Source organism: Actinocatenispora rupis, from assembly GCF_016861975.1.
Lineage (GTDB): Bacteria > Actinomycetota > Actinomycetes > Mycobacteriales > Micromonosporaceae > Actinocatenispora > Actinocatenispora rupis.
Genome location: NZ_BOMB01000003.1, coordinates 1 through 57331, shown reverse-complemented (window position 1 = coordinate 57331; position 57331 = coordinate 1). Strand labels below are relative to the sequence as shown.

49 protein-coding genes (1 of these 49 cut by a window edge) are annotated in these 57331 nt (G+C 72.4%); 28 read left to right on the top strand and 21 right to left on the bottom strand.

Going from position 1 to position 57331, the window contains the following annotated elements:
- Positions 1-1115, top strand: the 3' portion of a protein-coding gene (locus Aru02nite_RS03005; protein ID WP_203654696.1) for an acyltransferase family protein. The gene continues 769 nt to the left of window position 1, outside the view; 1115 of the gene's 1884 nt are visible here — the last part of the coding sequence; the start codon falls outside the window, past its left edge; its stop codon occupies positions 1113-1115.
- A gap of 114 nt (positions 1116-1229) precedes the next feature.
- Complete coding sequence (locus tag Aru02nite_RS03000; protein WP_203654695.1) at positions 1230-1829, top strand: Rv1733c family protein; 600 nt, start codon at positions 1230-1232, stop codon at positions 1827-1829.
- 164 nt (positions 1830-1993) lie between these two features.
- Here the strand turns inward: Aru02nite_RS03000 and Aru02nite_RS37105 are convergent, their stop codons facing one another.
- On the bottom strand, positions 1994-2125 hold the full coding sequence (locus tag Aru02nite_RS37105; protein WP_275408569.1) for a hypothetical protein: 132 nt from the start codon (positions 2123-2125) through the stop codon (positions 1994-1996).
- A gap of 141 nt (positions 2126-2266) precedes the next feature.
- On the opposite strand from Aru02nite_RS37105, the gene Aru02nite_RS02995 reads away from it, so the two are divergent.
- From Aru02nite_RS02995 to Aru02nite_RS02985, 3 genes are all read left to right on the top strand, one after another.
- Positions 2267-3307: a Dyp-type peroxidase gene (locus tag Aru02nite_RS02995; RefSeq protein WP_203654694.1), complete on the top strand. Its 1041-nt coding sequence runs from the start codon at positions 2267-2269 to the stop codon at positions 3305-3307.
- Positions 3288-4085, top strand: a complete 798-nt coding sequence (locus Aru02nite_RS02990; RefSeq protein ID WP_203654693.1) for a family 1 encapsulin nanocompartment shell protein — start codon at positions 3288-3290, stop codon at positions 4083-4085. Before Aru02nite_RS02995 ends, Aru02nite_RS02990 begins: the two co-directional genes overlap by 20 nt.
- Positions 4086-5369: 1284 nt before the next feature.
- Positions 5370-5651, top strand: coding sequence for a hypothetical protein (locus Aru02nite_RS02985; RefSeq protein WP_203654692.1), 282 nt, complete (start codon positions 5370-5372; stop codon positions 5649-5651).
- Between the two features lie 4 nt (positions 5652-5655).
- Here Aru02nite_RS02985 and Aru02nite_RS02980 read toward each other — a convergent pair whose 3' ends face one another.
- Positions 5656-6114, bottom strand: coding sequence for a MarR family winged helix-turn-helix transcriptional regulator (locus Aru02nite_RS02980; RefSeq protein WP_203654691.1), 459 nt, complete (start codon positions 6112-6114; stop codon positions 5656-5658).
- A 277-nt stretch (positions 6115-6391) separates the two neighbouring features.
- Between Aru02nite_RS02980 and Aru02nite_RS02975 the strand changes: the two genes are divergently transcribed.
- Positions 6392-7060: an O-methyltransferase gene (locus tag Aru02nite_RS02975; RefSeq protein WP_203654690.1), complete on the top strand. Its 669-nt coding sequence runs from the start codon at positions 6392-6394 to the stop codon at positions 7058-7060.
- Between the two features lie 297 nt (positions 7061-7357).
- Here the strand turns inward: Aru02nite_RS02975 and glnA are convergent, their stop codons facing one another.
- A complete protein-coding gene (gene glnA / locus Aru02nite_RS02970) occupies positions 7358-8782 on the bottom strand; it encodes a type I glutamate--ammonia ligase (RefSeq protein ID WP_203654689.1) in 1425 nt (474 codons plus the stop codon).
- Positions 8783-8990: 208 nt separating this feature from the next.
- Between glnA and Aru02nite_RS02965 the strand changes: the two genes are divergently transcribed.
- Positions 8991-9431, top strand: coding sequence for an RDD family protein (locus Aru02nite_RS02965; protein WP_203654688.1), 441 nt, complete (start codon positions 8991-8993; stop codon positions 9429-9431).
- A 318-nt stretch (positions 9432-9749) separates the two neighbouring features.
- Here Aru02nite_RS02965 and Aru02nite_RS02960 read toward each other — a convergent pair whose 3' ends face one another.
- Entirely contained in the window at positions 9750-10445 is a 696-nt protein-coding gene (locus tag Aru02nite_RS02960; RefSeq protein ID WP_203654687.1) for a DUF4191 domain-containing protein, read from the bottom strand.
- 106 nt (positions 10446-10551) lie between these two features.
- Here Aru02nite_RS02960 and Aru02nite_RS02955 point away from each other — a divergent pair, with 106 nt between their 5' ends.
- Positions 10552-11169: a hypothetical protein gene (locus tag Aru02nite_RS02955; RefSeq protein WP_203654686.1), complete on the top strand. Its 618-nt coding sequence runs from the start codon at positions 10552-10554 to the stop codon at positions 11167-11169.
- A 51-nt stretch (positions 11170-11220) separates the two neighbouring features.
- Here Aru02nite_RS02955 and lipA read toward each other — a convergent pair whose 3' ends face one another.
- Positions 11221-12183 carry a lipoyl synthase gene (gene lipA, locus Aru02nite_RS02950; protein WP_239076346.1) on the bottom strand — a complete coding sequence of 321 codons (963 nt, stop codon included), beginning with the start codon at positions 12181-12183 and terminating at the stop codon, positions 11221-11223.
- 114 nt (positions 12184-12297) lie between these two features.
- Positions 12298-13182, bottom strand: coding sequence for a hypothetical protein (locus Aru02nite_RS02945; protein ID WP_203654684.1), 885 nt, complete (start codon positions 13180-13182; stop codon positions 12298-12300).
- Positions 13183-13671: 489 nt separating this feature from the next.
- Between Aru02nite_RS02945 and aspS the strand changes: the two genes are divergently transcribed.
- A complete protein-coding gene (aspS, locus tag Aru02nite_RS02940; protein WP_203654682.1) occupies positions 13672-14970 on the top strand; it encodes an aspartate--tRNA(Asn) ligase in 1299 nt (432 codons plus the stop codon).
- Between the two features lie 191 nt (positions 14971-15161).
- On the opposite strand, the gene lipB is transcribed toward aspS, so the two are convergent.
- Complete coding sequence (gene lipB / locus Aru02nite_RS02935; protein ID WP_203654883.1) at positions 15162-15812, bottom strand: lipoyl(octanoyl) transferase LipB; 651 nt, start codon at positions 15810-15812, stop codon at positions 15162-15164.
- A gap of 591 nt (positions 15813-16403) precedes the next feature.
- Here lipB and Aru02nite_RS02930 point away from each other — a divergent pair.
- Together Aru02nite_RS02930 and Aru02nite_RS02925 are read left to right on the top strand one after the other, a co-directional pair.
- On the top strand, positions 16404-17207 hold the full coding sequence (locus Aru02nite_RS02930; RefSeq protein ID WP_203654681.1) for an ABC transporter permease: 804 nt from the start codon (positions 16404-16406) through the stop codon (positions 17205-17207).
- A gap of 6 nt (positions 17208-17213) precedes the next feature.
- The gene (locus tag Aru02nite_RS02925) at positions 17214-17963 is read left to right on the top strand and encodes an ABC transporter ATP-binding protein (RefSeq protein WP_203654680.1); all 750 of its coding nucleotides are present in this window, start codon (positions 17214-17216) and stop codon (positions 17961-17963) included.
- 5 nt (positions 17964-17968) lie between these two features.
- Here Aru02nite_RS02925 and Aru02nite_RS02920 read toward each other — a convergent pair whose 3' ends face one another.
- On the bottom strand, positions 17969-19549 hold the full coding sequence (locus Aru02nite_RS02920) for a hypothetical protein (protein WP_203654679.1): 1581 nt from the start codon (positions 19547-19549) through the stop codon (positions 17969-17971).
- 441 nt (positions 19550-19990) lie between these two features.
- On the opposite strand from Aru02nite_RS02920, the gene Aru02nite_RS02915 reads away from it, so the two are divergent.
- Together Aru02nite_RS02915 and Aru02nite_RS02910 are read left to right on the top strand one after the other, a co-directional pair.
- On the top strand, positions 19991-22651 hold the full coding sequence (locus Aru02nite_RS02915) for a glycosyltransferase (RefSeq protein WP_203654678.1): 2661 nt from the start codon (positions 19991-19993) through the stop codon (positions 22649-22651).
- A 103-nt stretch (positions 22652-22754) separates the two neighbouring features.
- Entirely contained in the window at positions 22755-23654 is a 900-nt protein-coding gene (locus Aru02nite_RS02910) for a TylF/MycF/NovP-related O-methyltransferase (protein ID WP_203654677.1), read from the top strand.
- A gap of 43 nt (positions 23655-23697) precedes the next feature.
- Here Aru02nite_RS02910 and Aru02nite_RS02905 read toward each other — a convergent pair whose 3' ends face one another.
- The gene (locus Aru02nite_RS02905; protein ID WP_203654676.1) at positions 23698-25926 is read right to left on the bottom strand and encodes a bifunctional glycosyltransferase/CDP-glycerol:glycerophosphate glycerophosphotransferase; all 2229 of its coding nucleotides are present in this window, start codon (positions 25924-25926) and stop codon (positions 23698-23700) included.
- A 291-nt stretch (positions 25927-26217) separates the two neighbouring features.
- Complete coding sequence (locus tag Aru02nite_RS02900; RefSeq protein ID WP_203654675.1) at positions 26218-26952, bottom strand: Type 1 glutamine amidotransferase-like domain-containing protein; 735 nt, start codon at positions 26950-26952, stop codon at positions 26218-26220.
- A gap of 190 nt (positions 26953-27142) precedes the next feature.
- Between Aru02nite_RS02900 and Aru02nite_RS02895 the strand changes: the two genes are divergently transcribed.
- The 5 genes from Aru02nite_RS02895 to Aru02nite_RS02875 all read left to right on the top strand — a co-directional run bounded on the left by Aru02nite_RS02895 (position 27143) and on the right by Aru02nite_RS02875 (position 31128).
- A complete protein-coding gene (locus Aru02nite_RS02895) occupies positions 27143-28105 on the top strand; it encodes an ATP-binding protein (RefSeq protein ID WP_203654673.1) in 963 nt (320 codons plus the stop codon).
- A gap of 93 nt (positions 28106-28198) precedes the next feature.
- Positions 28199-28585, top strand: coding sequence for an SCO5389 family protein (locus Aru02nite_RS02890; RefSeq protein WP_203654671.1), 387 nt, complete (start codon positions 28199-28201; stop codon positions 28583-28585).
- Positions 28575-29621 (top strand): LLM class flavin-dependent oxidoreductase, encoded by a 1047-nt coding sequence (locus Aru02nite_RS02885; RefSeq protein ID WP_203654669.1) that lies wholly within the window; start codon positions 28575-28577, stop codon positions 29619-29621. The genes Aru02nite_RS02890 and Aru02nite_RS02885 overlap by 11 nt, the downstream gene beginning before the upstream one ends.
- Positions 29622-30075: 454 nt before the next feature.
- Complete coding sequence (locus tag Aru02nite_RS02880) at positions 30076-30930, top strand: helix-turn-helix domain-containing protein (RefSeq protein ID WP_203654668.1); 855 nt, start codon at positions 30076-30078, stop codon at positions 30928-30930.
- A gap of 3 nt (positions 30931-30933) precedes the next feature.
- Entirely contained in the window at positions 30934-31128 is a 195-nt protein-coding gene (locus Aru02nite_RS02875) for a DUF397 domain-containing protein (protein ID WP_203654666.1), read from the top strand.
- 60 nt (positions 31129-31188) lie between these two features.
- Here the strand turns inward: Aru02nite_RS02875 and Aru02nite_RS02870 are convergent, their stop codons facing one another.
- Positions 31189-32562, bottom strand: a complete 1374-nt coding sequence (locus Aru02nite_RS02870) for a hypothetical protein (RefSeq protein ID WP_203654665.1) — start codon at positions 32560-32562, stop codon at positions 31189-31191.
- 126 nt (positions 32563-32688) lie between these two features.
- Here Aru02nite_RS02870 and Aru02nite_RS02865 point away from each other — a divergent pair, with 126 nt between their 5' ends.
- Positions 32689-33339, top strand: coding sequence for a trimeric intracellular cation channel family protein (locus Aru02nite_RS02865; RefSeq protein ID WP_203654664.1), 651 nt, complete (start codon positions 32689-32691; stop codon positions 33337-33339).
- A 429-nt stretch (positions 33340-33768) separates the two neighbouring features.
- Here the strand turns inward: Aru02nite_RS02865 and sucB are convergent, their stop codons facing one another.
- The 3 genes from sucB to Aru02nite_RS02850 form a co-directional block, all read right to left on the bottom strand.
- Entirely contained in the window at positions 33769-35532 is a 1764-nt protein-coding gene (gene sucB, locus Aru02nite_RS02860) for a 2-oxoglutarate dehydrogenase, E2 component, dihydrolipoamide succinyltransferase (RefSeq protein ID WP_203654663.1), read from the bottom strand.
- Positions 35533-35581: 49 nt separating this feature from the next.
- Positions 35582-36961, bottom strand: a complete 1380-nt coding sequence (gene lpdA / locus Aru02nite_RS02855; RefSeq protein ID WP_203654662.1) for a dihydrolipoyl dehydrogenase — start codon at positions 36959-36961, stop codon at positions 35582-35584.
- Positions 36962-37710: 749 nt separating this feature from the next.
- A complete protein-coding gene (locus Aru02nite_RS02850; protein ID WP_203654661.1) occupies positions 37711-39210 on the bottom strand; it encodes a leucyl aminopeptidase in 1500 nt (499 codons plus the stop codon).
- Between the two features lie 212 nt (positions 39211-39422).
- Between Aru02nite_RS02850 and gcvT the strand changes: the two genes are divergently transcribed.
- The gene (gene gcvT / locus Aru02nite_RS02845) at positions 39423-40529 is read left to right on the top strand and encodes a glycine cleavage system aminomethyltransferase GcvT (protein ID WP_203654660.1); all 1107 of its coding nucleotides are present in this window, start codon (positions 39423-39425) and stop codon (positions 40527-40529) included.
- Complete coding sequence (locus Aru02nite_RS02840) at positions 40529-40879, top strand: MmcQ/YjbR family DNA-binding protein (RefSeq protein ID WP_203654659.1); 351 nt, start codon at positions 40529-40531, stop codon at positions 40877-40879. Before gcvT ends, Aru02nite_RS02840 begins: the two co-directional genes overlap by 1 nt.
- Before the next feature lie 107 nt (positions 40880-40986).
- Here Aru02nite_RS02840 and Aru02nite_RS02835 read toward each other — a convergent pair whose 3' ends face one another.
- Together Aru02nite_RS02835 and Aru02nite_RS02830 are read right to left on the bottom strand one after the other, a co-directional pair.
- On the bottom strand, positions 40987-41739 hold the full coding sequence (locus Aru02nite_RS02835) for an adenosylcobinamide-GDP ribazoletransferase (protein WP_203654657.1): 753 nt from the start codon (positions 41737-41739) through the stop codon (positions 40987-40989).
- Positions 41732-43396 (bottom strand): bifunctional adenosylcobinamide kinase/adenosylcobinamide-phosphate guanylyltransferase, encoded by a 1665-nt coding sequence (locus tag Aru02nite_RS02830; protein WP_203654655.1) that lies wholly within the window; start codon positions 43394-43396, stop codon positions 41732-41734. Before Aru02nite_RS02830 ends, Aru02nite_RS02835 begins: the two co-directional genes overlap by 8 nt.
- A gap of 154 nt (positions 43397-43550) precedes the next feature.
- On the opposite strand from Aru02nite_RS02830, the gene Aru02nite_RS02825 reads away from it, so the two are divergent.
- On the top strand, positions 43551-43754 hold the full coding sequence (locus Aru02nite_RS02825; RefSeq protein WP_203654653.1) for a hypothetical protein: 204 nt from the start codon (positions 43551-43553) through the stop codon (positions 43752-43754).
- A 103-nt stretch (positions 43755-43857) separates the two neighbouring features.
- On the opposite strand, the gene Aru02nite_RS02820 is transcribed toward Aru02nite_RS02825, so the two are convergent.
- Complete coding sequence (locus Aru02nite_RS02820) at positions 43858-44856, bottom strand: aldo/keto reductase family protein (protein WP_203654651.1); 999 nt, start codon at positions 44854-44856, stop codon at positions 43858-43860.
- Positions 44857-44970: 114 nt separating this feature from the next.
- The gene (locus Aru02nite_RS02815; protein WP_203654649.1) at positions 44971-46404 is read right to left on the bottom strand and encodes an arylsulfatase; all 1434 of its coding nucleotides are present in this window, start codon (positions 46402-46404) and stop codon (positions 44971-44973) included.
- Positions 46405-47014: 610 nt separating this feature from the next.
- Between Aru02nite_RS02815 and Aru02nite_RS02810 the strand changes: the two genes are divergently transcribed.
- The 6 genes from Aru02nite_RS02810 to Aru02nite_RS02785 are packed head-to-tail and all read left to right on the top strand — an operon-like array spanning position 47015 to position 53906.
- Positions 47015-48052 carry a LacI family DNA-binding transcriptional regulator gene (locus Aru02nite_RS02810; protein ID WP_203654647.1) on the top strand — a complete coding sequence of 346 codons (1038 nt, stop codon included), beginning with the start codon at positions 47015-47017 and terminating at the stop codon, positions 48050-48052.
- 29 nt (positions 48053-48081) lie between these two features.
- Positions 48082-49362: an extracellular solute-binding protein gene (locus Aru02nite_RS02805; RefSeq protein WP_203654645.1), complete on the top strand. Its 1281-nt coding sequence runs from the start codon at positions 48082-48084 to the stop codon at positions 49360-49362.
- Positions 49363-49365: 3 nt separating this feature from the next.
- Positions 49366-50277: a carbohydrate ABC transporter permease gene (locus Aru02nite_RS02800; protein ID WP_203654643.1), complete on the top strand. Its 912-nt coding sequence runs from the start codon at positions 49366-49368 to the stop codon at positions 50275-50277.
- Positions 50267-51097, top strand: a complete 831-nt coding sequence (locus Aru02nite_RS02795) for a carbohydrate ABC transporter permease (protein WP_203654640.1) — start codon at positions 50267-50269, stop codon at positions 51095-51097. The genes Aru02nite_RS02800 and Aru02nite_RS02795 overlap by 11 nt, the downstream gene beginning before the upstream one ends.
- Entirely contained in the window at positions 51094-52422 is a 1329-nt protein-coding gene (locus Aru02nite_RS02790; RefSeq protein WP_203654638.1) for a sulfatase-like hydrolase/transferase, read from the top strand. The genes Aru02nite_RS02795 and Aru02nite_RS02790 overlap by 4 nt, the downstream gene beginning before the upstream one ends.
- Positions 52423-52472: 50 nt before the next feature.
- The gene (locus Aru02nite_RS02785; protein ID WP_203654636.1) at positions 52473-53906 is read left to right on the top strand and encodes a tetratricopeptide repeat protein; all 1434 of its coding nucleotides are present in this window, start codon (positions 52473-52475) and stop codon (positions 53904-53906) included.
- Positions 53907-53948: 42 nt separating this feature from the next.
- Here Aru02nite_RS02785 and Aru02nite_RS02780 read toward each other — a convergent pair whose 3' ends face one another.
- The 3 genes from Aru02nite_RS02780 to Aru02nite_RS02770 form a co-directional block, all read right to left on the bottom strand.
- Positions 53949-55313, bottom strand: coding sequence for a WG repeat-containing protein (locus Aru02nite_RS02780; protein ID WP_203654634.1), 1365 nt, complete (start codon positions 55311-55313; stop codon positions 53949-53951).
- A gap of 139 nt (positions 55314-55452) precedes the next feature.
- Entirely contained in the window at positions 55453-56484 is a 1032-nt protein-coding gene (locus Aru02nite_RS02775) for an alpha/beta hydrolase (protein WP_203654632.1), read from the bottom strand.
- A gap of 118 nt (positions 56485-56602) precedes the next feature.
- Positions 56603-57331 (bottom strand): peptidoglycan recognition protein family protein (locus Aru02nite_RS02770; protein WP_203654630.1); only part of this gene is annotated, 729 nt, incomplete at its 5' end.

The following is a 57331-nucleotide window of genomic DNA, read 5'->3' as shown; positions in this document are numbered from 1 at the left end:
GCCTGTGGCGGCTGAGCGAGTACGGGCCGGGCGCGTACCGGGGCGGCATCGCGGTCGTGTCCGCCGCCACCGCGCTGCTGATCCTCGGCGCCGGCGCAGGCCGTTCGGGGGTCGGCTGGCTGCTGTCCCGCGCACCAGTGCGCTGGCTCGGCGCCCGCTCGTACGGGCTGTACCTGTGGCACTGGCCGATCCTCGTGATCGGCAGCCAGCTCGCGAAGCGCACCGTACCGGTGGCCCTGGTCGAGGTCGGCGTCGCGCTCACCCTCACCGTCTGGTCCTACCGGTACCTGGAGCAGCCGGTGCTGCGCGCCGGGTACCAGGGGCTGCTGCGCCGCGGCTGGCTGGTGCCGCTCGACCGCCGCCGTACGACCCGGCGGGCGGCACTGCTCGCCGGCGGCGCGGCCGCGGTCGCGTGCGTCGTCGCGGCCACGGTGGCGCTGGTCCGCGCGCCCGTCGCGCCGCCGTCCGGACTGGACGCGCAGCTCGCCGCCGCCAGCGTCGCGACCGGCGCGCCGCCCGCCCCGACGCCCGCACCGAGCAGCGCCGCGCCCAGCCCGACCCCCAGTACGAGCGCGGCGCCGCCCATCCCACCGGTACCGCGGGGGACCGACATCAGCGCGCTCGGCGACTCGGTGATGCTCGCCGCGGCGCCCGCGCTGCAACGCCGGCTGCCGGGCATCTCGATCGACGCGAAGGTCAGCCGGGCGATGCAGCCGGCGCCCGGCATCCTCTCGGGGATGGCCGGGCGCGGCACGCTGCGACCGGTCGTCCTGCTCGGCCTCGGTACGAACGGGCCGTTCCCGCGCTCGCTGCTGGAGGGCGTCGTACGCCGGCTCGGGCCGCACCGCCGGCTGTTCCTCGTCAACGTGTACCTGCCGACCCGGCCGTGGGGCGGCCAGGTGAACCGCACCCTGGAACAGGTCGCCGCCGAGTTCGACAACGTGTACCTGGTGGACTGGCGCGACGCCGCCGCCAAGCACGAGAACCTGCTGTGGCCGGACCGGATCCACCCGCGGCCCGGCGGCGGCGCCAACCTGTACGCCCGGACCGTGGCCGCCGCGCTCGCCGGCCCCGACGACGACGAGGAACTCGTCCCCGCAAACCACGCCCGTTGAGGTCGCCGTACGGCCGGGCACCCCCCAGCCGGCGTCGCGACGCCGGCTGGGCCGAACGACCGATAAGGTCGCGGAACCGCTGACACCCGCGTCGCGCGGGCGGATCATCGCGGTATGCGCGCGGTGCGGATCGCCCGGTGGTTCCGGTGCCGACTCCGGCGCGGCGGCAACCCGCTGCGGCGCCGGTCCGACCGGATCGAGGGCTTCGCCGCGCTCGTCGCCGTACTCCTGCTGCTGATCGTGATGCCGGTCGGCGCGATCGTCGGCCGGCACGAGACCGCCCTGGCCGCCAGATCGGCCGCGGCGCACCGTACCGGGACGTACCGGACGACCGCGGTACTTCTCGCCGACGTACCGGTGATCGTCGGCGCCGACGGCACCGCCGGGTACGGGGCGCGGCTGCCCGTACCGGCGCGCTGGCAGACCCCGACCGGCCCGCGTACCGGCCGGATCGACGCGACGTCCGGGCTCCGGCACGGCGCGACCGTACCCATCTGGGTGAACCGTACGGGCCGGGTCGTGGACCCGCCGGCCGGCTCGTTCCAGGTGGTGTCGACCGGTGTGGCCGCCGGGCTCGGCGTCCTGTTCGGCTCGGGCGTGGCCATCGCCCTCGGGTACGCGGGGCTCCGGCTCCTCCTGGACCGCCGCCGCTTCGCCGGCTGGGAGCGCGAATGGCGCCGCTTCGGCCCGCGCGGCAACCACCGCGTCGGCTGACCGCCGCACGCGGCTCGTCGCGGATGATGCGCAGAGGTGTTCAGCGCACGCTCTGAGTATCGCTACGCGTCACCGACGGGCAGCACGCGCGGCGGCCGGCGGGTACGAAAAAAGCCGCGACCGGGCCGCGGCTTCCTTCGTCCCGGCGTACGCCGGTCTGGATGTCAGTCCTCGTCGTCCGGCGCGGCGTGGTCCGGCACGCCGGGCGTCGGGTCCTTCGACATGTCGATGCGCGGGTCGCGCGGCGCGTCGTCGGGTGCGGCGTGCCGGCCCGTCGACTTCTCCTCTTCCCCCATCGGAACCTCCCCATCCGTCATGTGTGCGACGCGGTTGCCGCAGTGCAACCTACACCGGCCCCGAGTCGGCCCCGACGGGCGACACCCGCGGTTTCCACGAGTTCCCACGCCGCGCCGACGGGCCGTGCGATCCTGCCGGGCATGGGAGTGCCGCAGCCGGTCCTGGGTCCACTGACCCGGGCGGCGTTGTTTCTGACCCTGACGGTACGGCCCGGGGCGGAGGACACCGTACGCGATGCGTTGGCCGACCTGTCCGGGTTACGGCGCTCCGTCGGGTTCCGTTCCGCGGACGGGGACCTCAGCTGCGTCGCCGGGATCGGCTCCACCGCCTGGGGCCGCCTGTACGGTGGCCCGCGCCCCGCCGACCTCCACCCCTTCCGCGTACTCACCGGGCCCCGGCACAGGGCCCCGGCCACCGCGGGCGACGTGCTGCTGCACATCCGCGCCGGCCGGTACGACCTGTGTTTCGAACTGGCGGCGCTCCTGCTCAGCCGGCTCGGTGACGCCGTGGTCGTCGAGGACGAGACGCACGGCTTCCGGTACTTCGACCAGCGCGACCTGCTCGGCTTCGTCGACGGTACGGAGAACCCGACGGGTACCGAGGCCGCGGCGGCGGTGACGGTGGGGCCTGAGGACCCGGACTTCGCCGGCGGCAGCTACGTCATCGTGCAGAAGTACCTGCACGATCTGGACGCGTGGAACGGGCTGACCACCGAGGAGCAGGAGCGCGTCATCGGCCGTACCAAGCTCGCCGACGTCGAACTGCCGGACGACGTCAAGCCGGCCGACTCGCACGTCGCGCTCAACACCATCACCGACCCGGACGGTACGGAGCGGCAGATCCTCCGGGACAACATGCCGTTCGGCTCGCCGTCGCGCGGCGAGTTCGGCACCTACTTCATCGGGTACTCGGCGACGCCCGGGGTCACCGAACTGATGCTGGAACACATGTTCCTGGGCGATCCGCCGGGCAACACGGACCGTATCCTCGACTTCTCGACGGCGGTCACCGGCGGGCTGTTCTTCGTACCCACCCAGGACTTCCTCGACGACCCGCCCGCGCGCGGCACGGCCGCGACCGGCGGCGCCCCACCCGTCGGCGACCTCGTCGGCACCGTGGGCGACGGCTCTCTCGGCATCGGCGACATGAAGAGGGGACGCGATGAACAACCTGCACCGTGAACTGGCGCCGATGTCCGACGCCGCCTGGGCCGACCTCGAACAGGAGGCCCGGCGTACGTTCACGCAGCATCTCGCCGGCCGGCGGGTGGTCGACGTGCAGGGCCCGGCCGGCGCCGAACTCGCCGCGGTCGGTACCGGCCGCCGACAACCCATCGACGCGCCCGACGGCGTACTGGCCTGGCAGCGGTGGGCGCGGCCGGTGGTGGAACTGCGCGTGCCGTTCACCGTGTCGCGTACCGAGGTGGACGACGTGGAACGGGGCGCGCAGGACGCCGACTGGCAGCCCGTCAAGGACGCGGCGCGGCTGATGGCGTTCGCCGAGGACCGCGCCGTCTTCGAGGGATACCCGGCCGCCGGCATCGACGGCGTACGCCGCGGCGCCACCAACCCGTCCATCGAACTGCCCGCCGACGTCCGCGACTACCCGAACGCGGTCAGCCGGGCCGTCAGCGCGCTCCGGCTCGCCGGCGTCGCCGGACCGTACTCGCTGCTGCTGTCGGCCGACGCGTACACGGCGGTGAACGAGACCTCCGACCACGGTTACCCCATCCGGCAGCACCTCACCCGGGTCATCGACGGCGACATCATCTGGGCGCCCGCACTGTCCGGCGCGTTCCTGCTCACCACCCGCGGCGGCGACTTCGACCTGCACCTCGGCCAGGACCTCGCCATCGGCTACACCAGCCACGACCCCGACACCATCACCCTGTACTTCCAGGAATCGTTCACGTTCCTCCAGTACACGGGGGAGGCGGCGGTCGCCTTCACCGCACCCTGACCGTCCACCAGGTACGCGGCGCCGGTTGCCCCGCGGCGCCGAGCTCGGCGGCTCTCGGCCGGACGTACGGCGCGGCCAGGACCGTCGAGTACGGGCAGGCCGGCGTGCACGGGGTCGGCCGCGGCAGGCGAGTCGCGGGCGGCGACGGGGCCGTCCAGCAGCGTCGGGTACGGGCAGACCGGTTCGTGCCAACGCCCGACGCCGGATCGGCCGCGGTCGGCGGCGGCGCGGTCCAGCAGCGTCGCTGCGGCGGCTCGGCCGCGGTGGAACGGTCGCGGTCGGCGGCGGGGCTGTCCAGCAGCGTTGCCGCGGCCGGGCTCGGCGCCCGGCGCGTACCGACCCGCGCCGGCGGGCGTCCGCTCCGCGCCGTCGTAGCCCGACGGCCCGGCGACCGGCGCCGCGCCGACGGCCGGCCCGCACCCGTCGCTACTCGGCGAGGGGCGGGGAATGGCTCAACAGAGCCAGACCCGGCCCGGGGATCGGCAAGGTCCGGCGCGGTCGACGCCGCCGCGCGGTACGCCAGATCGAGACCTGCCGGCGGACCATGTGCGGTGCGACGTGGCGCTGGTCGGGGCGTCCGGTGCGTTGGTGTGGGGTGGGTCGGCGCTCGAAGTGGATCTTGGGGTCACGCAGATTGTTCAACTGTCTCATTGTTGAACAATCCGATCTTGTTCAACTGTTCAACAGTTGGACAATGACACAATTGAACAATCGGGCGCGTCACTTTTCGCTGCCGCGCACGTCCCGTCCGCCACCGCCCGATGCCCATCGCAGCGCCGATCGCGGCCGATCGCCCGACGCGCTGACGGTGCCTCCCGTCGTACGCTCCCGCCGGCATCCCCGCCCCAAGGAGGCGCCATGCGTGTACGCCGCCCGAACGGAGCTGGCACGCGCGTCCCCGCCTCGGACGCCGCCGCTGCGGACAGGGCCGCGTCGGACCGAGCTTGGTCGCACCGAACCGGGTCCGACCGAGCCGAGTCGGCCGCAACCACCTCGACGGCAACCGGCTCGACGGCAACAGAGTCGGCCGCGACTGGGCCGACGGCAATCGGCTGGGCGGCAAGCGACTCAAAGGCAACAGAGTCGGCCGCACCCGGGCCGACGGCGATCGGCTCGACAGCAACCGGCCCGGGCGCAACCGGCTCGACGGCAACAGAGTCGGCCGCAACCGACTCAACGGCAATCGGCTCGACGGCGACCGGGCCGACCGCACCCGGCTCGATGGCAACCGGATCGAGCGCAGCCGCGTCGACGGCAACCGGTGCGGACGTACTCGGCGTCCGGGTGCGACTGGCCACCGCGGGCGCCGCCGTACATCTCGTCGCGAGCATCGTGTTCGCCGTGCTCGCCCGTGCCGAACTGGAGGGCTGCGACATCGGCGACGGCACGTACGGCGCCTTCGTCCTGGCGTCCCGCGTGGACGTGCTGTTGTTCGTGGCCTTCGCGGTCTGGGCGCTCGTCCGCTACGGCCTGTCGGCGGTGACCGCCACCATGCTCGCCGCTACAGCCGTGGCTGCCCCGATCCTCGTGTACGTGCTGCGCCTGCCGTCCGGCTGCCCGGTCTGACGCCTCAGCCGGTGGCGGTGTGGTGGGTGAGGACGCGGGTGAGCAGTGCGGTGAGGGTGGCGCGTTCGCGGTCGTCGAGCGGCGCGAGCAGTCGGTCCTGGGCGCGGCCGAGTGTGGTGTCGAGCCGGCGGAGGTGGCGCCGCCCGGCGGGGGTGAGGGTGATGACGTTGCGCCGCCGGTCGTCGGGGTCGGGGGCGCGCCGGGTCAGGTCGCGGTCGGCGAGTTCGTTGAGGGTGGCGACGAGGTCGCTGCGGTAGATGCCGGTACGGTCGGCGATCGCGGACTGGCTCGCGGGGCCGAACTCGGCGAGCGCGGCGAGTACCGCGTAGTGGTGGGTGCGGGCGTCGTGCGCGCTCAGCGCCTCGCCGACGATGCGCTGGCCCTGTGCGGCGGTCTGTGCGAGCAACCGGCTCGGCATGCGCTGCAACCGTTCCGGCAGTTCCTCGTACGGCACGTCGCCCATCCGCCCAGCGTACCAGTGCGTTAGTCGCACTAACGAAACCGGCGCGCGGACCCCGGCCGTGGTGAACCACGACTCGGCGGTACCCGGCGGGTCGGGCGCCTAAGAGGTCCTGACAGAAAGGACTGTCGGCGCCTGGCGGACTCAGGACGACGCTGCCGACGTTGTCGGCACAGTCGCATACAACACCGGTATGCGACTGCACCTCCGCCTTGGCAGCCCCGCCCTGAGCCTCGCCAGCCTTCCGACGCCTTTCTGTTAGGACCTCTAAGCTGGGCGGGTGACTGAACAGACGTGGGAGTCGGTCGACGGATACCTGAGTGAGCTGCTGGTACCGGCGGATCCGGCGCTGGAGCAGGCGTTGGTGGACAGCCGGGAGGCCGGCCTGCCGGAGATCGCGGTGGCGCCGAACCAGGGGCGGATGCTGGAGCTGCTCGCCCGGATGTGCGGGGCGCGGCGGATCCTGGAGATCGGCACGCTCGGCGGGTACAGCACGATCTGGCTGGGGCGGGCGCTGCCGGCCGACGGCAGCCTCGTGACCCTGGAGTACGAGCCGAAGCACGCACAGGTGGCGCGCGCGAACATCGCCCGTGCCGGGCTCGCCGACAAGGTCGAGGTCCGCGTCGGCGCCGCGCTGGACACGTTGCCCGCGCTCGTCGGGGAGGGCGCCGGGCCGTTCGACCTGGTGTTCATCGACGCCGACAAGGACAACTACCCGGGCTACCTGGACTGGTCGGTGCGGCTGTCCCGGCCGGGCACGGTCATCGTCGCCGACAACGTGATCCGCGACGGCAAGGTCGTCGAGCCGAACCACGCCGACCCCCGGGTACGAGGCGTGCGCGAGTTCCTCGCCCGGGTCGCCGCGAACCCGCGACTGTCCGCGACCGCCGTGCAGACCGTCGGCACCAAGGGGTACGACGGGTTCGCTCTCGCCATCGTCACCGGCTAGCCCCGCTTCCCCGACACAACCGGCACCCGACGACGCCACGCAGCCGGCGGCGCCGCGGTCGCGCGCCCCTGCCCGCGCCGAAACGCGTGACGGTCTCGCGCCAACACGAACCGCCGCTCCGCGCCCTCTGCCCGCGACGACAGGCGCAGCTGCCCGAGCGGCCGTACGAACCGCCGGCCCGCGCCGACACGAACCGCCGGCCCGCCCCGACCCGAACGCCGCCCCCGCCACTCCAGCGGCGGCACGTACGCGGAACGCCCCCGCCGTGACGCACGGCGGGGGCGTACTCGGGGTGGCTCAGACGTCGTAGTACAGGGTGAACTCGTGCGGGGTGGGGCGAAGGCGGATCGGGTCGACCTCGTTGGTGCGCTTGTAGTCCACCCAGGTTTCGATCAGGTCCGGGGTGAACACGTCGCCCGCCAGCAGGTACTCGTGGTCGGCCTCCAGCGCGTCGAGTACCTCGGGCAGCGAACCCGGCACCTGCTTGACGCCGGCGAACTCCTCCGGCGGCAGCTCGTACAGGTCCTTGTCGACGGGCTCCGGCGGCTCGATCTTGCTGCGTACGCCGTCGAGGCCGGCCATCAGCATCGCCGAGAACGCCAGGTACGGGTTGGACGACGGGTCCGGCACCCGGAACTCGACGCGCTTGGCCTTGGGGTTGTTGCCGGTGACCGGGATGCGGGTGCACGCGGACCGGTTGCGCTGCGAGTACACGAGGTTGACGGGGGCCTCGAAGCCCGGCACGAGCCGCCGGTACGAGTTGACCGTCGGGTTGGTGAACGCGAGCAGGCTCGGCGCGTGGTGCAGCAGACCGCCGATGTACCAGCGGGCGGTGTCGGACAGCCCGGCGTACCCGGTCTCGTCGTAGAACAGCGGGTCGCCGCCGGACCACAGGCTCTGGTGGGTGTGCATGCCGGAGCCGTTGTCGCCGAACAGCGGCTTCGGCATGAACGTCGCCGTCTTGCCCGCCGCGTGCGCCGTGTTCTTCACGATGTACTTGAACAGCTGCAGCTGGTCGCCGGAGTGCAGCAGCGTGGAGAACCGGTAGTTGATCTCGGCCTGGCCGGCGGTACCGACCTCGTGGTGGCCGCGCTCGACGACCAGCCCGGCCTCGATGAGCCTGCGGGTGATCGCGTCCCGCAGGTCGGCGGTCTGGTCGACCGGCGCGACCGGGAAGTAGCCGCCCTTGTTGGCGATCTTGTGGCCCAGGTTGGCGCCGCCCTCGACCGCGCCGGTGTTCCAGGCGCCCTCGATCGAGTCGATGTGGTAGAAGCCGTGCTGCGTGGCCGTGTCGTACCGGATCGAGTCGAAGAGGTAGAACTCGGCCTCGGCGCCGAAGTACGCGGTGTCGGCGATGCCGCTCGCCGTCAGGTACGTCTCGGCCTTGCGCGCGATGTTGCGCGGGTCGCGGGAGTACGGCTCGCGGGTGAACGGGTCGTGGATGAAGAAGTTCAGCGCGACCGTCTTCTCGATCCGGAACGGGTCGACGAACGCGGTGGTCGGGTCCGGCAGCAGCAGCATGTCGGACTCGTGGATCTGCTGGAAGCCGCGGATCGAGGACCCGTCGAACGCCAGGCCGTTGGTGAAGACGTCCTCGTCGAACGACTCGACCGGCACGTTGAAGTGCTGCATCACGCCGGGCAGGTCGCAGAACCGGACATCGACGAATTTCACGTCTTCGGCGCTGAGATAGCGCAACAGTTCCTCGGAGTTGCCGAACACTTGTCCTCCGCATCGTGGTCCGGGCCGTCAGCCCGACGGGTACGGCGCGAACGCGTGGTCCAGGCGTCAGCCCGACGGGTACGGCGCGAACGCTAAGCACCGGCCGTTGCTCGGCCGTGTCCCCATTGTTTCGCCGGTGTTACGCGGCGCGCAGCCGTTCCGTACCGCAGCGGAACAGCGATCTTCGACACGCCGTAGAGTGGTGACCATGGCCGACCGGTCCCGTACCACCACCACATCCGGCACCCCGACGCGCGCCGAGGAGCCGACGGGCACCGAGCCCGGCACGCCCGCGACGTACGGGAAGCGCTTCGCGGCGCTGTTCCTCGACTGGATCCTGTGCCTGCTCATCGGTGGTGTCGCGGCCACCCTCACCGGGTTCCTGGCGGCCACCGCGATGCGCGGCTTCTGGGCGTACCCGGTGCTGATCCTGGAGTACGGCATCTTCATCGGCATCTGGGGCCAGACACCCGGCATGCGCATTGCCCGCATCCGCTGCGTCGCCGTCGACCGCGACGGCGTCATCGGCGTACCGCGGGCGTTGCTGCGCGGCCTGCTGCTCTGCCTCGTCGTCCCGCCGCTGATCATGGGCCCCGGCGGCCGCGGCTGGCACGACCGCGCCGCCCGCTCGATCATGGTCCACGCCTGACCCACCCTCCGGTACTCCCGCGCCGCGTCCCTGCCGTCGTACTCCACCGGACGCCTCGGGAACGCGCGCACCCGAGCGAGCGCAGCGAAGCCGAGTACCGCGCAACGAAGCCGAACCGGCCAGGCGAGCGCAGCGAAGCGGTCATCGCCTGAGACGAGCGCAGCGAAGCCGTGTCGAACCGGTGATGTGTGGGGACGCGAGCGAGGCGAGTCTCGGGTGTTCGCTGGCAAGCCGGGCGGGGGCGCCGTGTGCGAACGCACACAAGTCCCGGTCCGGCGCAGTCCAGCGGGCAGCTGAGACCGCCGCAGCGACCAGAACCTACCGGCCGCGCATGGCGCGCCGGGCGCCCTTGGGCGGGCGCATGTTCGAGGGGACGGGGCCCTTCGGCATGGGCGGCCGGGAGCCGATGGCGTTGAGCCGGGTGTCGAGGGCGCCGACCTGCTTGGCGGTGATGTTGCGGGGCAGCTTGAGCAGGTGGCTGCGCAGCTTGCGCAGGCTGACCTGGCCGTCGTCGTCGCCGACGATGATGTCGTAGATCGGGGTCTCGCCGACGACGCGGGAGGCGCGCTTCTTCTCCTGGCCGAGGAGGCTGCGCAGGCGGCTGGGGCTGCCCTCGCCGATGAGGACGACGCCGGCCCGGCAGACGGCCCGGTGGACGAAGTCCTCCTGCGTGGTGGCCTGTACGGCCGGGGTCACGCGCCAGTCGCCGCGCATGGTCTGCAGGATCGCGGCGGCGGCGCCGGGCTTGCCCTCCGCCTCGTTGAGCATCGCGGTGTTGGCCCGGAGGTTCATCACGACGAGCACGAGCAGCAGCGCGAAGACGACGCCGACGGGGATCCAGACCCAGGAGCCGACCAGGACGAACGCGACGATTCCCGCCACCAGGGGCACCACGACGGCGAGCGCCACCAACGGGATGAACTTGGTGTCCCGCTTGGCGGTGAACACGAACGCGGTACGGATCTGCTTCAGACGTTCGAGGAAGGACGCCTTCTCCGGCTCAGCCTTGGCCATGGTCCGAAGTCTATCGATCGGTACGGCGGGCGCGTGTCCTGGCACCTGACCACTACGCTGCGGGCCAGTTCACCGAGGAACGGAGCACCTCATGTACGGCCCGCCGATGTACGCTGCGCCGCCCGTCCTGCTGCGTCGCCGGCCGGAGGCGCGCGGCAGCGTGGCGCTGCCGATCGTCGGTCTGCTGCTGGTCGTGGTCGGCGGCCTGGCCATGCCGTTCTTCGGCACCGGGAAGTTCGCGGAGTCCAGCGCCGCGGTCCGCGACCTGGGCGTGTGGGTCGTCGTCCTGAACGAGCTGGTCGTACTGGTGCCGTCGGCGCTGCTGGCGTTCGCCGGCACGCTCGACTCGGTGGTCTTCCGGATCTTCTACACGATCCTCGGCGTACTCGGTGTGCTGGTCGGCGCGGTCGTCGAGCTGGCCGCCGGCGGCCTCGCCAGCTACCAGGGGTACGGGCTGCCCAAGGCGTCGATCGGCGTGTCGATCATCGTCGGCGTGGTACTGCTCGGCTGGTTCGTCGGCTTCGCGTTCCTGCGCGGGCTGGCGCTGCGCCTCGTCTCCGGGCTGCTGCTGCTCGTCCCGGTCGCCGCGCACGTCGTGGTGGTCCGTCTCGCCCTGTCGTCCGTGCCGGACACGATGATCGCGGGCTTCGACCTGGCCGCCCTCGGCTACCTGCTCTGCGCGATCGGCTGCTTCGTCGGCCCGCGGTACGTCATGCGTCCCTGACCGCTCCCGTACCGGGAGGGGCGTGCCTCCCGGTACGGGAGCGGCGGCGGCTCAGACCGACTGGACCGCGAGGTCGTGCGGCAGGGCCTCGCCGCGGGCGCTCTTCGCCTGCCGGTACAGCCGCCCCGCGCGGTACGACGAGCGGACGAGCGGCCCGGCGAGCACACCGGCGAACCCGATCCGCTCGGCCTCCTCGCGCAGCGCCACGAACTCCTCCGGCTTCACCCACCGGTCGATCGGGTGGTGCCGCACCGACGGCCGCAGGTACTGCGTGATCGTCAGCAACTCGGTGCCCGCCTCGTACAGGTCGCGCATGGACTCGACGACCTCGTCGTACTCCTCGCCCATGCCGAGGATCAGGTTCGACTTGGTGACCAGGCCGTCGGCGCGGGCGGCGGTGATGACCTCCAGCGACCGCTCGTACCGGAAGCCGGGTCGGATGCGCTTGAAGATGCGCGGCACCGTCTCGACGTTGTGCGCGAGCACCTCCGGCCGGGACGAGAACACCTCGGCGAGCTGGTCGGGCTTCGCGTTGAAGTCGGGGATCAGCAGCTCGACGCCGCAGCCGGGCACGTGCTTGTGGATCTGCCGCACGGTCTCCGCGTACAGCCAGGCGCCGCCGTCGGGCAGGTCGTCGCGCGCCACCCCGGTGATCGTCGCGTACTTCAGGCCCATGGTCGCGACCGAGTCGGCGACCCGGCGCGGCTCGTCGGCGTCGAACTCGGCCGGCCGGCCGGTGTCGATCTGGCAGAAGTCGCACCGCCGGGTGCACTGGTCGCCGCCGATGAGGAAGGTGGCCTCGCGGTCCTCCCAACACTCGTAGATGTTGGGACAGCCGGCCTCCTCGCACACGGTGTGCAGGCCCTCGCGCTTCACGAGCCCCTTGAGCTCCGTGTACTCGGGGCCCATCTTGGCGCGCACCTTGATCCACGGCGGCTTGCGCTCGATGGGGGTCTCGGCGTTGCGGGCCTCGATGCGCAGAAGTCGTCGGCCCTCTGGCTGAACCACGGTCACGCCGGCCAGCCTAACTCCGCGCTTGCCTCCGCACCGGCGTCCGTGACGTCACTCACCGCACGTTACGTGAGGTCTCTCACGGCTGTGCGGGTTCCTGTCCGCTTCGCCGCGCGATCAAGCACCCGGCACCATCCGGTACCCGCAGTGCACGGTGTTGTCCGCCGTCCCCTCGACCCGGACGAACTGCCAGTGGACCGCCTTGCCGGTCAGGTCGGCGTCGTCCTCGTAGTAGTCGGTGCCGCCGACGCTGAGGACCCGTACCCGGCCGGTGGTGCGGTAGACGACGTCCGAGCCGGAGCTGCGCGTCGCGTACAGCGTGGCGCCGTGCGAGCCGTCCTCGGGGTGGCTGTTGTTGCGGCAGCTCCGCAGCGCGGCCGGCGCCGGGCGGACCCGTTCGAGAAAGCCGTGCCGCAGCGCCACCGCGTACGTCGTCTTCCGGCGGGCGTGGCCGGCGTCGGCGCACGACATGGCGGCGTGCTCGTCCAGTTCGCGGGCGGCCACCACGAACGCGTGCCCCGCGTACCGCACGGAGTCGACGGCGTCGCCGCACCGCGCGTCCTGCGCGATCGGCTGGTCGGACTGCACCGCGGTGTGCGACGCCGCGCTCCACCGCCACACGTACCAGGAGGTGGCGTCGCCGTTGCCGGCCGCGCAGGACAGCGCCACCGCGGCGGCGAGCGTGCCGTCGCCGATGTCGCCGTACACGGGGGAGCCGACGAGGTGGCAGGCGACCGGCGCGCCGTCGGAGGTCTTGCCGGTGCCCTTGCCGCCGCGCAGCCGGACGGTCGGGCCGGCGCCGTGTCGTACCGGACGGAGCTCGGGGTTGAGGAACGGGTGGTTCCACGCGGCGGTGCCGAAGTCGAACTGCTTGATGCGGTCCGGCGCGGCGGTCGGCGACCCGCTGCGGTCACCCGGCTCCGGCGCCGACCCGCCCGGGCCGCAGGCGGTGGCCGCCGCGATCACCAGTACCGCCGCGAATGCCAGGCCGGTCCGCCGCACGATGGTCCCCCCGTCGATGCCCGTCGATGCGTTCGCCGAAGGTAGCAGCCGACCGCACGGCCCGCCCGGGTCGCGTCACCGGTGCGCCGCGCCGACCTCGGGCGACACCCGCAAACCCGCTTCCGGTACGCCGGCGCGGCCGGTTATCGTTGCCGGCGAAGGCGTCGACGGAGCCGAGTAACCCGTGGGCACCCGGAGTTGAGAGAGCCGCCGGTAGCTGCGAAGGCGGACTCCGGGCCAGGGGCGAAGACCCTCCCGAGCCGCGGGGAAGAACGGCGCACCCGCGCCCCAAGCCCCGCCGGCCGGCCCCCGTGACCGGGCCAGCGTCATCGGCGCACGGAGCCGCGACGCCGGGTGGTGACCATCCGGCAGCGCTCCGCGTACCGGCGACGCGCGAGGCCACCGACACGGTGGCGAAGGTGTGGTGGCACCGCGACTGCCCCGTCGCCCACACCTCTGGGGAGCGGAAGTCTCCGAGGAGGTGTTGTGATGAACCGGATCCTGTCCAGCGAACTGGCCGGACACGTCGGCGCGACGGTACGGCTGGCGGGCTGGGTGCACCGGCGCCGGCAGCTGAAGTCGGTCGCGTTCCTGATCCTGCGGGACCGGGCCGGACTGGCCCAGGTCGTCGTCGGCGAGGCGGCCCGCGAGAGCCTGGCCGACCTGCCCGAGGAAACCGTCGTGGACCTCACCGGTACGGCGGTGGCGAACCCGGCGGCGCCCGGCGGCGTCGAGGTCGTCGACCCGACCTGGACCGTACTGTCCGGTGCGGCCGAGCCGCTGCCGTTCGACGTGTACCGGCCGGAACTGCGGGCCGGCCTGCCGACCCTGCTGGACGCGGCGCCGTTCGCGCTGCGCAACGCCCGGCAGCGGGCCCCGTTCGAGCTGGCCGCCGCCGGCGTCGCCGGCTTCCGGTCCACATTGGACGGTCTCGGGTTCACCGAGGTGCACACCCCGAAACTCGTCGGGTACGCGACCGAGTCCGGCGCGAACGTCTTCGGCGTCGACTACTTCGGCCGGAAGGCGTACCTGGCGCAGAGCCCGCAGTTCTACAAGCAGGCCATGGTCGGCGTCTTCGAGCGCGTGTACGAGGTCGGTCCGGTGTTCCGCGCCGAGCCGCACGACACCGCACGGCACCTCGCCGAGTACACCTCGCTCGACGCCGAGCTCGGGTTCGTCCAGGACCACCGCGACGTCGTCCGCGTCATCCGCGAGGTGTTCGCCGGCATGATCGGCACCATGGCCGACCGGGCCGGCGCCGCACTCGCCGCCGCCGACCTCACCCTCCCCGACGTACCGGCCGAACTGCCCACCGTGCACTTCGCCGACGCGCTCGACCTCGTCGGCCGCGCCACCGGCGAGGACCTCACCGGCGAACAGGACCTCGCCCCCGCCCACGAACGCTGGCTGTCCGCCTGGGCCGAACGCGAACACGGCTCCGAATGGCTCGTCGTCGAGGGCTACCCCACCGCCAAACGCGCCTTCTACACCCACCCCGACCCCGACCGCCCCGGCTACTCCCGCGGCTTCGACCTGCTCTTCCGCGGCCTCGAACTCATCAGCGGCGCCCAACGCCTCCACCGGTACGCCGACTACGTCGACGCCATCACCGCCCGCGGCGAGGACATCGCACCGTACGCGTCGTACCTGGAGTTCTTCCGGCACGGAATGCCGCCCCACGGCGGCTTCGCCATCGGACTCGAACGCTTCGTCGCCCGCCTCACCGGCGCCGCCAACGTCCGCGAGGTCACCCTCTTCCCCCGCGACCTCCACCGACTCACGCCCTGAGGGTCGGGACGCTGCGCCGGCCCCGTTCGTCCGCTCGCGGCGCGGATCCGAGACTCGTGTGCTGACAGGACACGGCGCCTCGGCTCCGCGTGCGAGCGAACGAACGGGGCTCGGCTCGCGCACGTCCCCACCGGGAGACCCTTACACCACAACCGATTCGTGAACGCCAGCGCCATCGGCGCGGCGCGCGGTCAGGGGTAGAGGAGGGAGACGCGGGCCTCCACGAGGGGGAGTACTTCGGCGACGGTGACGTCGCGGCCGAGTTCCCGGCTGAGCGAGGTGGTGCCGGCGTCGCGGATGCCGCAGGGCACGATCCGGTCGTACGCGGTGAGGTCGGGGTTGCAGTTGAGCGCGAAGCCGTGCTCGGTGACGCCGCGGGAGACGCGGATGCCGAGCGCGGCGATCTTACGGGTGGGGCCGCGGTCGTCGGCGAGCACCCAGACGCCACCGCGCATGTCCTTGCGGTGCGTGATGCGGGTGGTCTCGACGCCCAGTTCGGCGCAGACGGCCATGACGAGGTCCTCGACGCGGTTCACGTACGCGATGACGTCGACCGGGTCGGCGAGCTTGATGATCGGGTAGCCGACGAGCTGTCCCGGGCCGTGCCAGGTGATCTTGCCGCCGCGGTCGACGTCGACGACAGGGGTACCGTCGGTCGGCCGGTCGAGCGGCTCGGTGCGCTTGCCCGCCGTGTACACGCTCGGATGTTCCAGCAGGAGCAGGGTGTCCGGTCCGGTGCCCTCGATGCGCGCGGTCTGCCGGCGCACCTGTTCGGCCCACGCCGTCTCGTAGTCCACGAGCCCGGCCCGGACGATCTCCAGCCGATCGGTGGTGGCGCCCAGCGCGGTGTCGGTCACGCCACCGAGCCTAGCTTTCCGGCCGCCCACCCGGTACTTGGTGGGCGAGACGTCGGCCACGGTGCCCGGGCGTGTGTGGGGCGGTACGTCGGGCCCCGTGGTCGGGCCGGGCGCGTTGTCCGGCGGAACCTTGGGCATCGTGGTCCGGGCGGGCATGCTGCGGGCGGGCATGCTGCGGGCGGGCACGCTGCGTGCGGGCACGCTGCGGGCGGGCATGCTGCGGGCGGGCACGGCGGGTGCGCGGCGGGACGTCGGGCACGGCGGGCCGGGCCGGACATCGGGACAGGAACCGGGCCGGGTGTCGGAGCCCCGGGTACGCCCGCTAACGTGACGCGCGTTCGCGGTCGGCCGGCCTTCGGTGGCGCCCCGCCGAGGTTGAATGATCTTGGTCCGGCTGTTGAACACTTCACGGCGCACGCAGTGCTGCCGGGGGGCCCGACCCGGGGACGCTATACGATTCTCGAACATCTCGGGCTCCGCGGTGGTACCTTGCGTCGCTCTCGTTGCGGGACACCGCATACCGTGGTCGATCGTCGCGGTCGTCGCACGGCGGGTGAGCACCAATCGGAGGAACTCTTGACGGTCGAAGTCGGTGCGCTGTGGCGCCAGAAGAGCGTCATGTGGATGCTGGTGCGACGCGACCTCGCGGTCAAGTACCAGTCGTCCGTGCTCGGCTACCTGTGGTCGCTGATCGACCCGCTGGTGCAGGCGTTGATCTACTGGTTCATCTTCGGCGTGCTCTACCACACCAAGACCGAGCTGTACGGCGCCGGCTACCCGCTGTTCATCGTGTCCGGCATCTTCTCGTGGATGTGGATCAGCGCCGGCATCACCGAGTCGGCGCACGCGCTGACCTCGCAGGCCCGCCTGATCACCACGATGCGGGTACGCCGGCAGATCTTCCCGGTGGCGAAGGTGCTCGCGCGGGCCGTGGAGTACCTGGCGGGGCTGCCGATCGTGGTGCTGTTCGCGATCCTGTTCCACGGCACGTTCACGTGGCGGCTGTTGGCGCTGCCGTTGAGCATGGTCATCCAGGGCGTCCTGCTGGTCGGGATCGCGCTGATCCTGTCCCCGCTGAACGTGCTGTTCCGCGACGTGGAGCGGATGACCCGGCTGATCGTCCGGGTCCTCATGTACACCGCGCCGATCATCTACCCGCTGAGCCGGGTGATGGACTCTGGCCTGCCGCACTGGTTCAAGGATCTCTACCAGCTCAACCCGATGGTCGGGATCATCGACATCCAGCACGGCATGTGGATCCCGCAGCTGTTCCCCAAGCCCACGGTGATCCTGGCGTCGGCTGCCGGAAGTGTCATCATCTTCATCATCGGTCTCTGGGTGTTCCGTAAGACCGAGTCGGCCGTGCTCAAGGAGCTGTGAGACGCGATGAGCGACCCCGTCATCGAGGCCCACGACCTGGGTATCCAGTTCAACAAGGGTCGGCGCAAGCAGCGCAAGCTGCGCGAGATGTTCATCTTCCGCGGCAAGAACCGGCGGACGCCGGCGGCGACGACCGACTTCTGGGCGTTGCGGCACCTCGACTTCTCGATCCAGCACGGCGAGGCGGTCGGCCTGATCGGCTCGAACGGTACGGGCAAGAGCACGCTGCTGCGGCTGATCGCCGGCGTGCTCACCCCGGACGAGGGCAGCGTGGTGTGCCGCGGCAAGGTGGCGCCGCTGCTGGAGTTGTCGGCGGGTTTCTCGGGCGATCTGACCGGCCGGGAGAACGTCCAGATCGTGGCGGCGATGCACGGCCTGAGCAGTCAGCAGATCCGGTCGAAGTTCGACGAGATCGTGGACTACGCGGAGATCGGCGACTTCATCGACACCCCGGTCCGGCACTACTCGTCCGGTATGAAGGTGCGGCTCGGGTTCGCGGTGATCACCCAGCTGGAGCATCCGGTACTGCTGGTGGACGAGGCGCTGGCGGTGGGTGACCGCAAGTTCCGGGAGAAGTGCTACGCGACGATCGAGGGGATGCTGGCGCAGGGCCGCACCCTGGTGCTCGTCTCGCACTCCGACGCGGATCTGCGCCGCTTCTGCAAGCGCGGCATCTACCTGCGCGGCGGCCAGCTGATCACGGACGGGCCGGTCGAGGACGCGCTCGACACGTACCACGACTTCGCGAAGGTCTGACGGTCCTACCGGAGGCGGTAGAGGCCGTCGCGCGGGTACTTCGGGCTGTGCGCGACCGTGTCCAGCCGTACTCCGGCGGCGCGGAGCCGGCGCGCGTCGCTGGGGTACAGGATGAGCCAGCGGATGCCGTAGCGGGCGAAGAGTCGGTCGCGTTCGGCGGCGGGTGTGTCGGCGGCGAGCATGGCGGCGGTGTCGGCGTCGCGCCGGTGTTCGGACGGCAGCCACGGCTCCGGGTACGCCGGGGTCACGGTGAAGATCCGGTATGCCGGAACCATCCGGAGTGAGTGGAACGTGTCGGCGAGGACCGTCTCGCCGGGCGGCACGTACCGGGTGATCCAGGAGTAGGTGCCCCAGTCGCCCTTCACCTCGACGTGGTGCCGCACCACCGCGGGCAGCCGTACGAAGAAGGCGAGGCCGCCGGCCTGCGTCCAGAGTCCCATCAGCAGCGCCACCGCGAGGGCGGCCGCTGCGTACGCGCGGACGGGGCGGGCGGCGCGGCCGAGGTTGCGTGCGCCGCGGCGGCTGAGGACCGCGGCGAACTCCATGCCGAGCGCGAGCTGCCCGGCGAGCAGCAGCATCGGCCAGGCGCGGCCCCACGCGTAGTGGCTGGTGACCAGCCCGTAGCCGACGAGTACCGCGGTGAACGCGGCGAGCAGTACGAACGGATCGGTGCGGCTGCGCCGGAACCGTACGGCGAGCACGGGCAGTCCGGTGAGCAGGCCGAGCCCGTACAGCTCCAGGACGTGCGAGTACAGGCGGCGGTGGATGGTGTCGAGCTGGTCGGGTGAGCCGGTCAGGGACAGGATCGAGAAGTAGGGCCAGGCGGCGACGACGGCGACGGTGACGGCCACGGCCACCGCGAGACCGGCGAGGTGGCGGAGGGTCAGGTGCCGGGCGCGGTGGACGAGCAGCGCCAGGCAGCCGAGCGCGGCGCCGATCGCGGTGAACTGGTGGTCGAGCGCGACGTCCGCGCCGATCAGCCCGATCGCCGGGTACAGCAGCCACTGCCACCGCCCGGTACGGGGCGGTCCGCCGGACGGCAGCAGCCAGGCCAGCAGCGCCCACAGGTGCAACGTGACGCCGAGCGCGAACGTACTGGGGTAGAAGAGGGTGACGGTGAGCGAGACGAGGCCGTAGTACCCGGACCAGACCAGGACGCTCGTGCCGTCGAGCAGCACGATGGCGAGCACGGCGAGCAGCGGCGCCCAGGCTTCCCGGCAGTACCGGCGGATCAGGTGGTGTACGCCGGAGGCGACGAGCAGCGCGTTGACGACCGCGAAGAGGCGCAGTACGTCGCGGGCGCCGAGTCCGGTGCCGCGCATCAGCAGCGCCTGCACGAGCGAGTACGGCGTGTAGTACGGGCTGGGGGAGTGGGCGCCGACGAGCGGGTCGGGCGGGTTGCCGAGGTTGCGGCTGAGCTGTTCGATCACGGCGAGGTGCAGGCCGGTGTCGCCGACCCAGGGCAGCCGCCACGCGACGGCGAGGCCGAACGCGCCGGCGAGCAGGTACAGCAGCGCGACCGGGACGGCGGCGGACCATCGGGCGCGGCGTGCGGCACCGGCGCCGTCGGCGCGGGGCAGCGTCATCGCACCGGATCCCACACGTCCCCCCCAAGACGTTCGGGTGGGCGGGACGCTTCGTGCCCGGCGCCACCCGAGTCACCGTAGTCCGGACCCGGCAAGGGCCAGGTCAACGCGACGTCAGCGGATGGTGACAGCTCTTGCAGGATGCCGTACCCGCCCGGCGTGGCGGTCGCGAACCGGGAAACAGGCGCCGTTCGCCGGGGTGTCGACGCCGGTTCGGCCGGGAGATGCCTGTCGGTTATCGTGGTCGGATCCCCCTGCCAGGTCGGGCGGGGGGTGTACGGGGCCTGCGTCTGCTCCGCCGGGTCCACGAGGGCCGTGGCGGCGCCCGGATGTATGGTGCACAAGTCGGAATATCAGCGCCTTGTAACGGTTCGGCCGTTATCGGCGATTTGTGGTGTAAGCCCGCTCAAGTACGAAGCCCCCACGCTCGGCAGGAGAACGATGGCACGGTCGAAGATGGGTACGAAGCTCCGACGTATCCGTCACCGCATCAAGGTCATCAGGCAGTTCGAGTCGCACGCACACTGGCGCGAGGCGAAGATCGAGCCCGACACCGTGCTGTACGAGTCGTTCTCCGGCAACGGGATGCTGTGCAACCCGGAGGCCATCTTCCGCGAGCTGCTCGCCGCGCCGGACATGAAGCACCTCAAGCACATCTGGGTGCTGAGCGACTTCCACCGGTACAAGCGGACGATCCGCGAGTTCGCCGGCCACCCGAACGTGAGCTTCGTCCGGTACCAGTCGACGGCGTACTACCGGGCCCTGGCCACCTCGCGGTACCTGGTGAACAACGCGACGTTCCCGCCGCAGTTCGGCAAGCGCGACGGCCAGGTCTATGTCAACACCTGGCACGGCACCCCGCTCAAGAAGATGGGGTACGACGTCGAGAACGGCGGGGCCGAGACCCGCAACATCATCCGCAACTTCGTGATGGCCGACTACCTGCTGTCCGGCAGCGAGTTCATGACGAAGCAGATGTACGAGACGGCCTACAAGCTGCGCGGCATCTACCGCGGCGCGATCGTGCAGGAGGGCTTCCCGCGCATCGACCGGCAGTACCTGTCGGCGGAGGAGGACGCGGCGGCGCGCGCCGAGCTGCGCGAGCGCGGTGTCGTGGTGGGCGACGACCAGAAGATCGTGCTGTACGCGCCGACCTGGAAGGGCGACTCGTTCCAGACGCCCGAGGACGACGCCGAGGAGCTGCTGCGCCGGGTGCAGGCGCTCAACGAGCGGATCGACACCGCGAAGTACCGGGTGCTGCTGCGGGTGCACCAGCAGGTGTACAAGTACGCGGTGGAGCGTGCGGACCTGCGCGAGATCCTGGTGCCCAACGACATGCCGGCGAACGTCGCGCTCGGCGTCAGCGAGGTGCTGATCAGCGACTACTCCAGCATCTTCTACGACTTCCTCGCCACCGGCCGGCCGATCGTGTTCTTCGTGCCGGACCTCGCCGACTACGACGGCAGCCGCGGGCTGTACGTGCGGCCCGAGGAGTGGCCGGGTCCGGTCACCGACGACATCGGTACCCTCGCCGGCTGGCTGAACGGGCTGGGTACCGGCGGTGAGGACGACGTGTCCGTCACCTACGCCACCCGGTACGAGAAGACGCGCCAGGAGTACGCGCCGGTGGACGACGGGCACGCGGCGAGCCGGGTGGTCGACGTGGTGTTCCGCGGGCGTACCGCGGACCGCGACGTCCGCACCGACCTGACCGACGGCCGCGAGTCGATCCTGATCTACCTGGGCGGCATGCGTACCAACGGGATCACCACGTCGATGCTGAACCTGCTGGACAACATCGACTACACCCGCTTCGACGTGTCCGCGTTCTACTCGTACCGCCGGCGCAGCCGGGACCGCGTGAAGAACGAGAGCGCCATCAACCCGAACGTGCGGCTGTTCCCGTACATCGGGGGGATCAACGGCAGCAAGCGGTTCACGCTCGGCCGGCGCAAGCTGCTGGCCCGCGGCCTGGACGGCGCGAAAGTCAACCTCGACGCGCACCGCGCGCTGTTCCGCGACGAGTGGCGGCGGGTGTTCGGCGCCAGCCAGTTCGACTACATCGTGGACTTCTCCGGCTACGGCCCGTTCTGGACGTACCTGTTCCTGGAGGGCGAGGCGAAGAAGCACTCCATCTGGCTGCACAACGACCTCGCCGCGGACCGCATGCGCGAGGTCAACGGCAAGCGTCCGCTGGAGGCCGGCCTCGGTGCCGTCTTCTCCACCTACCGGTACTTCGACCGCCTGGTGTCGGTGTCGCCGGTGCTCTCCGACATCAACGCCGAGAAACTCGGCAAGTACGCGGGCAACGCGCAGTTCGTGTCGGCGCTGAACACGGTGAACTTCGACCGCATCCTCCAGCAGGCCGAGGCCGACCTGTACGCGGAGCTGCCGGCCGAGGACGGCGGCGCGGTTGGCGGCGACGAGGGCGTGGTCGGCGACTCCGGCTCGGAGAGTCCGGAGGAGGAGGCGAAGCGACTGCTGGCCCGGCGCGAGGCCGCCGAGCGCCGCGCGCTCATCGACCGCATCCTGACTCCCGGCGACGGCGTCACCACGTTCGTGACGGTCGGCCGCTGCTCGCCGGAGAAGAACCACGCCCGGTTGATCCGGGCGTTCGGGTTGGTACACAAGGAGAACCCGAAGACCCGCCTGATCGTCATCGGCAGCGGGCCGCTGCGGACCGACCTCGACGCGCTCGTCACCGAGCTGGGTCTGGACGATGCGGTGATCATGGCGGGGCAGCAGAACAATCCGCACGCGATCATGAAGGTGGCCGACTGTTTCGTCCTGTCCAGCGACTACGAGGGGCAGCCGATGGTCATCCTGGAGGCCCGGGTACTCGGGCTTCCGGTGGTCTCCACCGACTTCGCCTCGGTTCGTGGGTCGCTGTCCGAGGGTGTCGGCCTCGTCGTACCGCGCACCGTGGAGGACCTGGCCGGGGGTATGCGCGAATACCTCCGGGGCAACGTCCCGAACCCCCCTTTCGACTACGTGGCCTACAACAGGGACGCGGTCAACCAGTTCTACGCCGCCATCGGCGCAGAGCCGGACGGTGCCCGGCACGATGACGCCCCGGTCGCCGGGGCGGAAACGTCCGGTTGACGGGATGCACCGGAGCGGGACGCCGCGCGGCGTCCCGCTCGCTGTGGCCGGTCGGCCGGGGGTCGAGTGTCCGCTCGGCCCCGCATCAACGATGGGAGAGTTGATGAGCGGCGCACGACGCTTCAACGCGTTTCTGGCGCGTACCACCGGATTCCGGTTCGTGAGTACCCGGAATGCCGCGATGAGTGCGGCGATGAGCGACCGGATCCAACAGCTGAACGAGGCGACGTCGCGGCACGAGGCCGTCGCCGCCCGGTTGGAGAAGGCGGCCGCCGCGGTGGGCGCCGGTGAGGCGAAACCGCCGAAGCCCGCGGCGAAGGGCACCGGCTTCCCGGTGGACTTCGACGAGGACACCGCGGAGGTCATCCGCGCGGTCAAGGGCTACACGATGACCAGCCCGGAGAAGCTGCACGGCCTCATCGCCGCCGTCCGGTACGTGCACAACCACGACGTACCGGGTGACGTGGTGGAGTGCGGTGTCTGGCGGGGCGGGTCGATGCAGGCGGTGGCCCGGACGTTCGACTCGTTCGGCGACCACACGCGGGACCTGTACCTGTTCGACACGTTCGAGGGCATGCCGCCGCCGAGCGAGAAGGACGTCCGGGTGCGGGACGGGAAGGCGGCCGACGACCTGCTGGCCGTGGCCGCCGACGACTCCTGGGTGAAGGCCGCGGCGACCCTGGAGGACGTGCGGGACGGCATGTCGAAGGTGCCGTACCCGAAGGAGAAGGTGCACTACGTGCAGGGCATGGTGGAGGACACCATCCCGCAGGAGGCGCCGGAGCAGATCTCGATCCTGCGCCTCGACACCGACTGGTACGCGTCGACCAAGCACGAGCTGGAGCACCTGTACCCGCGGCTGGTGTCCGGTGGCGTGCTGATCATCGACGACTACGGGTACTGGGACGGTTCGCGCGAGGCGACCGAGGAGTTCCTGGCGAAGTCCGGCGCGAAGCTGCTGCTGGTGCGCTGCGGGTCGGGCCGGATCGCGGTGAAGCCGTAGGTCGTCGGCCGGGGCGGTGTGGTCCGCCCCGGCGCACGGTGTGTCAGGGGCTGGTCAGCGGTTGCCGCTGGCCGGCCCCGTCCGTCTGTGCGGCGGCGGGCAGGGCGGGTTCCTCGCCGAGCATCACCTTGCGTACGACGCGCTCGGCGGCGCGGCCGTCGTCGAAGGAGCAGAACCGGTCACGGAAGTCGGCGCGCAGCGCGCGGGTCTCGGCGGTGTCGACGGTGCCGGTGCGGAACGTCTCGACGAGTTCGTCGTAGTCGCGGACGAACAGGCCGGGCGGGGCGGCGGCGAGGTTGAAGTACGCGCCGCGGGTGTCGCGGTAGACGTGCCAGTCGGGCGCGTAGATGACGATGGGCCGGTCGAGGACGCCGTAGTCGAACATCACGGACGAGTAGTCGGTGACGAGCACGTCGGCCACCAGGTACAGGTCCTCGACCACCGGGTACGACGAGACGTCCATGACGTCGGGCGAGTCGGGGTGGCCGGTGCCGGCGCCGTAGAAGTAGTGCGCGCGCAGCAGCAGCCGGTGCCGCGGTCCGAGCGCGGCGACGAACGCGTCCGGGTCGAACAGCGGCTGGTACTCGGACTGGTACTCGCGGTGCGTGGGCGCGTAGAGCACGACGGTCTCGTCGGGGCCGATGCCGAGCCGGGCGCGGAGTTCGGCGACCTGTTCGGGGGTGGTGTTGACGAGGACGTCGTTGCGCGGGTAGCCGTACTCCAGGGTGGTGAAGTCGCGCGGGTACGCCTTGTGCCACACGGTGGTGGAGTACGCGTTGGAGCTGAGGTCGTAGTCCCAGGCGTCGCAGCGCTGCAGCAGGCTCTTGACGCTGTTGTGCCGGGTGGCGGGGGTGAGCGGGTGGCGGCGCTCGTCGACGCCCATCGACTTGAGCGGGGTGCCGTGGTGCGTCTGCACGAACACGGATCCCTGCCGCTTCACCAGGTAGTTGCCGAAGTTGTTGTTGTTGATCAAGTATTTCGCGCGGGCCAGCGCGCGGTAGAACGCCGGCGTGTCCTGCACCACGTGCGGTACGCCCTCGGGCAGGGTCGCGGCGCCCTCGGCGGTCACCACCCACACCCCGCGCACGTCGGGGGCCAGCTCGCGGGCCTTCTCGTAGATGGCGCGCGGGTTGCACGCGTACCCGCGGCCCCAGTACGCGCAGTAGAGGGCGAGGTGCTCGTCGAGCGGGCCGCGGGCCTGGGCCTTGTAGTACAGGCGGAGGAGGGCCTTGCCGGCGAGTGCGCGGGCGCGTCGCAGGGCCCGCCGGGCCGGTCGGGAGACGCGCCGCACGCCGCGCCGGATCCCTTGCGCCACCTGGTATCCGCGGCGCAGCGCGACCACGCCCGGCCACGACCCGGACACCAGCAGCCGGTACCGCACGCCGTCGAGTCCGCCGGGCGGGGTGAAGCCGGCGGGACGCAGCTCGCGGGTCAGCGCGCTCGCGCGGTCGAAGTACTCGCGGCGGTGCGCGCGCCCGATCCGGCCGGCGCCGAGCAGGACGAACAGGTGCTTGGCCATGAACGTGTACACCGGGGTGACGAGCGCCCGGTCGCCGAGCGCGGCCAGCCGTTGGAACACCAGCCGGTACTGGTCGACCAGGTCGAGGTGCTTCTCGCCGCCGGAGTTGAGGATGGAACCCTGGCGCTGCCGGTAGTACAGGCAGACGTCGGGGACGGTGGCGATCCGGTCGGCGGCGCACAGCAGCGGGAACGTGACGGGCAGGTCCTCGTACGCCCCGGTCGGGTAGTCGATCCCCAGTCCCAGCAGGAACTCGCGGCGCACCACCTTGTTCCACGCGGACGGGAAGACCCGGAACACCTCGGGGTGTTCGGCGGCGGTGCACACCTCGGGCAGGCCGGGCAGGACGGCGTCGCCGGGGTCGCGCTCGGTGCGCAGATCCCGGTACGCCAGGGTGTGTCCGACGAACAGCACGTCCGGCCGGGTGGCCGCGATCCGCTCGGCGATCGTCGCGAGCGCCCGCCCGTCGACCCAGTCGTCCGAGTCGACGAACCACACGTACTCCCCGGTGGCCTCGGCGAGGCCGGCGTTGCGGGCGCCGCCGAGCCCGCGGTTCTCGGGCAGCCGCAGCACCTTCACCCGCGGGTCACGCGCCGCGTAATCGGTGAGGATCTCGCCGCAGCGGTCGGGTGAGCGGTCGTCGACGCCGATCACCTCGATGTCGGTGAACGACTGTCCCAGCAGGGAGTCGAGGCACTCCGGCAGAAAGTCCTCGACGTCGTACGCGGGCACCACGACGCTCAGCAGGGCCACGAAACACCTACCTCCCAGACCTCCCCGCCGCTCCGGCGGCCGACGCAGCTTGCCGGACCGTGCGTGGGACGGGGTCGTGCGCCGCTGCCAGCGAGGTGCCTCGCCACCCTGCGACTCACGACCCCGGTTTCGTACCCGAGAGGTTGACAAGCGTTGACCAACGATACAACGGACGTCCGGGCGACCGGGAACATGGCCGCGTTTGTCCGCCCCCCGCCCGGGATTCCGGTCTGCACCCGGTCACCCGGTTGTTCTCGTACCACAGTGGACGGTCCACTGTGGACGGCGCGGTCAGTCGAGCTGGCGCGGCTCGATGCGGGTCTCGGTGGCCCCGCCCGCGCCGTCCGGCTCCACCCGGTACGCGGCGGCGTCGGTGCGGCGCTCGCGCAGCGCCTCGACGAGTTCGGTGCCGCGGTAGAGCAGCCCGACGCCGTCGTCCGTGGCATACCCGGCGGGCAGGGTGCCGTCGGCGACGAGTGACTGGAACAGCGGCCGGCGCTGCGCCTCGGAGTCGTAGTGCACCCCGTTGCTGTACGGCAGGAAGGCGAGGCCGTTGTCGACGGCGCGCAGCTCCGGCCCGTACGAGTCGGTGGTGCCGCCGACGTGCCAGCAGATCGAGCCGGCGGACACGCCGGTGAGGACCACACCGGCGTCCCAGCACTCGCGCAGGATCTCGTCGACGCCGTGCAGCCGCCACAGCGCGAGCAGTCCGGCGACGCTGCCGCCGCCGACCCAGATCACGTCGGCGGCGAGCAGGTGCGCGCGCAGGTCCGGCACGTTCGGCATGGGGAGCAGGCGGACGCAGGTGAGGTCGACGTCGGTGCCGTAGAACGCCTCGTGCAGCGCGCCGGCGAAGGACTTGTCGTCGCCGCCGGCCTGCCCCAGGTACGTCAGGCGCGGTCGTCGCGCGCCGCTGAGTGCGAGGGCGTGCCACAGCAGCGGTCCGGGGGCGAGGTCGGTGTGTCGACCGCGGACCAGACCGCCGGAGGTGGCCAGGATCGTCGGCGTACGGCTGCTCGCGTTCATCGACGTGAGCCTATCCGGCGGCCGGTGTCGCGGGGGTGCGGACCGCCGACGGCAGCCCCGTCGTGGCCACGGATCGTCAGCGTGTCGGTACGGATCGACTTGACACCACTAATGAAAACGACTACTAGTTTCATCAACGCACATGATCAACCGGGGGCGCCGCGGGCGTCCCCGACGAGAAGGGGAACCAGTGAAGATCGCCCTCGTCGGCAAGGGCGGCAGCGGCAAGACGACGCTGTCCGGCCTGTTCGCCCGGCACCTCGCCGCGACCGGCGCGCCCGTGCTGGCCGTCGACGCCGACATCAACCAGCACCTCGCCGTCGCGCTGGGCCTGCCCGAGGCCGAGGCGGACCGGCTGCCCACCCTCGGCGACCACCTCACCGAGATCAAGGAGTACCTGCGGGGCACCAACCCGCGGATCGCCTCCGCCGCGGCGATGGTGAAGACCACGCCGCCCGGCCGCGGTTCCCGCCTGCTCACCGTCACCGGCCCCAATCCCTTGTACGACAAGCTGATCCGTACGGTCGGGGACGTGCGGCTGGCGGTGACCGGGCAGTTCTCCGCCGAGGATCTGGGTGTCGCCTGCTACCACAGCAAGGTCGGCGCGGTCGAGCTGCTGCTGAACCATCTGGTCGACGGGCCGGGGGAGTACGTGGTGGTGGACATGACGGCGGGCGCGGACGCGTTCGCGTCGGGGCTGTTCACCCGGTTCGACCAGACGTTCGTGGTGTGCGAGCCGACCCTGCGCAGCGTCGGCGTCCACCGGCAGTACGCGAGGTACGCGCGGGAGCACGGCGTACGGCTGGCCGCCGTCGGCAACAAGGTCACCGACGACACCGACGCCGCGTTCCTGCGCGAGCAGCTCGGCGCCGACCTGCTCGGCGTGTTCGGCCGGTCGGACTACGTGCGCGCCGCGGAGCGCGGCCGGTTCGGCCCGCTGTCCGGGCTGGAACCGCACAACCGCACCGTTCTCGGCACCCTCGCCGACACCGTCGACGCCGCCGTACGGGACTGGCCGGCGTACACCCGACAGGCCGTCGCGTTCCACCTGCGGAACGCGCGGGCGTGGGCGAACGACCGGACCGGCGCCGACCTGGCCGACCAGGTCGACCCGGACTTCGTCCTCGGCCCGGCGCCCGTCCCCGCGTCCTGACCGACCGCATCCGGTTGCGGCACAACGGAAGCCGTACCGGACCCGAACTCTCCGGCGCGCCCGCGCCGGAGCCGTCCACCGAGGAGTACCTGGATGTCCCTGGATGTTTCCCCCGAACTGTTGGCCAAGGCGGAGAGCGGCGCGGTGTCGGACGAGGAGTTCGTCGCCTGCGTCCGCGCGTCCCTGCCGTACGCGTGGGAGAAGGTGAGCGAGGTCGCCGGCCGGGTCGACGCGAGCGGCTTCGCGGACGACTCGACGCCGCCGCCGAGCGAGGCCGAGCGCGGGCAACTGTTGCGCGCGTTGGCATCGAACGCGATCCGCGGCGGGCTGGAGCGGCACTTCGGAGTGTCGCTGGCGTTCCAGAACTGCCACCGGGTCGCCGCGTTCGCACCGTCCGCTGTGGACAGTGACCGGTACCGCGCGTTCATCTCGCCGCGCGGCCAGCTGCTCAACCAGTCGCCGGAACTCCGTGACTGCTGAGCCCCGGACGGGTGCGCGGGGCGGGCGGATCACCGCCCCGCGCACCACCCGGATCGACGCGTTCCTGCTCGCCGCACCCACATCCGGTGGTACGACGGCGGACGCGGTGCGCCGGGCGGTGGAGTACGGGGTGGCGGCGGAGGCGGCGGGGTTCGACGGCGCCTGGTTCGCCGAACACCACTTCGTGACGTACGGGTGCTGCCCGTCGGCGCCGGCGCTGGCCGCACACCTGTTGGGGCGTACGGAAAGGATCACGGTGGGGACGGCCGCGTGCGTGCTGTCCGCGCGGCACCCGGTCGCGCTCGCCGAGGAGGCGGTACTCCTCGACGCGGTGTCCGGCGGCCGGTTCGCGCTGGGCGTCGCGCGCGGCGGGCCGTGGGTGGACCTGGAGGTGTTCGGCACCGGGCTGGACCGATATCGCACCGGGTTCGCCGAGTCGCTCGACCTGATGACCGGCTGGTTGTCCGGTGTGGACAGTCTCGGCGCGGCCGGCCGACACTTCGCGTTCCGTCCGGTTTCCGTTGTGCCGCAACCGGAACACCCCGTCCCGGTGTACGTCGCGGCCACCTCGCCGTCAACTGTGGAGTGCGCCGCGGCACGCGGGCTGCCGCTGCTGCTGGGGATGCACGCCACCGACGCGGAGAAGCGCGCGCTGCTCGACCGGTACGCCGCGGTCGCCGAGCGGCACGGTTACGACCCGGACGTCGACCACGCCGCCGCGTTCCTCGCGTACCAGGCGGACACCCGGGCCGAGGCGCACCGCCGGCTGCGCGCCGCGATGCCCGCCCGCCTCGCCGCCACCACAGGCTACGTCCGGATCGACGGGAGCGCGCCGCCGATCACCGACCACGCGGCGTACCTGGCCCGGCTGCTCGCCACGCAACCCGTCGGTACCGCCGCGGACGTCACCGAACGGCTGGCGGAATCCGTTGCGGCGACAGGGATCCGGCGCGCCCTGCTGATGGTGGAGGGAGCCGGCGACCCGGCCGCCACGCGCGAGACGATCGCCGCCCTCGGCGCGACGCTGAGTCGCTGAGTCGCTGAGCCGCTGGGCCGCTGGGCCGCTGGGCCGTTGACGAGCAGCGGGGTCGTGTCGGCGTGGCGTGCGCGGCGGGTCCGGTCAGCAGGTGGCGGGCGGCGGCGGCCGTTCGGCTCGCCGCGGGCGCAACACACGCCGCACATCACAGATGTCGCGCCCTTTCTGTTACGACACCGGGTGCGCGCGGCGCGCGGTGTCCACCCGCGACAGTCCACTTCGGACAGTGGTACTCCCGCGCGACGGTCGCGGTGACGCCGTCCCGACACGACTCGCCGTACGGTGGGGCATCACGGAACGTACCCACGGTGGGAGGATTGCGGCGTCTGGTGCGGCACGCCGGCTTGCGAGCTGAACGGCACCGCCTGACTGGTTTGTTGCACCGGGCGCCGTCGGCGCCTCGGCGTGCGACGGCGGCGTCCCACCGTGCAACACCGTCGACCAGGAGTGCACCATGACCGAAGCCGGATCCACCGTCCCGCGCCGCCAGCTCGGCCGCCAGACCAAGGCCCTGCGCGTCGCCGCCGGCTACACCGCCGAGATCGCCGCCGACGAACTCGGCTGGTCCCGCCACAAGATCTGGCGCATCGAGACCGGCCGCGTCGCCCCCACCAAGTCCGACGTCATCGCCCTCAGCCAGCTCTACCACGCCGACGAACAGACATCCGATCTACTCGTGACTCTGGCTGGAGAGGCCAAGGCAAAGAACTGGTGGCACGCGTATGGGGATGCGCTGCCCTCGTGGTTCGTGCCGTTCATGGACCTTGAATCCACAGCAAGCGACATGCGCAGCTACGACGCCGAGTTGGTGCCGGGGCTGTTGCAGACCCCCGACTATTGCTTCGCAATTTGTCGAGCGTCGACGAATGACAGCACCGAGGACATCGAGAAGCGTGTGGCTCTGCGGATGCGGCGCCAAGATCTGCTGACCCGGGAGGAACCGTCCGCGCCACACGTATCGATGATCCTCAACGAAGCTGTTCTCCGACGAGCCGTTGGCGACCGTCGGGCGATGCGGAAACAGCTTGAGCACGTCATCGAGTGCACGGACCTTCCCAACGTCGACGTGCGTGTCTTCCCGTTTTCCATGGGGCAGCACGCTGCGATGGCGTCGTCGTTCGTGATTCTCGAATTCCCGGATCGGCAGGACCCCGGAGTCGTGTACCTGGAGTCGTACATCGGCGGTCTGTACCTTGACAGGGCGAAAGATCTGACCAGGTACAACTTCGTGATGCGCGATCTGGAATGTCGGGCGCTCGATCGGCTTCAATCGAGGGACTTCATCCAGGCGGCGGTGAAGGAGATGTGAGCGATGGACCTGACCTCAGTCGAGTGGAGAAAGAGCATCCGCAGCAACGGCACCGGCGGCAACTGTGTCGAGGTGGCGACCGGGACGCGGGTCGTCGGGGTGCGGGACAGCAAGGACCGGGACGGCGGAACGCTGGTGGTGGGGCCTGCGGCGTTCGCGGCGTTCACCGACGCGGTGAAGTACGGCCGGCTCGGCTGACGGGCGACGGGACGTCCGCCGCACCGGGCCGGACCGGTACGGCGGATGTCCACAGTGGACTCAGGTGAGCCGGAACAGGACCGCGTCGCCCGCGGCCAGCGACAGGTCGAGCGCGCCGGGGGAGACGGTGCGCCAGGAGTCGGAGACGGCGTCGTAGCGGGCGACCGCGCCGACCGCCGACCCGGTGGTGAGGCGCGACGTGGCCACCGCGGTACGGCTGCGGTTCGCGGCGAGCACGTAGCGCGCGGTCCCGGCCGGGTCGGTGAACCGTCCGATCACCAGCGCGCTGCCGGTGGCGGCGGAGATGTCGTCGTCCGGCGTGAACCCGGTCGCGCCGGTCGGCAGCGGCGACTCGTTCGCGTGCTGCACGCTGGCCGACACGAGCGGCTTGAGTACCCGGCCGACGGGCGCCAGCCACTGGCGGTTGAGCTTCTTCGCCGCGTCGTACCGGGGAGTGCGGTGGCCGTCGAGGGTCATCAGCGCCGGCTGGAAACCCTCACCGCGGGCGGGATCCGGTGTCCAGTAGGTGAAGTACTGGATGCCCTTGGCGCCGTACGCGAGGCTCACGTTGACCTGCCAGGCCAGGTCCGCCGCCGTCGGCGTCGCGTGCCCGTTGTACGCCAGCGTCTGGATGTACGTCCACGCCGGCACACCCGCCGCCAGCGCCTGCGCCCGCATCCGCGCCCAGTTGTCGAAGTAGCCGGCGTCCTCGCCCGACGCCACGATCGGGTACCGGTCGAAGGACAGCTGCGACGGCGCGACCGCGTCCACGAACCCCTTGACGTACGTGTCGTAGCCGGAACCGTTGCCCGGCAACAGGTTCGCGTACGCCAGCAGGTCCGGCGCCGCCGCCCGTACGATCCCGAAAGCCTTGCCCAGACTGGGAAAGATGCCCGCCCACGGCTCGTCGAACAGGTTGAACCCGGCCAGCGACGGATGCTTCGCGTACGCGTCGAGGGCCCGCTGCACCAGCTCCCGCGCGTCCGCCGAGGTGATCGACATCGGCACCGAACGGTCGTCGGAGATGGTGAACCAGCGCGTCATGTTCCGGATCTGGGTGTCGTCGGAGACGAGCACCCGCAACCCCACCTGGTCCGCGCAGCCCAGCAGCCACCCGATGATGTTGCCGTCGTCGGCGTAGTTCCCCGACACCACGAACGTGAAGCCCGCGTCCGCGATCTCCTGGTACCGCGCCACACTCGTCTCGTACGGCGGGGGCGGCCAGAAGATCCCGATCGGGAACTCCGGCCCGCCCACCAGCGGCAACCCGCTCACGTCCCGCGGCCGTACCGCCCGCCCGGTCGCCAGTGCCGCGCCCGCCGGCAGCGCACCCACCGAACCGCCCAACGCCACGGCACCCGCCGCGGCCGCACCGACGCCGGCGGCGCGGAGCAACCCCCGCCGTCCGATGACCATGTCGGACTCGTCCACCATGCCCACCTCCACCAACCGAACAGGCTCGATCGGTGAAGGATCCTTGCACGCCGGGTCACATACGTAAAGACAAGTTCACACCCCTGAACCGGCCGCCGAGCCCGCAGTACCACGAGACTGGGGTGCATGTGGGGCCACACCGCACTCAGCGTGCTCGAACTCGCCGGCATCTTCGTCTTCGCCATCTCCGGCGCCCTGACCGCCATCCAGAAAGGCTTCGACGCCGTCGGCATCCTCGTCCTCGCCGAAGTCACCGCCCTCGGCGGCGGCGTCCTCCGCGACCTCGTCATCGGCGCCACGCCACCCGCCGCGTTCCAGCACCTCGGCTACCTGCTCGTACCCCTCGCCGCGGCCGCCGTCGCCTTCGTCGCCCACCCCGTCGTCGAACGCCTCGCCTTCACCGTCCTCCTCTTCGACGCCGCCGGCCTCGCCCTCTTCTGCGTCACCGGCACCCTCATCGCGTACGCCCACGGCCTCGGCTCCGTACAGTCCGCCGTACTCGGCGTCGTCACCGGCGTCGGCGGCGGCCTCCTCCGCGACGTCATCGCCCGCCAGACCCCCGCCCTCGTCCGCGTCGACACCGACCTCTACGCCATCCCCGCCATGGCCGGCGCCGCCGCCGTCGCCCTCGCCCACCACACCGCCATCCCCGTACCCGTCTACGCGCCCCTCGCCGCCGCCCTCATCTTCGCCTTCCGCCTCACCGCCATGCTCCGCCACTGGAAAGCCCCCCAAGCCCTCCGCACCGGCACCCGCCCATCACGCAGCGAGGCATGATCGCGCGGTGGTCGACGGGCCGGGCAGCGTGGTTTTCCCGGGGTGTCAGGACCGGTGAACGACCAGCACGTGGGTGGCGCGGTGTGTGGGTGGTGTGGTTTTCCCGGGGTGTCAGGACTGGTGAACGAGCGTCTCGTGGGGAACAGGTGACCGTGGCTGGGAGGCACCCCGCCTACTTCGGGGGTTTCCAAAGGGGGCTGCCCAGTTTGGCAGGAGAGAGTGCGAGAGAGGACGGAGTCCTCTCTCGCACCCCCAGGCCCCGGCCCGGGGCGGCGAACACCGGGGTGACACGGCACAGCAACGCGCGCCATCCCGTACCACTGGAGTCCCGCAGCACGGCAAGCGCCCCCGGCACCCACGCTGGCGTACAAAGAAAAACGAAGCGGGGCGCCCCCCGAAGGGAACGCCCCGCACCGTCGCGCGATGTCGTTACAGGCCGAGATCGGCCTCGAACGCGCCACCTTCCAGCCGCTCCTTGACGGTGGCCAGGAACCGCGCCGCGTCCGCCCCGTCGATGAGCCGGTGGTCGTACGACAGCGCCAGGTACACCATCGACCGCGGCACGATGATCTCGCCGAGCTGCGGGTCGTCGACGACGACCGCGCGCTTCACGACGGCGCCGGTGCCGAGCATCGCCACCTGCGGCTGCGGGAAGATCGGCGTGTCGAACAGCGCGCCCCGGCTGCCCGTGTTGGTCAGCGTGAACGTGCCGCCGGCCAGCTCGTCCGGGCTCACCTTGTTGTCGCGGGTGCGCTCGGCGAGGTCCGCGATCCGCCGCGCCAGACCGGCCAGGTTCAGGTCACCGGCGTTGTGGATGACCGGCACCAGCAGGCCCCGGTCGGTGTCCACGGCGATGACCAGGTTCTCCTGGTCGTGGTACGTGACCGTGTTCTCCTCGGTGTTGATCGAGGCGTTCAGCTTCGGGTGCTCCCGGAGCGCCTCGACCGCCGCCAGCGCGAAGAACGGCAGGAACGACAGCTTCACCCCGTGCCGCTGCTGGAACTCGGCCTTCGCCTTGTTCCGCAGCCGCGCGATCGTCGTGACGTCGACCTCGATCACGGTGGTCAGCTGCGCCGACGTCTGCAGCGACTCGACCATCCGCTTCGCGATCACCTGCCGCATCCGCGACAACTTCTCCGTACGCCCGCGCAACGGACTCGGCGCCGACTTCGCCGCGGGCGCGGCGGCCGGCGCGGCCTGCGCCGGGGCCGGCTTCGCGGCGGCGGCCTTCTTCGCCTCGGCCGCGTCGAGCACGTCCTGCTTGCGGATCCGCCCACCCACACCGGTACCGGACAGCGACGCCAGGTCGATGCCGTGCTCGGCGGCGAGCTTGCGTACCAGCGGCGTCACGTACCCGGAAGGGCCGTCGCCGGAGCCGTTCGCCGACGGTGCCGGCGCGGCGGGTACGGCGACCGGCGCGCTCTGCTGCACCGGCTCGGCGGTCGGCGGGGCCGGCTTCGCCGCGGGCGCCGCGGGAGCGGGCGCGGCCGGAGCCGGGGCAGCGGGCGCCGGCGCGGCCGGGGCCGGGGTCGGCTCGGGCGCGGCGGCCGGCGCGGACGCGGCCTGGCCGGAGCCGATCACCGCGAGCACCGTCCCGACGTCCACCGTCTCGTCCTGCTGGACTCGGATCTCCTGCACCGTGCCGGCGGCCGGCGACGGGATCTCGGTGTCCACCTTGTCCGTCGACACCTCCAGCAGCGGCTCGTCCACCTCGACGGTCTCGCCGACCTGCTTCAGCCACCGGGTCACGGTGCCTTCGGTGACCGACTCGCCGAGTACCGGCATGGTCACGTCGGTACCACCGGCGGACGGTGCGGCGGCCGGTGCCGGCGCGGCCGGGGCCTCCTGCGCCGGAGCGGCGGGGGCCTCCGCCGCGGGTGCTGCCGGGGCCGGGGCCTCCGCCGGGGCGGCGGCCGGCTCGGCGGCCGGAGCCGGCGCGGCCGGCGCGTCCTCGCCCTCACCGGCGATCTGCGCCAGCTCGGCGCCCACCTCGACCGTCTCGTCCTCCGGTACGACGATGCGCGACAGCACACCGGACGCCGGGGACGGGATCTCGGTGTCGACCTTGTCCGTGGAGACCTCAAGCAGCGGCTCGTCGGCCTCCACCCGGTCGCCTTCCTGCTTGAGCCACCGGGTGACGGTGCCTTCGGTGACACTCTCTCCGAGCTGCGGCATGGTGACCGAGGTCGGCATGGGTACGACTCCTCGTGAAGTTCGAAGCTGGTGCGTCGAACGGGCGCGATCAGCTATGGACGTGCAACGGCTTTCCGGCGAGAGCCAGGTGCGCCTCGCCGAGCGCCTCGTTCTGGGTCGGGTGCATGTGGACGAGCTGGGCGACGTCCGACGGGTACGCCTCCCAGTTGTAGATCAACTGTGCCTCACCGATCAGCTCGCCGACCCGGGAACCCACCATGTGGATCCCCACGACGGGGCCGTCGGTCGCCCGTACCAGCTTCACGAAGCCCTGGGTCTTGAGGATCTGGCTCTTCCCGTTGCCACCCAGGTTGTAGTTGAGCGTCTCGACCGAGCCGTACTTCTCGCGCGCCGCGGCCTCGGTCAGCCCCACCGAGGCCACCTCCGGCTCGCAGTACGTCACACGCGGAATGCCCGTCTCGTCGATCGGCGTCGGCGCCAGCCCGGCGATCTCCTCGGCGACGAAGATGCCCTGCTGGAACCCGCGGTGCGCGAGCTGCAGGCCCGGCACGATGTCACCCACGGCGTACACGTTCGGTACCGAGGTGCGCAGCCGCTCGTCGGTACGCACGAAGCCGCGCTCCAGGACGACGCCCTGCTCGGCCAGGCCCAGGTCGGCGGTGACCGGGCCGCGCCCCACCGCGACCAGCAGCAGCTCCGCGTCGAACGTCGTCCCGCCCTCGATCGTCACCCGGACGCCGTCGGCGGTCTTCTCCACCCCCGTGAACGGGGTGCCGGTGCTGAACGCGATCCCGCGCTTCCGGAACGCGCGCTCGACCGCCTTCGACACCTCCTCGTCCTCCGCCGCGACCAGCCGGGGCAGCGCCTCCACGACCGTCACGTCCGCGCCGAACGACCGCCACGCGCTCGCGAACTCCACGCCGATCACGCCGCCGCCGAGTACCACGACCGAGGACGGCACGTGGTCCAGCTCCAGCGCGTGCTCCGAGGTGAGGATCCGCTCGCCGTCCACGTCCAGCCCAGGCAGGGACTTCGAGTACGAGCCGGTGGCGAGCACCAGGTTGCGGCCGGTGACCCGCTGGCCGTTCACCTCGACCGTGGTCGGGCCGACCAGCCTGCCGGCGCCCTCGATCGTGGTGATGCCGCCGCGCACCTTCAACGTCGACTGGAGCCCCTTGTACAGCCGGGAGACGACCCCGTCCTTGTACTTGTTGACGCCCGCCATGTCGACGCCGTCCAGGCTCGCCCGCACCCCGAACTGGGCGGCCTCGCGCGCCGCGTCCGCCACCTCGCCGGCGTGCAGCAGCGCCTTCGTCGGGATGCAGCCCCGGTGCAGGCAGGTACCGCCGACCTTGTCCTTCTCGATCAGTGCCACCGACAGGCCGAGGGTGCCGGCGCGCAGGGCCGTCGCGTACCCCCCGCTGCCGCCGCCGAGTACGACCAGGTCGAAGTGGGAGTCCGTGCTCATGCCTCGCCCCGACCTCCGGCCGTCATCGTGGTCGACACCGCTCCGCGTTCACGACTCATGGTTCGCTCCTCGCGGTGAGCGACCGGCGCGCTGGGATCCCCACCGCCGGTCTGCGCTCACGTCGTCTCCTGTGTCACTGTCGTGCCGGGGTCATCCTGTCACCTCGGGCTGAACGGCCGCTCATGAGTCCCGCCACAGCCCATCACGTGACACGTCGTCACCCTCGGCCACGGTAACCGCGGGGTCGCCGCCGGCGCTCCCCGGCCCGTACCCTGATCCGGCGCAGCGGACGAGGGAGGGCACAGGTGGGACTGTTCGGCCGGCGACGGAGTGCCTCGAACGGGCGGGGCCGGGCCGGGCTCCCGGCCGACGTCGAGCATCTCGAACGCTTCGCGGCGAGCCGCCCCGGCGTCGAGGCGTACCTGGAGCCCGGCACCCTGATGACCGAGCCCACCGTCATCCTGATCAGCGCCGACGGTGAATGGACCCGCCGCCGCCTCGGCCCCAACGCGGCGCACGCGCTCGGCCGCCGCCTCGCCATCCCCGTGTACGAGGTGGCCAAGCTCGGCTACCCCAGCGGATGCGCGACTACAACGCCCGCCAGAACGCCGTCCAGAACGCCCGGCAGCGCGCCGGCCGCACCGACTGACCGGCGCCGCGGGGCGGAACCGGGCGCACCCGGCGTTCCGTGGCGCATCGCCCGCGAAGGCACGCACCGTCACGGAGCGTCGGGTACGCCCCGGCGTCGCTCAGCCGTTCTCCGCGATGTCGGTGACCAGCCGCAGCAGCGTCCGTACCGGTACGCCGGTGGCGCCCTTGGGCAGGTAGCCGTACTCCTCGCCCTCGTGGTACGCGGGGCCGGCGACGTCGATGTGCGCCCAGTCCACGCCCTCCGCCACGAACCTGCTGAGGAAGTAGCCGCCCTGCAGCATGTGCCCGGCCCGCTCCATCCCGCTCGCCACCTGGAGCAGGTCCGCCACGTCCGACTTCATCAGCTTGGCGACCTCCTCCGGCAGCGGCATCGGCCACATCGCCTCGCCGACCGCCTCGCCCGCCAGGCGTACCCGGTCGTGCAGGGACTCGGAGCCCATCACGCCCGCGACCCGGCCGCCGAGCGCGATGACCTGGCCGCCGGTCAGCGTCGACGTCTCGAACAGGTAGTCCGGGCCGTCCTCGCAGGCCCGCGCGATCGCGTCGGCCAGCACCATCCGGCCCTCCGCGTCGGTGTTCAGCACCTCCACCCGCGAGCCGTCGTACATGGTGACCACGTCACCCGGCCGGTACGCCGAGCCGCTCGGCATGTTCTCCGCCATCGGCAGGTACGCGACGACCTCGACCTTCGGCTTCAGCGCGGCGACCGCGAGCATCGTGCCGGCCACCGCCGCCGCGCCCGCCATGTCGCTCTTCATCTCCCACATGCCCTTGGCCGGCTTGATCGACAGGCCGCCCGAGTCGAACGTGATGCCCTTGCCGACCAGCGCCACCTTCGCCGCCGCCCGCCCCTTCGGCGAGTACGCCAGGCGCACCAGCCGCGGGCCCGCCGGGGATCCCTCGCCGACCGCGAGGATGCCGCCGTACCCGCCCTTGCGCAGCGCCTTCTCGTCCAGTACCTCGACCGACAGGCCGGCCTTGCCCGCCACCGCCGCGACCGACGCGGCGAACGCCGGCGGCCGCAGCTCGTTCGGCGCCGAGTTCACCCAGTCCCGGGTACGCGCGACCGCGGTGCCGACCGCCGTCGCCCGCTTCAGCTCGGCCCGCGCCGTCTTGTCCTTCGCGTCCGGTACGACCACGCGCACGCTGCCGACCGGCCCCCGCTCACCCGGTACGGGACGCGACCGGTACCCGGCGAACCGGTACCCGCCGAGCGCCGCGCCCTCCGCCGCCGCGGCCGGCTCCGGCAGTACCAGGGCGACCGTGCCGCTGCCGGCGAGCGCGCGGACCGCGGCACCGGCGGCCCGGCGTACCGACTCGGTGGCGGCGTGGCCGGTGGCGGCGGCGGAACCGAGCCCGGCGGCGGCGACCACCGGCGCGGGCACCGTGCCCAGCGTGGCCAGCTTCGTCACCTCCCCGGCGGCACCCGTCGCGCCCAGCAGCACCAGCGTCTCCACCAGCCTTCCGCCGAACGCGGCGTCCAGTTCGGCCGCGCCGGGCGCCAACGTGGGGGCGCCGTCCGACTCGTACAGCCCGACGACGACCGCGTCGACGGCGAGAGTGGCGGGATTGTGGTCAGCGAGGGCGAGCGAGGTCACGCGATGCCTCCGGTTCACGGATACGGGATCGGCCACGAGTCGCGTGGCCGGCCCCGGGTCGACGTCGACGCCGGGGCCGCAGACGATGCTAGAGCCACCGGGACGTTCCCGCGGAGCCACCGGGACGTTCCCTCGGTGTGCCGTGCGGCGGGCCCGGCACGGCGACGGTCCCGCTCCGGGAGACGTCGGGGGGTGCGGGTAGGTTGCCACCCATGACCGACGACCTCCTGCGCTCTCCGCTCCACGAGAAGCACCAGGCGCTCGGCGCGAAGTTCGCGGCGTTCGGCGGCTGGCAGATGCCCCTGGAGTACGCGGGGGGTGGGGTGATCGCGGAGCACACCGCGGTCCGCGAGGCGGTCGGCGTGTTCGACGTGTCGCACCTGGGCAAGGCCACCGTGCGCGGCCCCGGCGCCGCCGAGTTCGTCAACCGGTGCCTCGCCAACGACCTCGACCGGATCGGCGCCGGCCAGGCGCAGTACACGCTGTGCTGCGACGACGCGACCGGCGGCGTGGTCGACGACCTCATCGCCTACCGGTACGCCGACGACCACGTCTTCCTCATCCCGAACGCGGCGAACACCGCCGAGGTGTGCCGCCGCCTGGCCGCCGTCGCGCCCGCCGGGATCACCGTGACCGACCAGCACCGGGAGTACGCGATCGTCGCGGTGCAGGGGCCGCGGTCCGGTGCGCTGCTCGACCGGCTCGGCGTGCCCACCGACCACGGGTACATGAGCTTCGTGGACGCCACCGTCGACGGGCATCCGGTCGTCGTGTGCCGCACCGGATACACCGGCGAGCACGGGTACGAGCTGGTCATCGCCTCGCAGTACGCGCCGCCGGTGTGGGACGCGCTGCTCGCGCAGGGCGCCGACCTGGGCGTCCGGCCCGCCGGGCTCGCCGCGCGCGACACCCTGCGTACCGAGATGGGTTACCCGCTGCACGGCCAGGACCTGTCGATGGAGATCAGCCCGGTGCAGGCGCGCGCCGGCTGGGCGGTCGGCTGGAAGAAGCCCGAGTTTTGGGGCCGCGCGAAGCTGGTCGCCGAGAAGGAGGCCGGCCCGGCCCGCCGGCTGTGGGGCCTGTCGGCCAGCGGCCGCGGCATCCCCCGCCCCGGCATGGCCGTGTACGTCGGGGACACGCAGGTCGGTCGGGTCACCTCCGGCACGTTCTCGCCGACGCTCAAGCGCGGCATCGCGCTCGCCCTGCTGGACACCGCCGCCGGCCTCGCCGAGGACGCCGAGGTGGAGGTCGACGTACGCGGCCGCCGGTCGCCGATGACGGTGGTCAAACCGCCGTTCGTGACGCCCTCGGTGAAGTGATGGCGGGTGCCACCTTCGAGCAGGTCCGCTCGATCGCACTCGGCCTGCCCGGCGCGGAGGAGACCCGCACCTGGGGCACCGAGACCGCGTTCCAGGTGGCCGGCAAGATGTTCGCCGTCGCCGCTCCCGAGGCACGGTACGCGACGGTCAAGGCGGCACCGGCCGAGCAGACGGACCTCGTCGCCGCCGACCCCGATACGTTCTCCGTCGCACCCACCACCGGCCGCTTCGGCTGGGTCCGCATCGACCTGTCGCGCGTCGACCCCGCCGTACTCCGCGAGCTGGTCGTCACCGCCTGGCGCAGCACCGCCCCGCGCCGCCTGACCTCCTCGTACGACGCGGAGACCTGAGCCGCGCCGGTGTCGCGCGGGCCGGGATCCGGTGCCGTCGCGCCCGTTCGAGCGGGCCGGAGCCTGCTGCCGTGACGCCCGGACGAGCCGCGCCGGTCGTGGCCGCGTCAGCAGGCGAGGACGGCGAGGGTGACCGTACCGGCCAGTTCGAGCGCGGCGCCGAGCGTGTCGCCGGTGATCCCGCCGAACCGGCGCGTCGCCCGCCGAGTCACCGCGTACGCCACGGCCACGCCGGCGGCGACCGCGACCGGCCCGAGCCAGCGGCGCCCGGGGTCGGCGGCTCCCCCGGCCGCGGCGAGCAGTACGGCGGCGGGCGCCACCACCCAGCCCGGTACGGTCCCGGCGACCAGCGCACCCAGCCCGTCCGGCCGCGCCGCCGGTACGCCCCGGCGGCAGGCGAGCGTCACCGCGAGCCGTCCCGTACCGGCGGCGACGGTGAGGGTGGCGAGCACCGCGAGCGGCGGGCGGGGGAGTACCGCGGTGAGCGCGGCGACCTGGGCGCCGAGTACGAGGAGGAGGGCGACGACGCCGAACGGGCCGATGTCCGAGCGCTTCATGATCGCCAGCGCGCGGTCGGCGTCGGCGTAGCTGCCGAACGCGTCGACCGTGTCGGCCAGCCCGTCCAGGTGCAGGGCGCGGGTGGCGAGCACCGCCGCGGCGACCACGGCGACACCGGCCAGCGGCGCCGGCGCGCCCGCCAGCCGCAGCAGCAGCGCCAGCCCGGCCAGCAGCGCGCCCAGCGCCACCCCGACCACCGGCGCCAACACCATCGCGGTACGTGCCGTGGACCGGTCGATCCGCCCGGCCCGTACCGGCAGGACGGTGAACGTGGTCAGCGCCAGGCGCAGACCATCACGCATGGACCGGTTCGTCGTCGAGGGTCGCGGCGAGCGCGAGGTGCGGCGCGAGCACACCGACCGCGGTCAGCGCGGTGCACCCGTCGCCGAGCCCCAGCCCCAGGTCGAGGAACGGCTCGAAGCCGAGCAGGTCGCACACGTGCTGGACGGCGGGCTGCCGGCCGTGGTCGGGCACCAGGCACCACCACGGCGAACTCGGCGCCAGGTCCCGGGCCAGGATCATCGCGGTCGCCGTCGCCGGGTTGTCCACCAGCACCGGCGTACGGCGGACGGCGGCGCCGACGATCAACCCGGTCAGTACGGCCAGGTCCGGGCCGCCGAGCATGGCGAGCAGCGACCGGGTGTCCCGCGAGCGCAGGCGTACCCGGTGCAGGGCGTCGCGGGCGGCGACCGCGCGGGCGATCCACGCGTCGTCGTCGATCCGGCCGGCGGTACCGACGACCCGGTCGAGCAACCCGGCCGGCTCGGCGCCCGTCGCGGCGGCCAGTACGGCGGCGGCGGCGGTGCGCACACCCGCCCCGTACGCCGCGGGGACGAGGACGTCGGCGCCTTCGTCGGCCGCCGTCTCGGCCAGCCGCCGACCCAGCGCGAACGCCGCGTCGACCTGCTCGGCGGTCAGGACGTCGGCGCGCTCCATCGCCGGCGCCGGCGCGGTGAGGCCCTCGGCCGCGAGGTCGGCGACGGTCAGCGTGGCGCCCGTACGCTCGGCGAGCCGGGCCAGCGGCGCGTCACCCGACTCGATCGCCGCGAGCTTGTCCGCGGCCACGGTCGACCCGGCGGACGCGCCGCCGGCGTGGTCCGCGCCGACCAGTACCAGCCGGATCGACGTCCACGGGCCGGGGCGGCCGGTCGCGCCGACCGCCCACGCGACCGGCTCGGCGAGCGCACCGAGCCCGGCACCGCCGGACGCGAGCGCCACGAGCCTGTCCTGCGCGGCGTTGATGGCGATCCGGTCCGGCGGGCGGATCGCGGCGATGTCGTCGTCCGGCTGGGCCGGGCCGATGTCCTCCGGCTCCTCCGCCACCTCGGCGCCGGTGTCCGGTACCGCGACCGCGGCCACCGCCTCGGCCGCAACGGGCGCCGCGGCACCGTCCGCCGGTACGGTCGCGTCGGTCGGCAGCCACACGGCGCGACCGGCCACGACCAGGGCGACCCGGTCGCACACCTCGGCCACCGCCCGGTTCACGTCGCCGAGCACGTCCGCGAACAGCCGCCCCGACCGGCTCTCCGGTACGACGGACAGCCCGACCTCCGGGCTCACCAGTACGACACGGGCGGCGGGGCTGTCGCGGACCGCCTCGGCGAGCGCGGCGACGTCCGCGGCCAGCGCGTACCGGTCGGTGTCGTCGCCGTCGCGTTCCAGCAGCAGGCCGACCCAGCCGCCGAGGTCGTCGACGAGCACGGCGCTGCCCGCCGGCACCTCCGCCAGCGCGGTACGCAGGGCGTCGGGGTCCGCGCCGCACTCGGCTGTCGTCCAGCCGTCGCCGCGCTGCTCCCGGTGCGTCTCGATGCGCCGCTGCCAGTCCGGATCGTCGGGATTCTCCCGGCCGGTGGCCAGATAGTGCCGATCCGCCGACCCGTCGGCCGCCAGCCGCTCGGCGAACCTCGACTTGCCCGAGCTGATGCCGCCCAGTACCAGTACCCGATGCGCGTCCGTCACGGGTGCCATCTTTGCCCATCGATCGGGGTTCGCGCGCGCCACCCTGGCCGCGGACCGCCCGGTGGCCGCCGACAGGGCCGATCATGAACTCCCCGGACGGCCGTCCACCCCGATAGGCTGGCAGTCCGGTACGTCGGGCGGCGGGAGTGTGGGCATGGCGTGGAGCTGGCGGTACCAGGACGCGGACGGTGCGGCGGCCACCGGCCCCGGCGAGGTGTTCGGCAGCCAGGCCGACGCCGAGTCGTGGCTCGGGCAGTGCTGGCGGGAACTGTCCGACCAGGGCGTCGCCACCGTCTCCCTGGTCGAGGACGACCGCGTCGAGTACGCGATGAGCCTCCGGCCGGAGACCACCCAGTGACCCTCCGGCACTGAGCCCCGGCGCGGCCGCCGGGGTTGCGGAGGCCGCGCGAAGCCGCGTGGGCGACGCGTGGAGGTGCCGAGCCTCCACGCGTCACACCGGGTCAGGCGCGCGAGGCCGGGCTCTGCGTACGGGCCGGGTCGCGCTCCACGACGGGGTCGAGTACCTCGTCGATCGCGGCGAGCAGCTGGGAGTCGAGCTTCACGCCGGCGGCCTTGACGTTGTCGCGGACCTGCTCGGGCCGGGACGCGCCGATGATCGCGGACGCGACGTTCGGGTTCTGGAGGACCCAGGCGACGGCGAGCTGCGCCATGCTGAGGCCGGCCTGCTCGGCGAGCGGTACGAGCTGCTGCACTCGGCCGAGCACGTCGTCGTTCATGAACCGGGAGATCATCTGCGCGCCGCCCTTGTCGTCGGTGGCGCGGGAGCCGGCCGGCGGCTGCTCGCCCGGCTTGTACTTGCCGGTCAGCACGCCCTGCGCGATCGGCGACCAGACGATCTGGCTGATGCCGAGGTCCTCGCAGGTCGGGACGACCTCGGCCTCGATGACCCGCCACAGCGCGCTGTACTGCGGCTGGTTGCTGACCAGCGGCACGTGCAGCTCGGCGGCCAGCTTGGCGGCGGCGCGGATCTCCTCGGCCCGCCACTCGGAGACGCCGATGTAGAGCGCCTTCCCGGACCGTACGACGTCGGCGAACGCCAGCATCGTCTCTTCCAGCGGCGTGTCGTAGTCGTACCGGTGGGCCTGGTAGAGGTCGACGTGGTCGGTGCCGAGGCGGCGCAGCGAGCCCTCGATCGACTCCAGGATGTGCTTGCGGGACAGGCCGCGGTCGTTTTGCCCCGGGCCGGTCGGCCAGTACACCTTCGTGAAGATCTCCAGGCCCTCGCGGCGCTCGCCGGCCAGGGCCTTGCCGAGGACGGTCTCGGCGCGGGTGCCGGCGTACACGTCGGCGGTGTCGAACGTGGTGATGCCCTCCTCCAGCGCGGCGCGCACGCAGGCGAGGGCGGCGTCCTCCTCGACCTGGGATCCGTGGGTCAGCCAGTTCCCGTACGAGATCTCGGATACGACGAGGCCGGACTTGCCAAGGTGTCGGAATTCCATGCCCCGACCCTATCCCCGGCCGCGGGCGGGTACGCCCCGGTCGTGACACGCCCCATCCGTACGGCGCCCGGCCGGCGCAAGGTTCGATCGGCGTCGTACCATACGCGGAACCGGTCAACCGGTGGAGATCACCTCGGTCACCGGCCGTCCGGCGCACAGCTGTCCATTGTGGACAAAGCCCTCCGGTCGCCCGGTCAGCTCCGCCACCAACCGCTCCCGCCAGTACGTGACGCGCTCCGGTCGCTCGCCCGCCGCGTCGTGGCACTCGTGCGGATCGGCGGACAGGTCGAACAGCTGCTCCCGCCCCGATCCCGAGAACCACAGGTACTTCTCGCGCCCGTCGGTCAGCCAGTGCTGCGCCTCGTCGAACAGCACGTGCTCCCCGTGCAGGTACTCCCGCACCGGCGCGCCGCCGCCCCGCGCCAGCGGCAGCAGCGACCGGCCGTCCAGACCGTCCGGTGTGGACAGTCCGGCGCAGTCCAGCAGGGTCGGCATGACGTCGCGCAGCTCCACCACCGCGTCGGTCGCCACCCCGCCCGGCAGCGCACCCGGCGGACCGGCGAGCAGTAGCGGCACCCGGGCCGAACCCTCGTAGCCGTACGCCTTCCGGAACAGGTGGTGCTCGCCGAGCATCTCGCCGTGGTCGGAGGTGAAGCACAGCCACGTGTCCCGCTCCCCGAACTCGGCCAGCGCCTCGGCGAACCGGTGGACCTGCTGGTCGATGTGCGACATGTGGCCGTAGTAGCCGGCGCGGGCGCGGTGCAGCGTCACCGGGTCGTACACGGCGGCGTTGGCGTCCGGTTGCCCGTCGTCGCGCCAGGACTCGTGCGCCCCGACCCAGTCACCCACCACCGGCTCGTACTGCGGCGCCGCCAGGTACTGCTCGAACGCCCACGCCGGCGGATCGTACGGCGGGTGCGGGCGGTGGAACGACAGGTGCAGGAAGAACGGCACCGTCGGGTCGCGGCGGTACAGGAAGTCGATGGCCTCGGTGACGACCCAGTTCGTCGGGTGCAGCCGCTCGGCCCGGCCCCACGGCCGCGCCACGACCGAGTTGCACTGCAGCCCGTGCTCGGTGTGGTCGGCGTCCGGCGACTCGCCCGGCTGCCGCCGCAGCCAGCTCAGGTAGTCGTCGTGGAACCGCGGATCCCGTTGCCGCGCACGGGAAGCGTGCAGGTACCCGTCGTGCAGCACCACCTCGTCGAACCCGATCCGGTTCCGCTCCGGGTACGCGTGCAGCTTGCCGATCGCCCGCGTCTGGTACCCCTGCCGGGAGAACTCGCCGGCCAGCGTCACCGGGAAGTCCCACGGCACGCCGTCCCGGTAGCCGACCCGTCCGGTGTGCGCCGCGGACAGTCCGGTGTGCAGCGTGGCACGGGCCGGAATGCAGGTGGGACAACCGGAGTACGCCCGGTCGAAGCGCGCGCCCCGCGCCGCCAGCCCGTCCAGGTACGGCGTGCGTACGACCGGGTGGCCGGCGCCGGACAGGCAGTCACCGCGCCACTGGTCCACGGCCACGAGTACGACGTTGGGCCTCTGCTGCGACACGACGACCCCTCTGCTCGGCGGTGCGACACCGTGCGGATCCGGCTCCGCCCGACAACGGCACCGACCCGGATCCGGCTCTGCTGCGCGCAACGGTGCCGGCCGGAGACGGCTCCGCCGCGCGCGACGCCGCGACCGTACCGCCGGGTGCGGTGCGGTCGCGCTGGGCGGAACCCTAGCCGACGCCGGCACCCGATATTGTCGACCGAATCACTAGGGTATTGACGTGGCGGCAGTCTCTGGGTAATCGTGTAACCGGCTGCGGCCGGCGGCATCCCGCCACCGGCGCCGTACGACCCGTCGGCCACGCTTCCGGCCGCCACGGCGCTCGCTGCCGCGGTTCGGGCTGCCGCGTCCCGGCAGTCACGGGCTCCGGCGGCCAGGCTTCGGGCGGTCGGAGTTCCGCGGTCGCGGGCTCGGCACCCGGAGTCTGTGCGGTCCGGCTTGCGGGCGCGGAAGTGTTGTGGCGCAAGGGTTTCGAGTGCCGTGGCTCGAACGCCTGAAGCTCGGGAGTGCCGGGGTTCGGCCGCCTGAGGTTCGGGCGCGCGGAGGTTCGGGCGCGCGGGGTTGACTGCGGGGTTCGGCGGGATTCGGACGAGGAAGGGGCGGTGCGATGCGGCAGTACGACGGCCGGCCGCCGACGCAGCGCGACGTGGCGCTGCGGGCGGGCGTGTCCACGGCGACCGTGTCGTACATCCTGAGCGGGCGGCGGGACCGGGCGACGCCGGTGACGCCGGAGACGCGCGAGCGGGTGCTGCGGGCCGTCGACGAGCTCGGCTACCGGCTCAACCACGCCGCGCGCAGCCTCCGCCGGCAACGTACCGAGCTGGTCTGCCTGGTGTACCGGATGCCCGACAATCCGTGGGTGGAGCGGCTCACCGAGCAGATCCAGGAGGCCGGCGGCGCGCGGGGGTACTCGATGATCGCGCTGCCGTTGCGGTCCGAGCGGCCCGGCGAGCCGGCCCTGCGGGTGCTCCGCGAGCGGTACGTGGACGGTGCGGTCGTCGCGCCCGGCGCGCTGATCGAGCCGGCCGAGCTGGCGGCGCTGGCCGCGGCGGGCCTGGCGTTGCTGGTGTTCGACGACGACCTCGCCGCCGACTCGTACGACGTGGTCGACCAGTCGCAGGCGGCCGCGTGCCGGGATCTGGTGCGCCACCTGGTGTCCCGCGGTCACCGCCGCATCGGGTACCTGGCGCACGACATCGAACTGACCGCACCGGACGACGCGGTGCAGTCGCTGAAGTACCGGGCGGTCGCCGCGGCGCTCGCCGACGCCGGCGTACCCCTGCCGGCCGAGTTGGTACGGCCCGGCGCGGACGTGCGCGACCGGGCGTACACGGAGACGCAGGTGCTGCTGCGGTCGCCGGAGCCGCCGACCGCGCTCATCTCCGCCTCGGACCGGGGCGCGGTCGACGCGATCTGGGCGGCCCGCGACCTCGGTCGGTCGGTGCCGGGCGACCTCGCCGTCGCCGGTATCGGCAACACCGCGGAGGGTGCGGCGATCACCCCCGCCCTCACCACCATCGGCCTGCCCCGACTCGACTTCACCGCACCGGTCGACCGCCTGTTCGAGCGCATCGCCGCCGGGTCAGCCCTGCCGGGCGTACGGCTCGCCGAGCCGTGGCGGCTGATCGTGCGCGGGTCGGCGTAACCCCCTTCTCTCCCCGAGGGAGCCTCAGCATGGACACCACCCTGTCCCGGCGCGGGTTGCTGCGCGCCGGCGCCACCGCCGCCGTCGCCGCACCCCTGCTGGCCGCGTGCAGCCGCACTCCGGCCGCCGACACCGGCGGCGGCGACAAGACCTTCACCCTGTACTGGAACGCCGGCCACGGCTACGACGCGTACGCGAAGGTGGTCAGGAAGTTCGAGGCGGACCACAAGATCACGGTGAACTGGCAGAAGTTCCAGTGGCCGGACCTGCAGACCAAGCTGACCGCCGACATCCAGGCCGGTACGGTGCCGGACCTGGTGGAGGACGACGGCAGCGGCTGGCCCGTCACGTACGCGACGAGCGGGGACGCGCTGGCGCTGGACGACTTCATCGCCGCCGACGGCGAGAAGGTCGGGTTCCCGCACGACTGGCAGGACAACGCGCTGCGCAACGTGCAGTACCGGGGGAAGACGTACGGGGTGCCGCTGCACCTGACGTGCAACCTGTTGTTCTACAACAAGAAGATGTTCGCCGACGCGGGGCTGAAGGCGGCGCCGTCCACCTGGGACGAGTTCCTGTCCGCGGCGCGGAAGCTGACGCACGGCCAGCAGCACGGCGTGGCGCTCAACTCCGACTTCGGATACTCGTCGCCGTGGATCCTCCAGAACGGCGTCAAGTACTGGGATCCGTCGGCGAAGCAGGTGCTGACGCCCGCGGACAGGGCGGCCGAGGCGCTGGGCTTCCAGCACGATCTGATCCACCGGTACAAGGTGTCGCCGGTGCCGGTGGCCAGCTCGGACTACGAGGGGCCGGAGAAGCTGTTCGTGGCGAACCGGGTCGCGATGATGCTGAGCGGGCCGTGGGACTTCGCGCCGATCAAGCAGGCCGCGCCGAAGCTGGACCTCGGGCTGGCGCTGCCGCTGTCGCACACCGCGCGCGCCACGAGCTTCGCCGGCAGCGGCGTGTTCATCCCGGCCAAGGCCAAGCATCCGGACCTGGCGTGGGACCTCATCACCCGGCTCACCGCCCTCGACGTGGAACTGGCCGCCACCGCCGAGACCGGGATGACCATGCCGCGCAAGTCGTGGGCGGCGAACGCGACGGTCAAGGCCGATCCGCTGGTCGGCGCCGTCGCCAGGGCCCTCGCGTACGGGCAGAGCTGGCCGAACGGGATCGCCGCCACGGGCAAGGCGACGGAGGTGTCCGACGCCTGGAAGACCGCGTACGAGTCGACGATCCTGTCGAACGGCAGCGCGGCGCAGGCCGTCACCACGTTCCGCTCCACCGCGGCGAAACTCGTCGGGGGCTGAGCCGTGGTCGCCACCCTCGACCGGCGCGCGCCGGCGCCGGTGCGTACCCGGCGGCGCAGCCCGATGCGCCGCCGGCAGGCGCGTACCGCGTTCGCGTTCCTGGCGCCGGCGCTGGTGTTCTTCGCCCTGCTGTTCTTCTACCCGTTGGCGAACGAGTTCGTGACGAGCCTGTTCGCCGGCGCGCGGGCGGACGAGTTCGTCGGGCTGGGCAACTACACCCGGGCGTTCGGTGACGCGCAGATCCGCCACGCGTTCGCCGTGACCCTCCAGTACGGGCTGGGGGCGTTGGTGTTGAGCATCGTGCTCGGCCTGGTGCTCGCGGTGATCCTGAACCAGAACCTGCGCGGCAGGGCGGTGTTCCGCGGCATCCTGCTCGTGCCGTACCTGACGTCGGTGGCGATCGTGGGTCTGTTGTGGCGCAACATCCTCGACCCGCAGGTGGGTGTGCTCAACCGGGTGCTCGCCGCGGCCGGGCTGCCGCAGCAGCAGTGGCTGACCGACCATCCGCTGGCCACCCTGATCGGGATCACCGTCTGGCAGCAGACCGGGTACGTCACGGTCCTGTTCCTCGCCGGCCTCCAGGGCATCCCGCACCTGTACTACGAGGCCGCCGCCGTCGACGGCGCCTCGGTGTGGCGCCGGTTCCGGCACGTGACGCTGCCGCTGCTGGCACCGACCACGCTGTTCGTGTCCATCATCGGCGTCATCTCGTCGCTCCAGGAGTTCGCCCTGCCGTACCTCGTGACGGGCGGTGGGCCGGCCGGCGCGACCGACCTGTTCGTCTTCCGCGTGTACCAGACGTCGTTCGCGTTCCGGGACTTCGGCTACGCCTCGGCGCTGTCGTACCTGCTGCTGATCGTGATCCTGGTGCTGTCGGTGGTGCAGCTGAAGGTGGGGCAACGCCATGCGACGTGACAGCCTGTTCCCGGGCGCCCGGTTCGTCGGCTACGCGGTCGTGGTCGTCTGCTGCGCGCTGACCGTGATTCCGTTGCTGTACATGGTGTCCCTGTCGTTGCAGTCGGACGCCGAGGTGTTCGCCGGCAACCCGGTGCTGTGGCCGGCGCACCTGCGCGTCGACAACTTCGCGGTGCTGTTCTCGCGGGTGCCGTTCGGCCGGTTCTTCGTCAACAGCCTCGTGATGGCGGGCCTGGTCACCGTCGCCCACCTGGTCCTCGACCCCATCGCCGGGTACGCGTTCGCCAAGTTCTCGTTCCCGTTCCGGCGGACGCTGTTCGTCGTGGTGCTGTCCACGCTGATGATCCCGTTCTTCGTACGCATGATCCCGGTGTACGTGGTGTTCTCGCAGCTCGGCTGGCTGAACACGTACCAGGGGCTGGTGGTGCCGTTCCTGTGCGACGCGTACGGGATCTTCCTGATGCGGCAGTTCCTGTCCGCCTTGCCGGACGAACTGATCGACGCCGGCCGCGCCGACGGCGCCGGCGAACTGCGGATCTTCCTGCGGATCGTGCTGCCGCAGGCGAAACCGGCGCTGGCCGTACTGGCGCTGTTCACGTTCGTGTTCCAGTGGAACAACTTCCTCTGGCCGCTGCTCGCCACGACCACCACGGACATGCGGACCATGCCGGTCGGGCTGACCCTGTTCAACCAGGAGTACTTCACGCAGTGGAACCTGACCGCCGCCGGCTCGGTCGTCCTGTTCGTGCCGACCGCGGTGCTGTTCTTCTTCACCCAGCGGTACCTGGTCCGCGGTGTCGCCCTGACCGGCCTGAAATGAGGCAGCCGTTGACGAACGTCGTGGTGTTCCTGACCGACCAGCAGCGGTACGACACGATGGGGTTGCACGGCAACCCGCTGGACCTGACGCCGAACCTGGACCGGTTCGCGGCCGAGGGCACGTTCTGCCCGACCGCGTTCACGAACCAGCCGGTGTGCGCGCCGGCCCGCGCGATGATCCAGACCGGCCGGTACCCGACCGAGACCGGCGTGTACCGCAACGGGATCCCGCTGCCGGCGGACGCGGTGACGCTGGCGCACCGGTTCACCGGCGCCGGGTACGACACGGCGTACGTGGGGAAGTGGCACCTGGCCGGGACCGACGACCGTCCGGTGCCACCGGAATCGCGCGGCGGGTACGGGCACTGGCTCGCCGCCGACGTCGTCGAGTTCCTGTCCGACGCGTACGACTCGCGCCTGTACGACGGGGACGGGACGCTGCACCGGCTCCCCGGCTACCGGTCCGACACGTACGTGGACGCGGCGATCGACTACCTGGCCCGGCCGCACGAGCGGCCGTTCCTGCTGTTCGTGTCGCTGATCGAACCGCACCACCAGAACACCCGCGACGACTACCCGGCGCCCGACGGCTACCGCGAACGGTACGAGGGTCGCTGGGTGCCGCCGGACCTCGCCGCGCTCGGCGGCTCCACCCACCAGCACCTCGGCGGGTACTGGGGCATGGTGAAGCGGGTCGACGAGGGGTTCGGCCGGCTGCTGGACGCCCTGCACAGCACCGGACTGCGCGACGACACCGTCGTCTGCCACGCCACCGACCACGGCTGCCACTTCAAGACCCGGAACGACGAGTACAAGCGGTCGGCGCACGACGCGTCGATCCGGATCCCGCTGGCGTTCGGCGGTCCCGGGTTCGCCGGCGGCGGCCGGCACGACGGGCTGGTCAGCCTCGTCGACCTCGCGCCGACGCTGCTCGCCGCGGCCGGACTCGACCACGCCGACCTGCCCGGCCACCCCGTGCAGGCCGGACCCGGCCCCGCCGAGGTGTACGTGCAGATCTCGGAGTCCCAGGTGGGGCGGGCGATCCGGACCGCCCGCTGGACGTACGCGGTGCGCGCGCCGAACGCCGACGGCTGGGCCGACCCGTGCGCCGGCACGTACGTGGAGACCGAGCTGTACGACCTGGCCGCCGACCCGTACCAGCTCACGAACCTCGCCGGGTACGAGTCGCACCGGGCGCTGGCCGACACGCTGCGCGCACGGCTGCTGGCCCGGATGGCCGCCGCCGGCGAACCGGCCGCGACGATCGAACCGGCCCCGGCCCGCCCGTCCGGCCAGCTGCGCGTCGACTCCGGCGAACCGCGCTGACCGACCGCTGCCTGTCCGGCGACGGTACGTGCACCCGCATCATTGTCCGGATGGACGACTCCGCACCCGACGGTCCCGGCGAGCTGTTCCACCGCGGCACGACCGCGTACGACGCGGGCGACGAGGCGACCGCGGTGGCGTTGTGGGAACGCGCCGCGACGGCCGGGAACGCCGCGGCCCGGCACAACCTGGCGGTCCTCGCCGTACGGGCGGGCGACACGGCCGGCGCCGAACGCTGGTTCCGGCTGCTGGCCGACGACGGCGACGTCGACGCCCAGTGCCACCTCGGCGACCTGTGCCTGGACCGCGGCGACGAGGACGGCGCGGTCACCTGGTGGCGGCGCGCCGCCGACGGCGGCGACCCGGACGCCCTGCACAACCTCGGCGTACACGCGCTGCGCGCCGACCGCCCGGACGAGGCCGAGGCGTACCTGCACCTGGCGGCGGAGAGCGGCCACCCGGCCGCGGCGTACGCGCTGGGCGTGACGTACCACGAGCGCGGCGAGCGGACGGCCGCCCGGCTGTGGTGGGGGATGGCCGCCGACGCCGGGCTGCCCCAGGCCGAGGAGGCGTTGCGGGAGACCGGCGGCGAGCCCGACGACGGCGCCGAACCGGTCGAGGTGTCCGGCGCCGACGTGCGGGACGCGGCCGAGAGCGGCGACACCGACGCGATGATCGCCCTCGGCGTCCAGCACGAGCAGCACGGCGAGGCGGACGAGGCCGAACGCTGGTACCGGTCGGCGGCCGACGCCGGCGACGTCGACGGCGTGTACGCCCTGGCCAACCTGCTGCGCGCGCGGGGCGACACGGCCGGCGCCGAACGCCACTACCGCACCGCCGCCGAGTTCGGCCGCCCCACCGCCCAGTTCAACCTCGGCGTCCTCCGGTACGACCGGGGCGACCTCGACGGTGCCGAACACTGGTGGCGCACCGCCGCGGCGGCCGGCGAGCACGACGCGGAGTACAACCTGGGGAACATGCTGCTGCGGGACCGCGACCAGCCGGCCGAGGCCGAACGCTGGTGGCGCCGCGCCGCCGACGGCGGCAACCCGTACGTCCACTACAGCCTCGGCGTACTGGCCGTCGGCCAGGACCGCACCACCGAGGCGTTGCTGTGGTTCACCCTCGGCGCCGAGCAGCGCGAGCCCGGCAGCCTCTACCACCTCGGGCTGCTGCACGAGCAGGCCGGCGAGACCGACGCCGCGGCCGGCTGGTACCGGCGGGCCGCCGAGGCCGACCACGCCCGCGCCGCCAACAACCTCGCCATCCTGTACCACCGGGCGGACGAGCTGGCCGAGGCGCGCACCTGGTACCTGCGGGCGATCGAGCTGGACGACACCGACACCCGCGCGATGTTCAACCTCGGCGCGCTGCACGAGACGCGCGGCGAACTCGCCGACGCCGAACGCTGGTGGCGCCGCGCCGCCGACGGCGGGAACGCCGGTGCGCTCCGCGCCCTCGCCGACCTCGCCGACGGCGCCTGACCGACCGATCCGCGCGGGCCGGGCCGGGCGCGGGTGGCAGGGTCAGAGGACGGGGCGGCTGTCCCGGAGCATGCCGTCGATCTCGGCGAGGATGCCCGCGCGGGTCGGCTGGTGCGGCTCGACCAGGACCCGGCCCTGCCGGTCCAGCAGACCCCAGGTACCGGGCTCGCCGCGGACCTTGCCGGCGTCGGACGGGTGCGGGTAGACGGAGTCGTCCAGCAGGATCAGGAAGCCGACCGGGTGGATCTGGATGTCCTCGTAGCAGGGCTTGACGATCTCCCGGCCGGTGGTGTCGAGGACGCCGCGGCGGCCGATCCGGTCGACCACGGCGAGGCGTTCGGCGGTGAACCCGTTGACGTGCCGGCCGTCCGTGGTCGTCGTGCAGAAGTAGTCGTAGTCGAACGGCACCGCGGTCTCGCCGTACCGGTCGACGGCGCCGCACACGTCGCCCCGGCGTACGACGGAGACGCCGTACTGGAAGGGGCGCGGGTCGGTGTAGCCGGCGGGTGGCACGGCGACCTGGCCGTCGACGGTCACCGCCTGCCACGAGTCGGGTGCGTCGTCGGCGCGCACCCAGGCCAGGCCCTCGCTGAACGGTTCGACCGAGCGCCACCGCAGCGGCCGCGTCAACGACTCCCCGGTACGGTCGATCACCTCGCGGCCGAGCGCGCCGGCCCGGCGTACCCAGGCCTTGCCGTCGCTGAAGGGCATCGCCTCGTCGAACAGCGGGCCGATCAGCTCGCCGCCGCCGGGATGCTCGTACCGCCAGCGGCCGGTGGCGGTGTCGCGCTTGGCGACCGGGGTCGCGGGGTGGCCGAGCAGTTCGGGCAGGGTCCGCCGGTACGGTCCCCAGCCGCCGCGCGTCGCCTGCGTGAGTACCGCGTCCAGCGCGGTCTCCAGCGTGGCCAGGAACTCGGCGTCCGCGTCGGGCCGCAGCGCCAGCGCCTTCTCGAAGTGTTCGCACGCCTCGATGTACCGGCCCTGCTCGAACGCGCACGTCCCGGTCACCTGGTGGATCGCGGCGCGCAGCCGGGCCGGCAGGTCCATCGACGAGGCCAGCGCGTACTCCCGGTCGGCCGCGGCGTGCTGCCCCGCCACCTGGTACGCGTGGGCGAGCCGGGTACGGGCGATCGCGGTGCGGCGCAGGCTGCCGGTCGCCTCGGCGTGGTCGACGGCGCGCTTCCCGTCGTCGAGCGCGGCGTCGAGTTCGCCGAGCAACCGGTGCGCGACGGAACGCAGCCCGTACAGCCGGGCGAGGGCGGCGTTGCCGGCGGTGATCGGCAGTTCCTGGCTGAGCGCGGCGCGGGCAGCCTCCACCGGCTCCCGGTCGTCGATCAGCTCCCGCAGCGTCTCCGGGTCGAGCCGCCACGGAAGGGCCGCGAGCGCGACCTCCGGGTCTGCCGTCACAGCCCATATCGTGCCGGATCTGCGTTTGCCCTGTGCACCGGTACCGCGGCGGATTTTCTCTCGATCCGGCACCGGTACGCACCGGGATTGCTTTCCCACGGTGCGTACCGAAATGCCGTGGTTGCGGCCATCCAGCAGCTCAGGTCGCCGCGGCGGCGACACCCAGCGCGCCGAGCAGTACGGGCAGCGACCGGTGCAACTCGCGCTGCCAGTACGGCCAGGAGTGGGTGCCCGGTCCGTAGAAGTCGGTGACCAGGCGGTTTCCGGGCAGGGCGCCGAGCCGGCCGGCCAGGTGCCGCCCCTCCGCCAGGAACAGCGTCTCGTACGCGCTGGTCGCGCCCGGCGGATCGAGTGGCCCCGCCGTACCGTCCCCGCAGGACAGGAACACCGGGATCCGGCGCAGCGCGGACGCCAGCTCGTACGGGTCGTGCGCGGCCCAGATGTCGCGCTGTGCCACCGGATCGCCCCACAGCGCGTCCGGGTCGGCGCCCTGGCCCCGCGCGATGGACAGCACGTTCTCCGGCCCGCCGGGGGAGTACAGCGGGTCCACGACCCCGGAGTACGAGGCGGCGGCGCGGAACATGCCGGGGTGGCGCGCCGCGTACGAGAGGGCGCCGAAGCCGCCCATGGACAGCCCGGCGACGACGCGGTCCGGGCCGGCGCCGTAGCCGTGTTCGAGGATCTGGCGCAGTTCGGTCAGGTGGAACGTCTCCCACGCCGGGGCACCGCCGGCGCCGTGGTTCCACCAGTTCGAGTAGAAGCCGGTACGGCCCGCCTCCGGCATGACCACGAGGACGTGCCGCAGCGCCGGGATCGCCGCCACGTCGGTCGCCGAGGTCCAGCTCGTGTAGTCGCCGCAGCAGCCGTGCAGCAGCCACAGCGTCGGCCAGTGCCGGTGCGTACCGGCGGTCCAGCCGTCGGGGGTGAGCAGCCGGACCGGCGCCGTCGTACCGAGGGCGGGGGAGGAGACGGTGAGGTCGAGCTGCCGGTCGGCGACCTGCCGCGTCGCGACGACCCGCGCACCGTCGGCGGCCGGGCGCGCGACGGCCAACGGCGCGGCGACGGGCAACGATGCGGCGACGGCCGACGGTGCGGCGACGGCCGGTGGCGCCGCGGCGAGCCCGGTGATGAGGACGGCGGCGGCGAGCGCCGCCAGGATGCGTACCCGCATGGGATCACCTCGCTGGGGATGCCGGGTCCGCCGCGGACGCCGCGCCGGACCCGGCCGGATCGGTACCGGCGGTTCCCGTCCGAGGGAACGGGCACCGCCGGTCGGGGTCACCGGATCGTCAGGACAGCGCCTCGCGTACGGTGCCGCCGGCGACCGCGCACCACGTCGTGGTGTCCAGCGAACCGGTGGCCGGCAGGCCGTGCAGCTGCTGGACGGCGGTGACGGCGGCCTTGGTGGCCGCGTCGTACGTGCCGGTGGCGCTGAGCTGGTACCCCTTGTGCGCCAGGATGGTCTGGGCGCCGGTGACGGCGGTGCCGGTGGCGCCCGGCGCGAGGGCCGGCACCAGCGTCTCCCACGTCGGTGTGGTGAACGTGGCGTCCGGGTCGACGGGGATGCCCTGCTTGGACTGCCAGTTCTGCACCGCGTTGACGGTCTTGGTGTCGAACGTGCCGCCCGCGGTCAGCTTGTAGCCGTGGGAGTTCAGCAGGTACTGGCCGAGTTGGACGACGGGGCCGCCGACGAACCGCCAGATGTCGGGCCAGCGCCGGGCCGGCGCACCGGACGCGGACTCGCCGAGCCCGGTCTGCACACCCCGCCGCAGCGCCGGGAACTGGCGGTAGAACGCGATTCCGGGGCAGTCGGTGTCGCGGAAGTCCCAGTGTCCGAAGATGTCGTACGCGTGCAGCCGGTACTGCTGGCACACCGCGACGCACAGCTTGGTCAGGGCGTCGGTCAGGGCCTGGGGTGGGGTTTCGGTGATGTAGGTGCCTTCGTTTTCGATGCCGATGGCGTTGCCGTTCTCGCCGGGGCAGTGCGCGGCGACGACCTGCTGCTGGCCGCCTTCGAG

Excerpts from the sequence above, each read along its gene's own strand:
- Aru02nite_RS02775 (WP_203654632.1), bottom strand. The coding sequence starts at position 56,484 with ATGCGGGTACGCATCCTGGCGGCGCTCGCCGCCGCCGTCCTCATCACC.
- Aru02nite_RS02795 (WP_203654640.1), top strand. The coding sequence starts at position 50,267 with ATGCGACGTGACAGCCTGTTCCCGGGCGCCCGGTTCGTCGGCTACGCG.
- Aru02nite_RS02865 (WP_203654664.1), top strand. The coding sequence starts at position 32,689 with ATGTGGGGCCACACCGCACTCAGCGTGCTCGAACTCGCCGGCATCTTC.
- aspS (WP_203654682.1), top strand. The coding sequence starts at position 13,672 with ATGAACCGGATCCTGTCCAGCGAACTGGCCGGACACGTCGGCGCGACG.
- sucB (WP_203654663.1), bottom strand. The coding sequence starts at position 35,532 with ATGCCGACCTCGGTCACCATGCCGCAGCTCGGAGAGAGTGTCACCGAA.
- Aru02nite_RS02840 (WP_203654659.1), top strand. The coding sequence starts at position 40,529 with ATGGCGGGTGCCACCTTCGAGCAGGTCCGCTCGATCGCACTCGGCCTG.
- Aru02nite_RS02920 (WP_203654679.1), bottom strand. The coding sequence starts at position 19,549 with ATGACGCTGCCCCGCGCCGACGGCGCCGGTGCCGCACGCCGCGCCCGA.
- Aru02nite_RS02835 (WP_203654657.1), bottom strand. The coding sequence starts at position 41,739 with ATGCGTGATGGTCTGCGCCTGGCGCTGACCACGTTCACCGTCCTGCCG.
- Aru02nite_RS02955 (WP_203654686.1), top strand. The coding sequence starts at position 10,552 with ATGTACGCTGCGCCGCCCGTCCTGCTGCGTCGCCGGCCGGAGGCGCGC.
- Aru02nite_RS02825 (WP_203654653.1), top strand. The coding sequence starts at position 43,551 with ATGGCGTGGAGCTGGCGGTACCAGGACGCGGACGGTGCGGCGGCCACC.
- Aru02nite_RS02995 (WP_203654694.1), top strand. The coding sequence starts at position 2,267 with ATGGGAGTGCCGCAGCCGGTCCTGGGTCCACTGACCCGGGCGGCGTTG.
- gcvT (WP_203654660.1), top strand. The coding sequence starts at position 39,423 with ATGACCGACGACCTCCTGCGCTCTCCGCTCCACGAGAAGCACCAGGCG.
- Aru02nite_RS02925 (WP_203654680.1), top strand. The coding sequence starts at position 17,214 with ATGAGCGACCCCGTCATCGAGGCCCACGACCTGGGTATCCAGTTCAAC.
- Aru02nite_RS03000 (WP_203654695.1), top strand. The coding sequence starts at position 1,230 with ATGCGCGCGGTGCGGATCGCCCGGTGGTTCCGGTGCCGACTCCGGCGC.
- Aru02nite_RS02870 (WP_203654665.1), bottom strand. The coding sequence starts at position 32,562 with ATGGTGGACGAGTCCGACATGGTCATCGGACGGCGGGGGTTGCTCCGC.
- Aru02nite_RS02980 (WP_203654691.1), bottom strand. The coding sequence starts at position 6,114 with ATGGGCGACGTGCCGTACGAGGAACTGCCGGAACGGTTGCAGCGCATG.
- Aru02nite_RS37105 (WP_275408569.1), bottom strand. The coding sequence starts at position 2,125 with ATGGGGGAAGAGGAGAAGTCGACGGGCCGGCACGCCGCACCCGACGAC.
- Aru02nite_RS02785 (WP_203654636.1), top strand. The coding sequence starts at position 52,473 with ATGGACGACTCCGCACCCGACGGTCCCGGCGAGCTGTTCCACCGCGGC.
- Aru02nite_RS02820 (WP_203654651.1), bottom strand. The coding sequence starts at position 44,856 with ATGGAATTCCGACACCTTGGCAAGTCCGGCCTCGTCGTATCCGAGATC.
- Aru02nite_RS02915 (WP_203654678.1), top strand. The coding sequence starts at position 19,991 with ATGGCACGGTCGAAGATGGGTACGAAGCTCCGACGTATCCGTCACCGC.
- Aru02nite_RS02890 (WP_203654671.1), top strand. The coding sequence starts at position 28,199 with ATGTCCCTGGATGTTTCCCCCGAACTGTTGGCCAAGGCGGAGAGCGGC.
- Aru02nite_RS02875 (WP_203654666.1), top strand. The coding sequence starts at position 30,934 with ATGGACCTGACCTCAGTCGAGTGGAGAAAGAGCATCCGCAGCAACGGC.
- Aru02nite_RS02805 (WP_203654645.1), top strand. The coding sequence starts at position 48,082 with ATGGACACCACCCTGTCCCGGCGCGGGTTGCTGCGCGCCGGCGCCACC.
- Aru02nite_RS02990 (WP_203654693.1), top strand. The coding sequence starts at position 3,288 with ATGAACAACCTGCACCGTGAACTGGCGCCGATGTCCGACGCCGCCTGG.
- Aru02nite_RS02910 (WP_203654677.1), top strand. The coding sequence starts at position 22,755 with ATGAGCGGCGCACGACGCTTCAACGCGTTTCTGGCGCGTACCACCGGA.
- Aru02nite_RS02810 (WP_203654647.1), top strand. The coding sequence starts at position 47,015 with ATGCGGCAGTACGACGGCCGGCCGCCGACGCAGCGCGACGTGGCGCTG.
- Aru02nite_RS02900 (WP_203654675.1), bottom strand. The coding sequence starts at position 26,952 with ATGAACGCGAGCAGCCGTACGCCGACGATCCTGGCCACCTCCGGCGGT.
- lpdA (WP_203654662.1), bottom strand. The coding sequence starts at position 36,961 with ATGAGCACGGACTCCCACTTCGACCTGGTCGTACTCGGCGGCGGCAGC.
- Aru02nite_RS02880 (WP_203654668.1), top strand. The coding sequence starts at position 30,076 with ATGACCGAAGCCGGATCCACCGTCCCGCGCCGCCAGCTCGGCCGCCAG.
- Aru02nite_RS02965 (WP_203654688.1), top strand. The coding sequence starts at position 8,991 with ATGGCCGACCGGTCCCGTACCACCACCACATCCGGCACCCCGACGCGC.
- Aru02nite_RS02790 (WP_203654638.1), top strand. The coding sequence starts at position 51,094 with ATGAGGCAGCCGTTGACGAACGTCGTGGTGTTCCTGACCGACCAGCAG.
- Aru02nite_RS02960 (WP_203654687.1), bottom strand. The coding sequence starts at position 10,445 with ATGGCCAAGGCTGAGCCGGAGAAGGCGTCCTTCCTCGAACGTCTGAAG.